The sequence below is a fragment of the Vibrio japonicus genome (assembly GCF_024582835.1).
Classification (GTDB): domain Bacteria; phylum Pseudomonadota; class Gammaproteobacteria; order Enterobacterales; family Vibrionaceae; genus Vibrio; species Vibrio japonicus.
The window spans coordinates 2709044-2766714 of record NZ_CP102096.1 but is presented as its reverse complement, the minus strand read 5'-3'; the positions used below and the strand labels follow the sequence as shown (position 1 = coordinate 2766714).

45 protein-coding genes, 7 tRNA genes, 6 rRNA genes, 1 pseudogene and 1 riboswitch (2 of these 60 running past the window's edge) are annotated in these 57671 nt (G+C 46.7%); of the genes and pseudogenes, 46 read left to right on the top strand and 13 right to left on the bottom strand.

Annotation, left to right across the window (positions count from 1 at the left end; translation table 11 throughout):
- From atpG to glmU, 4 genes are all read left to right on the top strand, one after another.
- Nucleotides 1–320 carry the 3' end of a F0F1 ATP synthase subunit gamma gene (gene atpG, locus NP165_RS13170; RefSeq protein ID WP_257084343.1) on the top strand. Its footprint begins 547 nt before the window's first position, so the window shows 320 of its 867 coding nt (coding positions 548–867); the start codon falls outside the window, past its left edge; the stop codon is at nucleotides 318–320.
- A gap of 35 nt (nucleotides 321–355) precedes the next feature.
- Nucleotides 356–1759: a F0F1 ATP synthase subunit beta gene (gene atpD / locus NP165_RS13165; protein ID WP_257084342.1), complete on the top strand. Its 1404-nt coding sequence runs from the start codon at nucleotides 356–358 to the stop codon at nucleotides 1757–1759.
- Between the two features lie 18 nt (nucleotides 1760–1777).
- On the top strand, nucleotides 1778–2200 hold the full coding sequence (locus NP165_RS13160; protein WP_053394321.1) for a F0F1 ATP synthase subunit epsilon: 423 nt from the start codon (nucleotides 1778–1780) through the stop codon (nucleotides 2198–2200).
- Between the two features lie 153 nt (nucleotides 2201–2353).
- Nucleotides 2354–3715, top strand: coding sequence for a bifunctional UDP-N-acetylglucosamine diphosphorylase/glucosamine-1-phosphate N-acetyltransferase GlmU (gene glmU, locus NP165_RS13155; RefSeq protein ID WP_257084341.1), 1362 nt, complete (start codon nucleotides 2354–2356; stop codon nucleotides 3713–3715).
- Nucleotides 3716–3788: 73 nt separating this feature from the next.
- Here glmU and NP165_RS13150 read toward each other — a convergent pair whose 3' ends face one another.
- A complete protein-coding gene (locus NP165_RS13150) occupies nucleotides 3789–4529 on the bottom strand; it encodes an amino acid ABC transporter permease (RefSeq protein WP_257084340.1) in 741 nt (246 codons plus the stop codon).
- Between the two features lie 100 nt (nucleotides 4530–4629).
- Between NP165_RS13150 and NP165_RS13145 the strand changes: the two genes are divergently transcribed.
- On the top strand, nucleotides 4630–5406 hold the full coding sequence (locus tag NP165_RS13145) for a transporter substrate-binding domain-containing protein (protein WP_257084339.1): 777 nt from the start codon (nucleotides 4630–4632) through the stop codon (nucleotides 5404–5406).
- A 58-nt stretch (nucleotides 5407–5464) separates the two neighbouring features.
- Here the strand turns inward: NP165_RS13145 and punC are convergent, their stop codons facing one another.
- Nucleotides 5465–6664, bottom strand: coding sequence for a purine nucleoside transporter PunC (gene punC, locus NP165_RS13140; protein ID WP_257084338.1), 1200 nt, complete (start codon nucleotides 6662–6664; stop codon nucleotides 5465–5467).
- A gap of 142 nt (nucleotides 6665–6806) precedes the next feature.
- Between punC and punR the strand changes: the two genes are divergently transcribed.
- Entirely contained in the window at nucleotides 6807–7715 is a 909-nt protein-coding gene (punR, locus tag NP165_RS13135; protein ID WP_257084337.1) for a DNA-binding transcriptional activator PunR, read from the top strand.
- Between the two features lie 49 nt (nucleotides 7716–7764).
- Here the strand turns inward: punR and fadA are convergent, their stop codons facing one another.
- The gene (fadA, locus tag NP165_RS13130; protein WP_257084336.1) at nucleotides 7765–8940 is read right to left on the bottom strand and encodes an acetyl-CoA C-acyltransferase FadA; all 1176 of its coding nucleotides are present in this window, start codon (nucleotides 8938–8940) and stop codon (nucleotides 7765–7767) included.
- 13 nt (nucleotides 8941–8953) lie between these two features.
- Complete coding sequence (fadB, locus tag NP165_RS13125; protein ID WP_257084335.1) at nucleotides 8954–11125, bottom strand: fatty acid oxidation complex subunit alpha FadB; 2172 nt, start codon at nucleotides 11123–11125, stop codon at nucleotides 8954–8956.
- Between the two features lie 263 nt (nucleotides 11126–11388).
- Here fadB and NP165_RS13120 point away from each other — a divergent pair, with 263 nt between their 5' ends.
- The 16 genes from NP165_RS13120 (at nucleotide 11389) to NP165_RS13045 (ending at nucleotide 25765) form a co-directional block, all read left to right on the top strand.
- Complete coding sequence (locus tag NP165_RS13120) at nucleotides 11389–12012, top strand: YigZ family protein (RefSeq protein WP_257085601.1); 624 nt, start codon at nucleotides 11389–11391, stop codon at nucleotides 12010–12012.
- Nucleotides 12013–12059: 47 nt separating this feature from the next.
- Nucleotides 12060–13517, top strand: coding sequence for a TrkH family potassium uptake protein (locus NP165_RS13115; protein WP_257084334.1), 1458 nt, complete (start codon nucleotides 12060–12062; stop codon nucleotides 13515–13517).
- A 9-nt stretch (nucleotides 13518–13526) separates the two neighbouring features.
- Nucleotides 13527–14057 (top strand): menaquinone-dependent protoporphyrinogen IX dehydrogenase, encoded by a 531-nt coding sequence (hemG, locus tag NP165_RS13110; protein ID WP_257084333.1) that lies wholly within the window; start codon nucleotides 13527–13529, stop codon nucleotides 14055–14057.
- Between the two features lie 448 nt (nucleotides 14058–14505).
- A 16S ribosomal RNA gene (locus NP165_RS13105) occupies nucleotides 14506–16057 on the top strand.
- Between the two features lie 88 nt (nucleotides 16058–16145).
- Nucleotides 16146–16221: transfer RNA gene (locus tag NP165_RS13100), tRNA-Glu, on the top strand.
- A 2-nt stretch (nucleotides 16222–16223) separates the two neighbouring features.
- Nucleotides 16224–16299, top strand: a tRNA-Lys gene (locus NP165_RS13095).
- A gap of 66 nt (nucleotides 16300–16365) precedes the next feature.
- A tRNA-Val gene (locus NP165_RS13090) sits at nucleotides 16366–16441 on the top strand.
- A gap of 376 nt (nucleotides 16442–16817) precedes the next feature.
- Nucleotides 16818–19708, top strand: a 23S ribosomal RNA gene (locus tag NP165_RS13085).
- A 105-nt stretch (nucleotides 19709–19813) separates the two neighbouring features.
- Nucleotides 19814–19930, top strand: a 5S ribosomal RNA gene (gene rrf, locus NP165_RS13080).
- A gap of 351 nt (nucleotides 19931–20281) precedes the next feature.
- A 16S ribosomal RNA gene (locus NP165_RS13075) occupies nucleotides 20282–21832 on the top strand.
- A 64-nt stretch (nucleotides 21833–21896) separates the two neighbouring features.
- A tRNA-Ile gene (locus NP165_RS13070) sits at nucleotides 21897–21973 on the top strand.
- Between the two features lie 43 nt (nucleotides 21974–22016).
- Nucleotides 22017–22092: transfer RNA gene (locus NP165_RS13065), tRNA-Ala, on the top strand.
- Between the two features lie 316 nt (nucleotides 22093–22408).
- Nucleotides 22409–25299, top strand: a 23S ribosomal RNA gene (locus NP165_RS13060).
- Nucleotides 25300–25404: 105 nt separating this feature from the next.
- Nucleotides 25405–25521: ribosomal RNA gene (gene rrf, locus NP165_RS13055) — 5S ribosomal RNA — on the top strand.
- Together the 16S, 23S and 5S rRNA genes with 7 tRNA genes alongside form the textbook arrangement of a ribosomal RNA operon.
- Nucleotides 25522–25551: 30 nt before the next feature.
- Nucleotides 25552–25628: transfer RNA gene (locus NP165_RS13050), tRNA-Asp, on the top strand.
- 60 nt (nucleotides 25629–25688) lie between these two features.
- A tRNA-Trp gene (locus NP165_RS13045) sits at nucleotides 25689–25765 on the top strand.
- 138 nt (nucleotides 25766–25903) lie between these two features.
- Here the strand turns inward: NP165_RS13045 and NP165_RS13040 are convergent.
- Together NP165_RS13040 and NP165_RS13035 are read right to left on the bottom strand one after the other, a co-directional pair.
- On the bottom strand, nucleotides 25904–26551 hold the full coding sequence (locus tag NP165_RS13040; RefSeq protein WP_257085587.1) for an IS630 family transposase: 648 nt from the start codon (nucleotides 26549–26551) through the stop codon (nucleotides 25904–25906).
- Nucleotides 26451–26939, bottom strand: a complete 489-nt coding sequence (locus NP165_RS13035) for an IS630 family transposase (RefSeq protein WP_257083891.1) — start codon at nucleotides 26937–26939, stop codon at nucleotides 26451–26453. Before NP165_RS13035 ends, NP165_RS13040 begins: the two co-directional genes overlap by 101 nt.
- Nucleotides 26940–27137: 198 nt before the next feature.
- On the opposite strand from NP165_RS13035, the gene crcB reads away from it, so the two are divergent.
- From crcB to thiH, 7 genes are all read left to right on the top strand, one after another.
- Nucleotides 27138–27521: a fluoride efflux transporter CrcB gene (gene crcB, locus NP165_RS13030; protein WP_257084332.1), complete on the top strand. Its 384-nt coding sequence runs from the start codon at nucleotides 27138–27140 to the stop codon at nucleotides 27519–27521.
- Between the two features lie 64 nt (nucleotides 27522–27585).
- Nucleotides 27586–27684: riboswitch (TPP riboswitch) on the top strand.
- 157 nt (nucleotides 27685–27841) lie between these two features.
- The gene (gene thiC / locus NP165_RS13025; RefSeq protein WP_257084331.1) at nucleotides 27842–29782 is read left to right on the top strand and encodes a phosphomethylpyrimidine synthase ThiC; all 1941 of its coding nucleotides are present in this window, start codon (nucleotides 27842–27844) and stop codon (nucleotides 29780–29782) included.
- The gene (locus NP165_RS13020) at nucleotides 29782–31050 is read left to right on the top strand and encodes a thiamine phosphate synthase (RefSeq protein ID WP_257085600.1); all 1269 of its coding nucleotides are present in this window, start codon (nucleotides 29782–29784) and stop codon (nucleotides 31048–31050) included. Before thiC ends, NP165_RS13020 begins: the two co-directional genes overlap by 1 nt.
- The gene (locus tag NP165_RS13015) at nucleotides 31040–31810 is read left to right on the top strand and encodes a HesA/MoeB/ThiF family protein (protein ID WP_257084330.1); all 771 of its coding nucleotides are present in this window, start codon (nucleotides 31040–31042) and stop codon (nucleotides 31808–31810) included. The genes NP165_RS13020 and NP165_RS13015 overlap by 11 nt, the downstream gene beginning before the upstream one ends.
- 1 nt (nucleotide 31811) lies before the next feature.
- On the top strand, nucleotides 31812–32021 hold the full coding sequence (thiS, locus tag NP165_RS13010) for a sulfur carrier protein ThiS (RefSeq protein WP_257084329.1): 210 nt from the start codon (nucleotides 31812–31814) through the stop codon (nucleotides 32019–32021).
- Nucleotides 32022–32025: 4 nt separating this feature from the next.
- Nucleotides 32026–32790, top strand: a complete 765-nt coding sequence (locus tag NP165_RS13005) for a thiazole synthase (RefSeq protein WP_257084328.1) — start codon at nucleotides 32026–32028, stop codon at nucleotides 32788–32790.
- A 14-nt stretch (nucleotides 32791–32804) separates the two neighbouring features.
- Complete coding sequence (thiH, locus tag NP165_RS13000) at nucleotides 32805–33917, top strand: 2-iminoacetate synthase ThiH (protein ID WP_257084327.1); 1113 nt, start codon at nucleotides 32805–32807, stop codon at nucleotides 33915–33917.
- 78 nt (nucleotides 33918–33995) lie between these two features.
- Here the strand turns inward: thiH and NP165_RS12995 are convergent, their stop codons facing one another.
- A complete protein-coding gene (locus NP165_RS12995; RefSeq protein WP_257084326.1) occupies nucleotides 33996–35786 on the bottom strand; it encodes an aminopeptidase P family protein in 1791 nt (596 codons plus the stop codon).
- 86 nt (nucleotides 35787–35872) lie between these two features.
- Nucleotides 35873–36814, bottom strand: coding sequence for a LysR family transcriptional regulator (locus NP165_RS12990; RefSeq protein ID WP_257084325.1), 942 nt, complete (start codon nucleotides 36812–36814; stop codon nucleotides 35873–35875).
- 106 nt (nucleotides 36815–36920) lie between these two features.
- On the opposite strand from NP165_RS12990, the gene NP165_RS12985 reads away from it, so the two are divergent.
- Both NP165_RS12985 and tsrA read left to right on the top strand, forming a co-directional pair.
- Nucleotides 36921–38117: a multidrug effflux MFS transporter gene (locus tag NP165_RS12985; protein WP_257084324.1), complete on the top strand. Its 1197-nt coding sequence runs from the start codon at nucleotides 36921–36923 to the stop codon at nucleotides 38115–38117.
- A gap of 81 nt (nucleotides 38118–38198) precedes the next feature.
- Entirely contained in the window at nucleotides 38199–38483 is a 285-nt protein-coding gene (gene tsrA / locus NP165_RS12980) for an H-NS-like global regulator TsrA (protein WP_257084323.1), read from the top strand.
- 30 nt (nucleotides 38484–38513) lie between these two features.
- Here the strand turns inward: tsrA and asnC are convergent, their stop codons facing one another.
- Complete coding sequence (gene asnC, locus NP165_RS12975) at nucleotides 38514–38978, bottom strand: transcriptional regulator AsnC (protein ID WP_257084322.1); 465 nt, start codon at nucleotides 38976–38978, stop codon at nucleotides 38514–38516.
- Between the two features lie 164 nt (nucleotides 38979–39142).
- Here asnC and NP165_RS12970 point away from each other — a divergent pair, with 164 nt between their 5' ends.
- On the top strand, nucleotides 39143–39922 hold the full coding sequence (locus tag NP165_RS12970) for a class I SAM-dependent methyltransferase (RefSeq protein ID WP_257084321.1): 780 nt from the start codon (nucleotides 39143–39145) through the stop codon (nucleotides 39920–39922).
- A 100-nt stretch (nucleotides 39923–40022) separates the two neighbouring features.
- Entirely contained in the window at nucleotides 40023–40622 is a 600-nt protein-coding gene (locus NP165_RS12965; RefSeq protein WP_257084320.1) for a hypothetical protein, read from the top strand.
- A gap of 69 nt (nucleotides 40623–40691) precedes the next feature.
- Here the strand turns inward: NP165_RS12965 and NP165_RS12960 are convergent, their stop codons facing one another.
- Both NP165_RS12960 and NP165_RS12955 read right to left on the bottom strand, forming a co-directional pair.
- Nucleotides 40692–41573, bottom strand: coding sequence for a carboxylate/amino acid/amine transporter (locus NP165_RS12960; RefSeq protein WP_257084319.1), 882 nt, complete (start codon nucleotides 41571–41573; stop codon nucleotides 40692–40694).
- A gap of 56 nt (nucleotides 41574–41629) precedes the next feature.
- The gene (locus NP165_RS12955) at nucleotides 41630–42055 is read right to left on the bottom strand and encodes a universal stress protein (protein WP_257084318.1); all 426 of its coding nucleotides are present in this window, start codon (nucleotides 42053–42055) and stop codon (nucleotides 41630–41632) included.
- A 154-nt stretch (nucleotides 42056–42209) separates the two neighbouring features.
- Between NP165_RS12955 and ftnA the strand changes: the two genes are divergently transcribed.
- From ftnA to NP165_RS12940, 3 genes are all read left to right on the top strand, one after another.
- Nucleotides 42210–42737, top strand: a complete 528-nt coding sequence (ftnA, locus tag NP165_RS12950; protein WP_257084317.1) for a non-heme ferritin — start codon at nucleotides 42210–42212, stop codon at nucleotides 42735–42737.
- 75 nt (nucleotides 42738–42812) lie between these two features.
- Nucleotides 42813–43136 carry a universal stress protein UspB gene (gene uspB, locus NP165_RS12945; protein ID WP_257084316.1) on the top strand — a complete coding sequence of 108 codons (324 nt, stop codon included), beginning with the start codon at nucleotides 42813–42815 and terminating at the stop codon, nucleotides 43134–43136.
- A 107-nt stretch (nucleotides 43137–43243) separates the two neighbouring features.
- Nucleotides 43244–44437, top strand: a complete 1194-nt coding sequence (locus NP165_RS12940; RefSeq protein ID WP_257084315.1) for a BaiN/RdsA family NAD(P)/FAD-dependent oxidoreductase — start codon at nucleotides 43244–43246, stop codon at nucleotides 44435–44437.
- 98 nt (nucleotides 44438–44535) lie between these two features.
- On the opposite strand, the gene NP165_RS12935 is transcribed toward NP165_RS12940, so the two are convergent.
- Nucleotides 44536–45441, bottom strand: coding sequence for a DMT family transporter (locus NP165_RS12935; protein WP_257084314.1), 906 nt, complete (start codon nucleotides 45439–45441; stop codon nucleotides 44536–44538).
- Between the two features lie 168 nt (nucleotides 45442–45609).
- On the opposite strand from NP165_RS12935, the gene rmuC reads away from it, so the two are divergent.
- The 7 genes and pseudogenes from rmuC to tatC all read left to right on the top strand — a co-directional run bounded on the left by rmuC (nucleotide 45610) and on the right by tatC (nucleotide 51756).
- Nucleotides 45610–47160, top strand: coding sequence for a DNA recombination protein RmuC (rmuC, locus tag NP165_RS12930; protein ID WP_257084313.1), 1551 nt, complete (start codon nucleotides 45610–45612; stop codon nucleotides 47158–47160).
- A 57-nt stretch (nucleotides 47161–47217) separates the two neighbouring features.
- Entirely contained in the window at nucleotides 47218–48000 is a 783-nt protein-coding gene (gene ubiE / locus NP165_RS12925; RefSeq protein ID WP_257084312.1) for a bifunctional demethylmenaquinone methyltransferase/2-methoxy-6-polyprenyl-1,4-benzoquinol methylase UbiE, read from the top strand.
- A gap of 12 nt (nucleotides 48001–48012) precedes the next feature.
- Nucleotides 48013–48618 (top strand): ubiquinone biosynthesis accessory factor UbiJ, encoded by a 606-nt coding sequence (locus tag NP165_RS12920; protein ID WP_257084311.1) that lies wholly within the window; start codon nucleotides 48013–48015, stop codon nucleotides 48616–48618.
- Complete coding sequence (gene ubiB, locus NP165_RS12915) at nucleotides 48615–50249, top strand: ubiquinone biosynthesis regulatory protein kinase UbiB (protein ID WP_257084310.1); 1635 nt, start codon at nucleotides 48615–48617, stop codon at nucleotides 50247–50249. Before NP165_RS12920 ends, ubiB begins: the two co-directional genes overlap by 4 nt.
- Before the next feature lie 47 nt (nucleotides 50250–50296).
- Entirely contained in the window at nucleotides 50297–50551 is a 255-nt protein-coding gene (gene tatA, locus NP165_RS12910) for a Sec-independent protein translocase subunit TatA (protein ID WP_257085599.1), read from the top strand.
- 3 nt (nucleotides 50552–50554) lie between these two features.
- Nucleotides 50555–50849, top strand: a pseudogene (tatB, locus tag NP165_RS12905) (Sec-independent protein translocase protein TatB); the annotation flags it as partial.
- A 154-nt stretch (nucleotides 50850–51003) separates the two neighbouring features.
- Nucleotides 51004–51756: a twin-arginine translocase subunit TatC gene (gene tatC, locus NP165_RS12900; RefSeq protein WP_257084308.1), complete on the top strand. Its 753-nt coding sequence runs from the start codon at nucleotides 51004–51006 to the stop codon at nucleotides 51754–51756.
- 85 nt (nucleotides 51757–51841) lie between these two features.
- Here tatC and NP165_RS12895 read toward each other — a convergent pair whose 3' ends face one another.
- On the bottom strand, nucleotides 51842–52603 hold the full coding sequence (locus NP165_RS12895) for a TatD family hydrolase (protein ID WP_257084307.1): 762 nt from the start codon (nucleotides 52601–52603) through the stop codon (nucleotides 51842–51844).
- Between the two features lie 164 nt (nucleotides 52604–52767).
- Here NP165_RS12895 and hemB point away from each other — a divergent pair, with 164 nt between their 5' ends.
- The 3 genes from hemB to polA all read left to right on the top strand — a co-directional run.
- Nucleotides 52768–53814 (top strand): porphobilinogen synthase, encoded by a 1047-nt coding sequence (hemB, locus tag NP165_RS12890; RefSeq protein WP_257084306.1) that lies wholly within the window; start codon nucleotides 52768–52770, stop codon nucleotides 53812–53814.
- Nucleotides 53815–53899: 85 nt separating this feature from the next.
- Nucleotides 53900–54334: a GNAT family N-acetyltransferase gene (locus NP165_RS12885; protein ID WP_257084305.1), complete on the top strand. Its 435-nt coding sequence runs from the start codon at nucleotides 53900–53902 to the stop codon at nucleotides 54332–54334.
- Between the two features lie 620 nt (nucleotides 54335–54954).
- Nucleotides 54955–57671, top strand: the 5' portion of a protein-coding gene (polA, locus tag NP165_RS12880; protein WP_257084304.1) for a DNA polymerase I. The gene runs 73 nt beyond the window's last position; the window shows 2717 of its 2790 coding nt (coding positions 1–2717); the start codon lies at nucleotides 54955–54957; its stop codon lies off the right edge, out of view.

The following is a 57671-nucleotide window of genomic DNA, read 5'->3' as shown; positions in this document are numbered from 1 at the left end:
CAACGATCGATCAATTGCTACCTTTGCCTAAATCTGACAGCAAAGAGATGCAGCGTGAGCATTCATGGGACTACATCTATGAGCCTGAACCACAACCTCTGCTGGATGCACTATTAGTGCGTTACGTAGAGTCTCAGGTTTACCAAGGTGTAGTTGAGAACCTTGCTTGTGAGCAAGCGGCTCGAATGATTGCGATGAAAGCTGCAACTGATAACGCAACCAACCTGATTGAAGATCTAGAACTTGTGTACAACAAAGCCCGTCAGGCTGCGATCACACAAGAACTATCGGAAATCGTTGGTGGTGCTGCTGCGGTTTAAGTTTAGGTAAAACGAAATAGTTTAGAGGATTAACGATGGCTACAGGTAAGATCGTACAGATCATCGGTGCGGTAGTCGACGTAGAGTTCCCACAGAGCGATGTACCTAGTGTATATGACGCTCTAAACGTAACGGACTCAAAAGAGCGTCTAGTTCTTGAAGTTCAACAACAGCTAGGCGGTGGCGTAGTTCGTTGTATCGTAATGGGTAGCTCTGATGGTTTACGTCGTGGAGTAGAAGTAGTAAATACTGGCGCTCCAATTTCAGTACCAGTAGGTACTAAGACCCTAGGTCGTATCATGAACGTTCTAGGTGACGCGATTGACGAGTGTGGTGAGATCGGTGCAGAAGAGACTTACTCTATTCACCGTGAAGCACCAAGCTACGAAGAGCAATCAAACGAGATCGCTCTACTAGAGACTGGTGTTAAAGTAATCGACCTAGTTTGTCCATTCGCGAAGGGTGGTAAAATCGGTCTATTCGGCGGTGCTGGTGTAGGTAAGACCGTTAACATGATGGAACTTATCAACAACATCGCACTTCAGCACTCTGGCCTATCAGTATTTGCTGGTGTAGGTGAGCGTACTCGTGAAGGTAACGATTTCTACTTTGAGATGCAGGAAGCAGGCGTTGTAAACGTTGAGAAGCCTGAAGAATCGAAAGTAGCGATGGTTTACGGTCAGATGAACGAGCCACCAGGTAACCGTCTGCGTGTTGCACTGACTGGTCTAACAATGGCAGAGAAGTTCCGTGACGAAGGTCGTGACGTTCTACTGTTCGTTGATAACATCTACCGTTACACACTGGCAGGTACTGAGGTATCAGCACTGCTAGGTCGTATGCCTTCAGCGGTAGGTTACCAGCCAACTCTTGCTGAAGAGATGGGTGTACTTCAGGAGCGTATCACGTCAACTAAGTCGGGTTCTATCACGTCTGTACAGGCGGTATACGTACCAGCGGATGACTTGACTGACCCGTCTCCGGCAACTACGTTCGCGCACTTGGATGCAACGGTTGTACTTAACCGTAACATCGCTGCAATGGGTCTATACCCAGCGATTGACCCACTGGATTCAACATCTCGTATGCTTGATCCACTCGTTGTTGGTCAGGAGCACTACGACATCGCTCGTGGCGTTCAGCAGACACTTCAGCGTTACAAAGAGCTGAAAGATATCATCGCAATCCTAGGTATGGACGAGCTATCTGAATCAGATAAGCAAGTTGTATCTCGTGCACGTAAGATTGAGCGTTTCCTAACTCAGCCTTACCACGTAGCGGAAGTATTTACTGGCGACCCAGGTGTTTACGTACCTCTTAAAGAGACTCTACGTGGCTTCAAAGGTCTACTAGCTGGTGATTACGATGACATTCCAGAGCAAGCGTTTATGTACTGCGGTACTATCGACGATGCTATCGAGAATGCGAAGAAGCTATAAGGCTAACTAGGAGGCGATATGGCACCAATAACCTTTCACCTAGATGTAGTCAGCGCTGAGAAGAAAATCTTCTCTGGTCGCGTAGAAACATTTCAGGTGACCGGTAGCGAAGGTGAACTTGGTATTTTCCATGGTCACACTCCGTTACTGACCGCTATTAAGCCTGGTATGGTGCGTATTGTGAAACAGCACGGCCACGAAGAAATCATTTATGTTTCTGGTGGTATGGTAGAAGTTCAGCCTGGTACAGCGACTGTACTGGCTGATACAGCTATCCGTGGTGAAGAGCTAGACGCAGCGAAGGCAGAAGAAGCCAAGCGCCGCGCTGAGGAGAAAATTCAGAATCAGCATGGTGATATGGACTTCGCTCAAGCGGCCAGTGAGCTGGCGAAAGCCATTGCTCAGCTACGTGTTATCGAGCTGACAAAAAAACGTCGCTAAACCTTTAGTAGCGTTTTAAAAATGATAAAGGCGGTCATTAGACCGCCTTTTTGCTTATTTTTTGCCAGAAACTTTTCTAACGCAATTAACTATTGCTGCTCAAGCCTCTAAAATATCGGGCAGTTTTTTATTACAACGTACAAAGGCACATCAATGAAATTTAGCGCTGTCATCCTCGCTGCGGGTAAAGGTACTCGCATGTACTCAAACAAACCTAAGGTGCTTCATACCTTAGCAGGAAAGCCGATGGCTAAGCATGTTATTGATACTTGCTCTAGTTTAGGTGCGCAAAATATTCATTTGGTTTACGGCCACGGCGGTGATCAAATGCAAGCAGAATTGGCGAATGAGCCTGTTAACTGGGTGCTGCAAGCTGAGCAACTAGGTACAGGCCATGCAGTTGATCAAGCGTCGGCAAAATTTGAAGACGATGAAAAAATCTTGGTGTTGTACGGTGACGTGCCTTTAATCTCTGAAGAGACAATCGAGAGCCTGCTAGATGCTCAACCAACAGGTGGTATTGCTCTTTTGACCGTGGTTTTGGATAACCCTACTGGCTACGGCCGTATCGTGCGTAAAAACGGCCCTGTTGTCGCTATCGTTGAACAAAAAGATGCGACGGAAGAACAAAAGCTGATTAAAGAAATTAACACAGGTGTGATGGTCGCGACAGGTGGAGACCTTAAGCGCTGGCTATCAGGCCTGAATAATAACAACGCCCAAGGTGAATACTACCTAACCGATGTGATCGCAGCCGCGCACGATGAAGGTCGCGCAGTTGAAGCGGTTCATCCAGTGAACCCGATCGAAGTTGAAGGCGTGAATGACCGCGCACAGCTAGCTCGTCTTGAGCGTGCGTTCCAATCAATGCAAGCGAAGAAGCTACTTGAGCAAGGCGTAATGTTACGTGACCCAGCACGCTTTGACCTGCGTGGTGCATTGCAGTGCGGCATGGACTGTGAAATCGATGCTAACGTGATCATTGAAGGTAACGTGACTCTCGGTGATAACGTGGTGATCGGCACGGGATGTGTACTCAAAGATTGTGAAATCGACGATAACACCATTGTACGTCCTTACAGTGTGATTGAAGGTGCGACGGTTGGTGAAGAGTGTACGGTTGGTCCGTTTACTCGTCTACGTCCTGGTACTGAGATGCGTAACGACTCTCACGTCGGCAACTTTGTAGAAGTGAAAAATGCCCGTATCGGGGAAGGTTCGAAAGCGAATCACCTGACTTATCTGGGTGACGCGGAAATTGGTCAGCGCACGAATATCGGAGCAGGAACGATTACTTGCAACTACGACGGCGCGAACAAATTCAAAACCATCATCGGTAATGATGTCTTTGTCGGTTCTGACAGCCAGTTAGTTGCGCCAGTGACTATCGCGGATGGCGCAACCATCGGTGCAGGTACGACGCTGACTAAAAACGTTGAAGAGGGTGAGTTAGTCATCACTCGCGTAAAAGAGCGCAAAATTACTGGCTGGCAACGTCCAGTAAAACAGAAGTAATTTTTCAGCGTTACTCAAGAAATGAAACAAAGCCGCTCAAACGAGCGGCTTTGTTATTGGCAAAGGCGAATCGTTAGTGACTTGGAATCGCGATGCGCTTTTCTAACCAACGCACCGCTTGCGAGACGAGCAAAATCAGCACTAAGTACTCTAAAACCAAAAAGGTATAAATTTCGAGGGGTAAGTACTCATTCACTACTAACTCATTGGCACGTCGAGTTAAATCACTTAGGCCTATCACACTGACCAGCGAACTCATCTTAAGAATATAAACAAATTGATTCCCCAGTGGTGGGAGAATTTGTCGAAATGCCTGAGGCAAAATCACCAAACGCATTTTTTGCCAATAGTTTAGTCCTAGCGATTCGGCTGCTTCATGCTGCCCACGCGCAATCGCCTGAATACCACCACGAAACACTTCCGCCATAAATGCACTTTCGGCAACAGTCAGTGCGATAACACCTGCCCAAAAGTGGTTCAATGAAATGTCGAGTAGCGTTGGCATTCCATAGTAAACCCACAGTAGTAAGACCAATACAGGGATCGAGCGAATGCTTTCTACATAGATTCTATTTAGGGTGTTGAGGAGTTTGGAACTCGATAATGCTGGGAGAGCAACGATCAAGCCAATGCTCATTGCGAGACACATACTGATCAGTGAGACCGTAATCGTGTCGGAAAAGCCCGCGATAAGAAACCTTAAGTTAGTCTGTCCTTGCTGGGTGGATGGATCGAGTACATACCAGCCCCACTGGTAATCCGTACACCCTGTGATGAGCAACGGCAAAAATAACCATAGATATCGACAATTCACGCTTCTGTCCCTTGCTTGACTAAAAAATGTCCTTTGTTGCTGCTATGTTATCAAGGATGCGTTTGTAAATCTTAAACGGAACTTATACTAAGGAAAAACAATGAAAAATCTTCTGTTCGCGCTAGGGCTGTCTTTACTTGCGATGAGTGGCTTTGCCAATGCTAAGAGCCGGCTCAATGATATTTTGGATTCTGGGGTTCTCCGAGTTGGGACGACAGGGGATTGGAATCCAATGACGATGAAAGATCCCGCAACCAACAGTTACCGTGGATTTGATATTGATGTGACGACCGAGTTGGCCAAAGATCTTGGCGTCAAAGTAGAATACGTCGCGACGGATTGGAAAACGTTGGTGAATGGAATTACGGCGGGGAAATATGACGTGACGGGGAGTGCATCCCTGAACATGTCACGCGCTAAAGTAGCAGGCTATAGCCAGCCGTACTTTTACTTGGCGTTTGTGCCAGTGGTACAGAAGAAGGATTTAGAGAAATTTTCTGACTGGAATGATTTTGACAAAGCAGACGTGAAAGTTGCTGCAACGCTCGGTACAGTACAAGAAAAGATGGTTAAAGAGTTTTTCCCTTCGGCGACCCATATCGTCATTGAAGCACCGGCGCGAGATTTCCAGGAGTTGTTAGCCAAACGTGCGGACGTATCCGTGACATCAAATGTTGAAGCGGCAACGCTGGTGGAGAAGTTTAATCAATTGGCGATCGTTCCGGTGAAAGAGCCTCGTCGTCCTACACCTATCGCTATGTTACTCCCTCAAGACGACCAAGTATGGATCAACTACATCAACCATTGGGTAGAGCTGAAGAAAACCCAGGGATTCTTTAAACAGACGGCAGAGAAGTGGGGGCTGAAAAGCCTGTAATGCCCAGATAGCAAAAGAGCCGCAAATACGGCTCTTTTCTTTTTTTGGGGAGTGAAGGTTATTCTTCGCTAACAACGCGCGCGTTATCAGGAACTGTAAACTGCTCTGATAACTCGCGATTTGATAGGACATAACCAAACCACAGTCCACCCATACACAGTACTATCGCAATACCGGTTACCATCTGTGCCTGACTCGCGAGTGCCGCAACAAGTGCGCTTGAAAGGCTGCTGACACTAATTTGCAGGCTGTTTTGTAGACCAGCGGCTGTTGCTGGACTTCTCTTAGCGCTGGCCAGTGCGCGGTTAACTACGATTGGGTAAAGCGCGCCGTTTGCAACGGCAATCAAACAAAATGGTGCAAGGATCGGCCAAATGGAGGTGAGTTCCCACTGAGAAGCGATAAAGATCAGAAGTGAAGAGACACTGAATAGTCCAATCAACTGACGTAGTACCTTCTCATCACCATACTTGCTAACACCCACTTTACCTAGGTAACCACCCACCATAAACGCAATAGTTTGTGGGATGAAGCTTAAACCGATGTCTTTTGCTTCATAGCCAAGCTGCGCCATGATCTCTGGCATACCAGTCAAATAAGCAAAGAATGCCGCCGAAGCTGTCGCAAACATCAATACGTTACCTAAGTAAGACTTAGAACTGATCAACGCTTTGATATCAGCAGAAATACTCGTTTGTTTCTCTTCGACCACTTCGTTGTCTTGAGCCATCGTCGCCATGACCAGCAAGATACCCATGACCGTCAGTGCGATAAAAATGCTGGACCAGCCAAAGTTGTCAGCTAGTAGCACGCCAAGTTGTGGCGCTAGAGCTGGTGATAGTGCCACTAGCGGCATAATGGTGGCAAAAATCTGTTGGCTGTTGCTGGAGTAACGCTTTATCACCATTGCTTGCCAAATCACGGCAGGGGCGCAGACACCAATCGCCTGAATAAAGCGCAGTGTCAGAAGTTGCCAGACTTGGTCACTGAACGCGAGGCCAAAGGATGCAACAGTAAACAGCGCTAAACCTGCAGCTAAGGTATTGCGGTGGCCAAACTTATCAGACGCTAGGCCCCATAAAAGTTGACCCAATGCCATACCGACAAGAAATACCGTCAATGACAAAGCGATTTGTTCTGGTCCCGTCGCAAACTCCGTTTCCATCACCTTAAACGCAGGTAAATACATATCGGTTGCGATAAAGCCGAGCATAGAGAGCGCAGCTAAATAAAACAGCTGTAATTTTGAAATCTGCATCGTTATTCCATTCAAAATAATTGATTGATAATCGTCCGTTGTTGCCAACGTTTTTATTTATCCTGGCATTGTATTTTTCGCAATTGATAAAATAAAACGTTAAAATTTGCAGTTATGAATCAAAAAAATTGAAAGGTTAGTTGTGAGCGCTTTTTCCCAATCGTCCCTAGAGCTGGTGGATACCGTCGCGAGATTAGGCAGTTTTACGGCCGCGGCAGAAGTGCTGCACAAGGTACCGTCAGCAATCAGTTACACCATTAGACAGATTGAGCAAGAGCTTGATGTGGTGTTGTTTCGCCGTTTACCAAGAAAGGTAGAATTAACTCCTGCTGGCGAGTTGTTTATCGAACAAGCAAGAACCATGTTGCGCCAGATGGAAGAGATCAAGGCACAGACTCGTCGCGCTGCCCATGGCTGGCAAAAGACACTGAAAATAACCTTAGATAACGTGGTCAAGCTGGAGCGCTTAAAACCTTTGATAGAAGATTTTTACGCCACATTTCCTCACGCAGAACTGCAAATAAATATGGAAGTGTTTAACGGTTCTTGGGAGGCGATTTCTCAAGGGCGTGCGGATATTGTCATCGGTGCTACATCAGCCATTCCTGTGGGTGGAGATTTTGAAGTCAAAGATATGGGCATTCTAGATTGGGCTTTTGTTATGTCGTCGAGTCACCCGTGCGTACGTGAGCAAAGGCTCAGTGAAGAATTCGTTAGTCAGTTTCCTTCAATATGTCTGGATGATACGTCTAATGTTTTACCAAAGCGTCATACCGTTCATTACCCTGATCAGCGCCGCTTGCTGCTACCGAATTGGTACAGTGCGATTGAGTGTTTAAAAAATGGTGTCGGCGTTGGCTACATGCCGCGACATATCGCGCAACCACTGATTGCGGAAGGTCTGCTGGTGGAGAAGATTCTGCCAGAAGATAAGCCATTGAGTCATTGTTGTTTGGTATGGCGTAAAGATGAGAACCATAAAATGATTGAATGGATGGTAAATTACTTGGGTTCGAGTGAGCAGCTTTATCAGGATTGGTTGCAGTCCTAATAAAAACGCCAGCGTATCTGAGCTGGCGTTGTTGATATTTTAAGAACGATTATGGTCGTTCAAAGACGGTCGCAATCCCTTGGCCGAGACCAATACACATGGTAGCAAGACCGTATTTAGCATCTTTCGCTTCCATTAGGTTAATCAGCGTGGTTGAAATACGTGAACCGGAGCAACCCAGTGGGTGACCGAGCGCGATTGCACCACCGTTTAGGTTGACCTTTTCATCCATCACATCCAAAAGACCGAGGTCTTTAGCACACGGTAGTGACTGAGCAGCAAACGCTTCATTTAGCTCGACTACATCCATATCCTCAATGGATAGACCTGCACGTTTCAGTGCTTTTTGTGTCGCTGGTACAGGTCCATAGCCCATAATCGATGGATCACAACCCGCTATTGCCATACCTTTGATACGCGCACGAATCGTTAGGCCTAATTCATTGGCTTTTTCTTCGCTCATGATCAGCATAGCTGAAGCGCCGTCGGACAGAGCAGAAGATGTACCCGCAGTGACCGTACCATTTGCTGGGTCAAACACTGGGCGAAGCTGTGATAGCCCTTCTACTGTGGTTTCCGGACGAATGACTTCATCGTGATCAAGTGTAAACAGAGTACCATCAGCCGCGTGACCTTCAGTAGGTAGAATTTCGCTCTTAAAGCGACCTTCAACCGTAGCTGCGTGAGCACGAGCGTGAGAGCGGGCAGCAAACTCATCTTGTTGTTCGCGGCTGATACCGTGCAGCTTGCCAAGCATTTCAGCTGTCAGTCCCATCATACCTGCCGCTTTGGCAACGTTTTTCGCCATGCCTGGATGGAAGTCGACACCATGGTTCATTGGAACGTGTCCCATATGCTCAACACCACCAATCAAGCAGATTTCCGCATCGCCAGTCATGATAGCGCGTGTACCATCGTGCAGCGCTTGCATTGATGAACCACATAGACGGTTGACAGTAACCGCACCAATTTCAATCGGAAGACCGGCGAGCAGCGCAGCATTACGTGCAACGTTAAAGCCTTGCTCTAGCGTTTGTTGAACACAGCCCCAGTAGATGTCTTCAATTTCACTTGGGTTTACCTGCGGATTACGAGCAAGAATCCCTTTCATTAAGTGTGCAGACAGATCTTCCGCTCGAGTATGTCGGAACGCGCCACCCTTAGAGCGACCCATTGGTGTACGTAGACAATCTACAACGACAACATTTCTTGTATTTAAAGTCATTTGCTATCCCTCCTTAGATAGAACCTTGCTGTTGTGCGCCATAAAAGGTTTCACCTTTGGCCGCCATATCGATAAGCATTTGTGGAACGCGGTACATCGCACCCAGATCCTCATACTGTTTCGCCATTTCAATAAATTCAGCAATGCCCACGCTATCTAGGTAGTGGAATACACCACCGCGGAATGGAGGGAAGCCCAATCCGTATACCAACGCCATATCAGCTTCTTGAGGAGAAGCAATGATCTTCTCTTGCAGACACAGTACCACTTCGTTGATCATCGGAATCATCATGCGTTGAATGATAGTCTCTTCGTCGAAGTCTCGCTTATCTGCGCATACGTCTGCCAATACCGGCAAAATCTCTTCTGAGTAGGTCTTCTTCGGCTTGCCTTTTCTATCGATGACATAATTATAGAAGCCGCTACCATTCTTCTGACCGTACTTGTTCGCTTCAAATAGAGCATTAATTGCATCAGGACCTTGTTTACGCATACGTTCAGGGAAACCTTCTGCCATTACGGCTTGTGCATGGTGAGCGGTATCGATACCCACAACGTCAAGAAGGTACGCAGGGCCCATTGGCCAGCCAAACTTGCGCTCCATAACTTTATCTATTTGAGTAAAGTCTGCCCCATCACGCAGTAGCATGCTAAAACCACCAAAGTATGGGAACAATACGCGGTTTACGAAGAACCCTGGGCAGTCATTAACGACAATCGGTGACTTGCCCATTTTCGCTGCGTAAGCAACAACTCGGTTGATGGTTTCCTCTGACGTGTGCTCGCCACGAATAATCTCAACCAATGGCATGCGATGAACTGGGTTGAAGAAGTGCATACCACAGAAGTTTTCTGGGCGTTTCAGTGACTTCGCCAGTTGGTTGATTGGAATCGTAGAGGTGTTTGATGTGATGACCGTATTTTGGCCGACCTGCTGTTCTACTTCACTTAACACAGCGGCTTTTACTTTTGGATTTTCGACTACTGCTTCAACAATAACGTCAGAGTTTTCGATGCCAGCGTAATGCAAACTCGGTGTGATAGAAGCAAGAATACCTGCCATTTTGAAGCCGTCGATGCGACCACGCTCTAACTGCTTATTGAGCAGTTTCGACGCTTCGGTCATCCCCAAATCTAGGGATGCTTGAGCAATGTCTTTCATTAAGACAGGCACACCTTTGAGTGCTGACTGGTATGCAATGCCGCCACCCATAATGCCAGCACCTAGTACTGCTGCGCGCTCAGTGCCTTTATTGGCTGACTTTGCTGCTTTTTTCGCAATGCCTTTGATGTATTGATCATTTAGGAATAAGCTGACTAATGCTTTGGCTTCCTCAGACTTAGCCAGCTTGATGAAATACTTGCGTTCAATGTCTAGCGCTTCGTTACGGGCAAAGCGAGCCCCTTCTTCGATGGTGTTCACTGCCGTCATTGGCGCAGGGTAGTGTGGGCCAGCTTTTTGTGCCACTAAGCCTTTCGCCATAGTGAAACTCATCATCGACTCAAGCTTACTCAAGGTCAATGGTGATGTCTTTTGCTTACGACGTTCTTGCCAGTCTAGCTTTTCATTGATTGCCTGGGTAAGTGTTGTTAGCGCTGATTCATATAGAGAGTCAGACTCAACAACAGCATCCAGTAGGCCAAGCTTTAAAGCTTCATCTGCACGGCAAGCTTTACCTTGGGTGATGATTTCCATTGCGTTATCTGCACCAACCACGCGTGGTAAACGCACACAACCGCCAAACCCAGGCATGATGCCCAACTTAGTTTCTGGAAGACCGATGCTGGTGGTTTTATCACCGATGCGCATATCGGTAGCGAGAACACACTCGCAGCCTCCGCCAAGAGTGTGGCCTTTGAGAACAGAAACGGTTGGTACAGGTAGGTCCTCAAGTTTATTGAAGATGCTATTGGCAAATTTAAGCCAAGTATCCAGTTCCGCTTCTGTCTTAGCAAATAATCCTAAGAACTCGGTAATATCGGCACCTACGATAAACGAATCTTTATCAGAGGTTAGCAATAGCCCTTTCAAACCTTTGTGGTTGTGAAGGGCATCTAGTGCTTTATCTAGAGACTCTAGCGTGGCTAGGTCCAGTTTATTGACGGAGTTAGGGGAGCAAAAGCTGAGCTCTGCAATTCCGTCTTGTAGTTCCCTTACCGTAAGGTTGTTAGCTTGGTAAATCATTGTCTATCTCCATGACATACAATCGTGGGTTGTGCGTTTGTCTATCTATCCTGAGAGTGTTCACGTATTTAGATGGACGACCAGAAATTCTGTTGTTTTCTCGTTCCTGGTTTGACCAGTCTCTAAGAGTGTGGACCGCCTAAAAGTTAAATTCAATACATTTTTCAAACAAGTGTTTAACATTGTGCGCTATGGCAGATCTTCCGCGATCTGAAAAATCTACCGTGTTAAACTCTCTGCATCACTTAACAGCGCCCAATGCCATGAATGACCAGCCCTATCTAATTCCTGCACACCCCATTCAATTTGAGGAAGAAATCAAAAAAAGTGTCTTTATTACTCACTTAGCACATACGCCATCCATTGAGAGTGCGAAAGCGTTTGTCGAGCAGATAAAAATGAAGCACTCAGATGCAAGGCACAACTGCTGGGCTTTTGTCGCGGGGCGCGCGGAAGACTCGATGAAATGGGGATTTAGTGATGATGGTGAACCTTCAGGCACGGCAGGAAAGCCGATGCTGGCACAGCTGTCTGGTTCAGGTGTAGGAGAGGTTACTGCGGTGGTAACACGTTATTCGGGAGGAATAAAGCTCGGCACTGGTGGGTTAGTGAAAGCTTATGGCGGCGGGGTTCAGCAAGCTCTCAAGCTGCTTCAAACAATTGAGAAAAAAATAACCACTCACTTGCAAGTGGAGTTAGACTATGCGTTTATGCCTATAGTCCAGTCGTTGATCAGTCAATTTGAGGCACAAGAAGTGTCAGCAGACTATAGTGAACAAGTTAAATTGGTCGTGGATATTGAGCTTCGCAAGGCCAACGATTTTACTCAGGCGATAATTAATAAAAGCGGTGCCAAAGCTTTAGTTACGCCTCTTAATAGCAACTAAAACCCAGGAAGCCAGAAGTTTAACTTCTATCTATAGTCAATCTATCAATGCAATTTCGTTCTATTATTCGCATCGTCGGGCTTTTGCTCGCACTGTTTAGTGTCTCTATGTTAGCGCCAGCTCTAGTTGCGTTAATCTATCGCGATGGTGCCGGTGTAGCATTCGTTACCACCTTTTTCGTCTTGCTCTTTTGCGGGACTCTATGCTGGTTTCCAAACCGACACTTTAAGCATGAGCTTAAGGCTCGGGATGGTTTCTTAATTGTTGTTTTGTTTTGGACGGTATTGGGTAGTGCGGGTTCAATTCCATTCTTATTGTCTGATAACCCAAATGTTTCTGTTACCGATGCGTTTTTTGAATCCTTTTCCGCGTTAACGACAACCGGAGCAACGGTGATTGTAGGTTTAGACGAGCTTCCTAAGGCAATCTTGTTTTATCGCCAGTTTTTGCAATGGTTTGGCGGCATGGGAATCATTGTTTTAGCCGTTGCTATCCTTCCCGTGCTGGGGATTGGGGGGATGCAGTTGTATCGAGCAGAAATTCCTGGTCCAGTAAAAGACAGTAAAATGACGCCTCGAATAGCAGAAACCGCTAAAGTACTTTGGTACATCTACCTTAGCCTAACTATTGCGTGTGCTGTCGCTTTTTGGTTTGCAGGAATGACGCCGTTTGATGCGATTGGGCACAGCTTTTCGACCATCGCTATCGGAGGTTTCTCCACTCACGATGCCAGTATTGGTTATTTTGATAGTTACACGATTAACCTTATTACCGTGGTATTTTTGTTAATATCCGCGTGTAACTTTTCACTTCATTTTGCCGCTTTTGCATCAGGTGGTGTCCATCCTAAGTATTACTGGAAAGACCCAGAATTCAGAGCGTTTCTATTTATACAGTTTCTGTTATTTATTGTGTGTTTCGCGATGCTACTAAGCCATCACTCCTACGACACATATTATGACGCATTTGACCAAGCTCTATTCCAAACGGTATCAATATCGACTACGGCAGGATTTACCACTACGGGCTTTTCTGACTGGCCTCTCTTTCTGCCCGTTTTACTTTTGTTTTCTTCTTTTATAGGTGGTTGCGCTGGATCGACTGGTGGCGGCATGAAAGTCATTCGTGTATTGCTACTTACTCTACAAGGTGTTCGTGAACTAAAGCGTCTTGTGCACCCGAGAGCGGTGTATACCATCAAAGTGGGGGGCTCTGCGCTTCCTCAACGTATCGTTGATGCAGTGTGGGGTTTCTTCTCTGCCTATGCGTTAGTGTTTGTGGTTTGTATGTTGGGATTGATTGCGACCGGAATTGACGAACTGAGTGCATTTTCTGCTGTAGCAGCCACGCTTAATAACCTTGGTCCTGGCTTAGGCGAAGTTGCGTTGCATTTTGGTGATATAAATGACAAAGCAAAGTGGGTATTGATTGTCTCTATGCTATTTGGTCGACTAGAAGTATTTACCTTATTAATCTTACTAACACCAACATTTTGGCGCAGTTAAGGAGTAAATGTGAAAAGAGCTCTATTTCTCTATTCTTCACGAGAAGGTCAAACGAAGAAGATTCTTAACTATATAAAAGAGGGACTTTGCGACTTTGATTGTGAACTCGTTGATTTGCACTCAATAGACTCAATTGATATGGACCAGTACGACAGAGTCCTTATCGGAGCATCGATTCGTTACGGGCATCTAAACAAAAAGCTCTATCAGTTTATTCAAAATAATATTGAACAACTTAGTGATAACCCAAAAGTCGCGTTTTTCTGTGTAAACCTAACGGCTCGTAAAGAAGACCAAGGTAAAGATACGCCAGAGGGTAGTGCTTATATCCAGAAGTTCTTACAGAAATCTCCTTGGAAACCTGAACTTATCGGCGTTTTCGCTGGTGCGCTCTATTATCCGCGATACGGCTTCTTCGATAAGATGATGATCAAACTCATAATGACGCTTACTGGTGGAGAAACGGACACAAGTAAAGAAGTTGAGTACACAAACTGGAAAAAGGTCTCTGTATTTGCTCAAAAGTTTAAAGAATTGTAGCTTAAATGTACTATTTTACGGTGTTTGGCTCAATTAATGACCGAACAATAAAAAAAACAAAAAAAATGAGAAAAAGTGGTTGCCAAGAAAGTTTCGATCTCTATAATGCCCCCTCGCTGACACGGGAAAGCTTCGAAAGAAACAACAACGAGTTAGCAGGTCACTTAGCCAAGTCGAAAGACTTGAAAGAAGTTTGAAAAAAGTGGTTGACACTAAACTTTAACTCGCTAAAATGACCGTCCGTTTTGAGAAAGCCTCAAAACAAGCTCTTTAACAATATAAACCTATCAATCTGTGTGGGCACTCGTTGATGATAATCCAATTAGATACCTCGGTATCAAATTAGGTTTCAATGATACGAAGTGACCATTGAATCTTCGGATTCAGCACAGTCAATTCAAACATTACTTTATGTAATGTTCAGTATTCATTGAGCCGACAAAATCTTAAATTGAAGAGTTTGATCATGGCTCAGATTGAACGCTGGCGGCAGGCCTAACACATGCAAGTCGAGCGGAAACGAGATGTCTGAACCTTCGGGGAACGATATCGGCGTCGAGCGGCGGACGGGTGAGTAATGCCTGGGAAATTGCCCTGATGTGGGGGATAACCATTGGAAACGATGGCTAATACCGCATAATAGCTTCGGCTCAAAGAGGGGGACCTTCGGGCCTCTCGCGTCAGGATATGCCCAGGTGGGATTAGCTAGTTGGTGAGGTAAGGGCTCACCAAGGCGACGATCCCTAGCTGGTCTGAGAGGATGATCAGCCACACTGGAACTGAGACACGGTCCAGACTCCTACGGGAGGCAGCAGTGGGGAATATTGCACAATGGGCGCAAGCCTGATGCAGCCATGCCGCGTGTATGAAGAAGGCCTTCGGGTTGTAAAGTACTTTCAGTCGTGAGGAAGGTAGTGTAGTTAATAGCTGCATTATTTGACGTTAGCGACAGAAGAAGCACCGGCTAACTCCGTGCCAGCAGCCGCGGTAATACGGAGGGTGCGAGCGTTAATCGGAATTACTGGGCGTAAAGCGCATGCAGGTGGTGTGTTAAGTCAGATGTGAAAGCCCGGGGCTCAACCTCGGAATAGCATTTGAAACTGGCAGACTAGAGTACTGTAGAGGGGGGTAGAATTTCAGGTGTAGCGGTGAAATGCGTAGAGATCTGAAGGAATACCGGTGGCGAAGGCGGCCCCCTGGACAGATACTGACACTCAGATGCGAAAGCGTGGGGAGCAAACAGGATTAGATACCCTGGTAGTCCACGCCGTAAACGATGTCTACTTGGAGGTTGTGGCCTTGAGCCGTGGCTTTCGGAGCTAACGCGTTAAGTAGACCGCCTGGGGAGTACGGTCGCAAGATTAAAACTCAAATGAATTGACGGGGGCCCGCACAAGCGGTGGAGCATGTGGTTTAATTCGATGCAACGCGAAGAACCTTACCTACTCTTGACATCCAGAGAACTTTCCAGAGATGGATTGGTGCCTTCGGGAACTCTGAGACAGGTGCTGCATGGCTGTCGTCAGCTCGTGTTGTGAAATGTTGGGTTAAGTCCCGCAACGAGCGCAACCCTTATCCTTGTTTGCCAGCACTTCGGGTGGGAACTCCAGGGAGACTGCCGGTGATAAACCGGAGGAAGGTGGGGACGACGTCAAGTCATCATGGCCCTTACGAGTAGGGCTACACACGTGCTACAATGGCGCATACAGAGGGCGGCCAACTTGCGAGAGTGAGCGAATCCCAAAAAGTGCGTCGTAGTCCGGATCGGAGTCTGCAACTCGACTCCGTGAAGTCGGAATCGCTAGTAATCGTGGATCAGAATGCCACGGTGAATACGTTCCCGGGCCTTGTACACACCGCCCGTCACACCATGGGAGTGGGCTGCAAAAGAAGTAGGTAGTTTAACCTTCGGGAGGACGCTTACCACTTTGTGGTTCATGACTGGGGTGAAGTCGTAACAAGGTAGCGCTAGGGGAACCTGGCGCTGGATCACCTCCTTATACGATGATTATTGCGATGAGTGTTCACACAGATTGATGGTTTATGTAGTTTAAGAGAAAGAACATCCCCCAAGATGTTCAACTTAGTGTCCCGTTCGTCTAGAGGCCTAGGACACCGCCCTTTCACGGCGGTAACAGGGGTTCGACTCCCCTACGGGATACCATTGGGTCGTTAGCTCAGTTGGTAGAGCAGTTGACTTTTAATCAATTGGTCGCAGGTTCGAATCCTGCACGACCCACCATTCTTTCCACGAAGGATGGCTTTTGTTTCACTTTTACCAAAAGTGAAGACAAGAGAAAACTTATGTGGGCGATTAGCTCAGTTGGGAGAGCACCTGCCTTACAAGCAGGGGGTCACTGGTTCGAGCCCGGTATCGCCCACCATTCTCTAAGTATTTTTGGATAGGATTTCCAAACCACTTCAGTAAAGCGTATGTGGTTGGAATTTTTGACGCTGAAAAAGCTTAGAAAATGGTCTTCTTCGGAAGCATCATGCTCTTTAACAATTTGGAAAGCTGACAAAACAATCTTTTAAGATTGTTTGTAAAGTTCTCAATGTTTGTCTTTAAAGACAAACACCAATACAACACATTCAAGTGTTCTTGGCTTTTTGTTTTCACTTTTATAAAAAGTAAAATAAAAAGAAATTGAGTCCGGCAAAATCGAAAGCTATCTCGCTCATTCAAATAATGAGATAGCAACTTTGGTTGTTTAAACAACATCCTCAAGATTCGCTCCGCGAAACTCTTTGGGGTTGTATGGTTAAGTGACTAAGCGTACACGGTGGATGCCTTGGCAGTCAGAGGCGATGAAGGACGTATTAACTTGCGATAAGCCCAGATTAGGCAGTAAAAGCCACTTGAGTCTGGGATTTCCGAATGGGGAAACCCACGTGCATAAGCACGTATCTTGTACTGAATACATAGGTGCAAGAGGCGAACCGGGGGAACTGAAACATCTAAGTACCCCGAGGAAAAGAAATCAACCGAGATTCCGAAAGTAGCGGCGAGCGAAATTGGACTAGCCCTTAAGCTTTATATGCGTTAGACGAACGGTCTGGAAAGTCCGGCGATACAGGGTGATAGCCCCGTAGTTGACAACGCACATTCAGTGAAATCGAGTAGGGCGGGACACGTGATATCCTGTCTGAATATGGGGGGACCATCCTCCAAGGCTAAATACTACTGACTGACCGATAGTGAACCAGTACCGTGAGGGAAAGGCGAAAAGAACCCCTGTGAGGGGAGTGAAATAGAACCTGAAACCGTGTACGTACAAGCAGTAGGAGCAGGCTTTGTCCTGTGACTGCGTACCTTTTGTATAATGGGTCAGCGACTTATATTCAGTGGCAAGGTTAACCATCTAGGGGAGCCGTAGGGAAACCGAGTCTTAACTGGGCGCTCAGTCTCTGGATATAGACCCGAAACCAGGTGATCTAGCCATGGGCAGGTTGAAGGTTGAGTAACATCAACTGGAGGACCGAACCGACTAATGTTGAAAAATTAGCGGATGACTTGTGGCTAGGGGTGAAAGGCCAATCAAACCTGGAGATAGCTGGTTCTCCCCGAAAGCTATTTAGGTAGCGCCTCGGACGAATACTACTGGGGGTAGAGCACTGTTAAGGCTAGGGGGTCATCCCGACTTACCAACCCTTTGCAAACTCCGAATACCAGTAAGTACTATCCGGGAGACACACGGCGGGTGCTAACGTCCGTCGTGGAGAGGGAAACAACCCAGACCGCCAGCTAAGGTCCCAAATTATAGCTAAGTGGGAAACGATGTGGGAAGGCTTAGACAGCTAGGATGTTGGCTTAGAAGCAGCCATCATTTAAAGAAAGCGTAATAGCTCACTAGTCGAGTCGGCCTGCGCGGAAGATGTAACGGGGCTAAGCTATAAACCGAAGCTGCGGCAATGCAGTTTACTGCATTGGGTAGGGGAGCGTTCTGTAAGCCGTTGAAGGTGAGTTGTAAAGCTTGCTGGAGGTATCAGAAGTGCGAATGCTGACATGAGTAACGATAAAGGGGGTGAAAAACCCCCTCGCCGGAAGACCAAGGGTTCCTGTCCAACGTTAATCGGGGCAGGGTAAGTCGACCCCTAAGGCGAGGCTGAAAAGCGTAGTCGATGGGAAACGGGTTAATATTCCCGTACTTCTTACAATTGCGATGGGGGGACGGAGAAGGCTAGGTGGGCCTGGCGACGGTTGTCCAGGTTCAAGTGCGTAGGCTTAAGAGTTAGGTAAATCCGGCTCTTTCTAAGGCTGAGACACGACGTCGAGCACCTACGGGTGTGAAGTCATTGATGCCATGCTTCCAGGAAAAGCCTCTAAGCTTCAGATTGTAAGGAATCGTACCCCAAACCGACACAGGTGGTCGGGTAGAGAATACCAAGGCGCTTGAGAGAACTCGGGTGAAGGAACTAGGCAAAATGGTACCGTAACTTCGGGAGAAGGTACGCTCTTGACGGTGAAGTCCCTTGCGGATGGAGCTATTGAGAGTCGCAGATACCAGGTGGCTGCAACTGTTTATTAAAAACACAGCACTGTGCAAAATCGTAAGATGACGTATACGGTGTGACGCCTGCCCGGTGCCGGAAGGTTAATTGATGGGGTTAGACTTCGGTCGAAGCTCTTGATCGAAGCCCCGGTAAACGGCGGCCGTAACTATAACGGTCCTAAGGTAGCGAAATTCCTTGTCGGGTAAGTTCCGACCTGCACGAATGGCGTAATGATGGCCACGCTGTCTCCACCCGAGACTCAGTGAAATTGAAATCGCTGTGAAGATGCAGTGTACCCGCGGCTAGACGGAAAGACCCCGTGAACCTTTACTACAGCTTGGCACTGAACATTGAGCCTACATGTGTAGGATAGGTGGGAGGCTTTGAAACCGGTACGCCAGTATCGGTGGAGCCGACCTTGAAATACCACCCTTGTATGTTTGATGTTCTAACTTAGCCCCGTCATCCGGGGTGAGGACAGTGCCTGGTGGGTAGTTTGACTGGGGCGGTCTCCTCCCAAAGAGTAACGGAGGAGCACGAAGGTGGGCTAATCACGGTTGGACATCGTGAGGTTAGTGCAATGGCATAAGCCCGCTTGACTGCGAGAATGACAATTCGAGCAGGTGCGAAAGCAGGTCATAGTGATCCGGTGGTTCTGAATGGAAGGGCCATCGCTCAACGGATAAAAGGTACTCCGGGGATAACAGGCTGATACCGCCCAAGAGTTCATATCGACGGCGGTGTTTGGCACCTCGATGTCGGCTCATCACATCCTGGGGCTGAAGTCGGTCCCAAGGGTATGGCTGTTCGCCATTTAAAGTGGTACGCGAGCTGGGTTTAGAACGTCGTGAGACAGTTCGGTCCCTATCTGCCGTGGGCGTTGGAAGATTGAAGGGGGCTGCTCCTAGTACGAGAGGACCGGAGTGGACGAACCTCTGGTGTTCGGGTTGTGTCGCCAGACGCATTGCCCGGTAGCTAAGTTCGGAATCGATAACCGCTGAAAGCATCTAAGCGGGAAGCGAGCCCTGAGATGAGTCTTCCCTGACTCCTTGAGAGTCCTGAAGGGTTGTTCGAGACTAGAACGTTGATAGGCAGGGTGTGTAAGCGTTGTGAGGCGTTGAGCTAACCTGTACTAATTGCCCGTGAGGCTTAACCATACAACACCCAAAGGGTTTTGATGGACTCAAAGTAAGAACATTGAATGTGTAGAGAACACAAAACAGCTTTCCAGATTTTCTCTAGAAATAGAGAGTAAGAATTTGCTTGGCGACCATAGCGATTTGGACCCACCTGATTTCCATGCCGAACTCAGAAGTGAAACGAATTAGCGCCGATGGTAGTGTGGGGTTTCCCCATGTGAGAGTAGGACATCGCCAGGCTTTAATTGCGTACTTGCTTAATCTTTAAGCAAGTCACCATAAAACTTTAAAAAAGCTTAGAGTTTTATGTTGACTTTCAACGCAGACAGCGTATTATACGCGTCCTGCCTAAGTGCTAAGGCACTGAAAGCAAAGCTCTTTAACAATATAAACCTATCAATCTGTGTGGGCACTCGTTGATGATAATCCAAATAGTTTCTTCGGAAACAATTTAGGTTTCAATGATACGAAGTGACCATTGAATCTTCGGATTCAGCACAGTCAATTCATTATCGTTCTGTTGGAACGATAATAGCTTTAAAATTACATTAGTAGTTTTGAAGTCAGTATTCATTGAGCCGACAAAATCTTAAATTGAAGAGTTTGATCATGGCTCAGATTGAACGCTGGCGGCAGGCCTAACACATGCAAGTCGAGCGGAAACGAGTTAACTGAACCCTCGGGGGACGTTAACGGCGTCGAGCGGCGGACGGGTGAGTAATGCCTGGGAAATTGCCCTGATGTGGGGGATAACCATTGGAAACGATGGCTAATACCGCATAATAGCTTCGGCTCAAAGAGGGGGACCTTCGGGCCTCTCGCGTCAGGATATGCCCAGGTGGGATTAGCTAGTTGGTGAGGTAAGGGCTCACCAAGGCGACGATCCCTAGCTGGTCTGAGAGGATGATCAGCCACACTGGAACTGAGACACGGTCCAGACTCCTACGGGAGGCAGCAGTGGGGAATATTGCACAATGGGCGCAAGCCTGATGCAGCCATGCCGCGTGTATGAAGAAGGCCTTCGGGTTGTAAAGTACTTTCAGCAGTGAGGAAGGTGGGTGTGTTAATAGCACATTATTTGACGTTAGCTGCAGAAGAAGCACCGGCTAACTCCGTGCCAGCAGCCGCGGTAATACGGAGGGTGCGAGCGTTAATCGGAATTACTGGGCGTAAAGCGCATGCAGGTGGTGTGTTAAGTCAGATGTGAAAGCCCGGGGCTCAACCTCGGAATAGCATTTGAAACTGGCAGACTAGAGTACTGTAGAGGGGGGTAGAATTTCAGGTGTAGCGGTGAAATGCGTAGAGATCTGAAGGAATACCGGTGGCGAAGGCGGCCCCCTGGACAGATACTGACACTCAGATGCGAAAGCGTGGGGAGCAAACAGGATTAGATACCCTGGTAGTCCACGCCGTAAACGATGTCTACTTGGAGGTTGTGGCCTTGAGCCGTGGCTTTCGGAGCTAACGCGTTAAGTAGACCGCCTGGGGAGTACGGTCGCAAGATTAAAACTCAAATGAATTGACGGGGGCCCGCACAAGCGGTGGAGCATGTGGTTTAATTCGATGCAACGCGAAGAACCTTACCTACTCTTGACATCCAGAGAACTTTCCAGAGATGGATTGGTGCCTTCGGGAACTCTGAGACAGGTGCTGCATGGCTGTCGTCAGCTCGTGTTGTGAAATGTTGGGTTAAGTCCCGCAACGAGCGCAACCCTTATCCTTGTTTGCCAGCACTTCGGGTGGGAACTCCAGGGAGACTGCCGGTGATAAACCGGAGGAAGGTGGGGACGACGTCAAGTCATCATGGCCCTTACGAGTAGGGCTACACACGTGCTACAATGGCGCATACAGAGGGCGGCCAACTTGCGAGAGTGAGCGAATCCCAAAAAGTGCGTCGTAGTCCGGATCGGAGTCTGCAACTCGACTCCGTGAAGTCGGAATCGCTAGTAATCGTGGATCAGAATGCCACGGTGAATACGTTCCCGGGCCTTGTACACACCGCCCGTCACACCATGGGAGTGGGCTGCAAAAGAAGTAGGTAGTTTAACCTTCGGGAGGACGCTTACCACTTTGTGGTTCATGACTGGGGTGAAGTCGTAACAAGGTAGCGCTAGGGGAACCTGGCGCTGGATCACCTCCTTATACGATGATTATTGCGATGAGTGTTCACACAGATTGATATGTTTATAGTTTAAGAGACGATACTGGGTCTGTAGCTCAGGTGGTTAGAGCGTTCGCCTGATAAGCGAGAGGTCGGTGGTTCAAGTCCACTCAGACCCACCAATCTTCCTCCCAGGAGATTGGCATACAGTATCGACACCTTGATGGGGCTATAGCTCAGCTGGGAGAGCGCCTGCCTTGCACGCAGGAGGTCAGCAGTTCGATCCTGCTTAGCTCCACCATCTTTAAGCATTCTTGCGAGTGTGTTTAAAAATGGTTCTTTAATGAATCTAGCTCTTTAACAATTTGGAAAGCTGACAAAACAACAATTTATTGTTGTTTGTAAAGTTCTCAATGTTTGTCTTTATGACAAACACCAATACAACACATTCAAGTGTTCTTGGCTTTTTGTTTTCACTTTTATAAAAAGTAAAATAAAAAGAAATTGAGTCCGGCAAAATCGAAAGCTATCTCGCTCATTCAAATAATGAGATAGCAACTTTGGTTGTTTAAACAACATCCTCAAGATTCGCTCCGCGAAACTCTTTGGGGTTGTATGGTTAAGTGACTAAGCGTACACGGTGGATGCCTTGGCAGTCAGAGGCGATGAAGGACGTATTAACTTGCGATAAGCCCAGATTAGGCAGTAAAAGCCACTTGAGTCTGGGATTTCCGAATGGGGAAACCCACGTGCATAAGCACGTATCTTGTACTGAATACATAGGTGCAAGAGGCGAACCGGGGGAACTGAAACATCTAAGTACCCCGAGGAAAAGAAATCAACCGAGATTCCGAAAGTAGCGGCGAGCGAAATTGGACTAGCCCTTAAGCTTTATATGCGTTAGACGAACGGTCTGGAAAGTCCGGCGATACAGGGTGATAGCCCCGTAGTTGACAACGCACATTCAGTGAAATCGAGTAGGGCGGGACACGTGATATCCTGTCTGAATATGGGGGGACCATCCTCCAAGGCTAAATACTACTGACTGACCGATAGTGAACCAGTACCGTGAGGGAAAGGCGAAAAGAACCCCTGTGAGGGGAGTGAAATAGAACCTGAAACCGTGTACGTACAAGCAGTAGGAGCAGGCTTTGTCCTGTGACTGCGTACCTTTTGTATAATGGGTCAGCGACTTATATTCAGTGGCAAGGTTAACCATCTAGGGGAGCCGTAGGGAAACCGAGTCTTAACTGGGCGCTCAGTCTCTGGATATAGACCCGAAACCAGGTGATCTAGCCATGGGCAGGTTGAAGGTTGAGTAACATCAACTGGAGGACCGAACCGACTAATGTTGAAAAATTAGCGGATGACTTGTGGCTAGGGGTGAAAGGCCAATCAAACCTGGAGATAGCTGGTTCTCCCCGAAAGCTATTTAGGTAGCGCCTCGGACGAATACTACTGGGGGTAGAGCACTGTTAAGGCTAGGGGGTCATCCCGACTTACCAACCCTTTGCAAACTCCGAATACCAGTAAGTACTATCCGGGAGACACACGGCGGGTGCTAACGTCCGTCGTGGAGAGGGAAACAACCCAGACCGCCAGCTAAGGTCCCAAATTATAGCTAAGTGGGAAACGATGTGGGAAGGCTTAGACAGCTAGGATGTTGGCTTAGAAGCAGCCATCATTTAAAGAAAGCGTAATAGCTCACTAGTCGAGTCGGCCTGCGCGGAAGATGTAACGGGGCTAAGCTATAAACCGAAGCTGCGGCAATGCAGTTTACTGCATTGGGTAGGGGAGCGTTCTGTAAGCCGTTGAAGGTGAGTTGTAAAGCTTGCTGGAGGTATCAGAAGTGCGAATGCTGACATGAGTAACGATAAAGGGGGTGAAAAACCCCCTCGCCGGAAGACCAAGGGTTCCTGTCCAACGTTAATCGGGGCAGGGTAAGTCGACCCCTAAGGCGAGGCTGAAAAGCGTAGTCGATGGGAAACGGGTTAATATTCCCGTACTTCTTACAATTGCGATGGGGGGACGGAGAAGGCTAGGTGGGCCTGGCGACGGTTGTCCAGGTTCAAGTGCGTAGGCTTAAGAGTTAGGTAAATCCGGCTCTTTCTAAGGCTGAGACACGACGTCGAGCACCTACGGGTGTGAAGTCATTGATGCCATGCTTCCAGGAAAAGCCTCTAAGCTTCAGATTGTAAGGAATCGTACCCCAAACCGACACAGGTGGTCGGGTAGAGAATACCAAGGCGCTTGAGAGAACTCGGGTGAAGGAACTAGGCAAAATGGTACCGTAACTTCGGGAGAAGGTACGCTCTTGACGGTGAAGTCCCTTGCGGATGGAGCTATTGAGAGTCGCAGATACCAGGTGGCTGCAACTGTTTATTAAAAACACAGCACTGTGCAAAATCGTAAGATGACGTATACGGTGTGACGCCTGCCCGGTGCCGGAAGGTTAATTGATGGGGTTAGACTTCGGTCGAAGCTCTTGATCGAAGCCCCGGTAAACGGCGGCCGTAACTATAACGGTCCTAAGGTAGCGAAATTCCTTGTCGGGTAAGTTCCGACCTGCACGAATGGCGTAATGATGGCCACGCTGTCTCCACCCGAGACTCAGTGAAATTGAAATCGCTGTGAAGATGCAGTGTACCCGCGGCTAGACGGAAAGACCCCGTGAACCTTTACTACAGCTTGGCACTGAACATTGAGCCTACATGTGTAGGATAGGTGGGAGGCTTTGAAACCGGTACGCCAGTATCGGTGGAGCCGACCTTGAAATACCACCCTTGTATGTTTGATGTTCTAACTTAGCCCCGTCATCCGGGGTGAGGACAGTGCCTGGTGGGTAGTTTGACTGGGGCGGTCTCCTCCCAAAGAGTAACGGAGGAGCACGAAGGTGGGCTAATCACGGTTGGACATCGTGAGGTTAGTGCAATGGCATAAGCCCGCTTGACTGCGAGAATGACAATTCGAGCAGGTGCGAAAGCAGGTCATAGTGATCCGGTGGTTCTGAATGGAAGGGCCATCGCTCAACGGATAAAAGGTACTCCGGGGATAACAGGCTGATACCGCCCAAGAGTTCATATCGACGGCGGTGTTTGGCACCTCGATGTCGGCTCATCACATCCTGGGGCTGAAGTCGGTCCCAAGGGTATGGCTGTTCGCCATTTAAAGTGGTACGCGAGCTGGGTTTAGAACGTCGTGAGACAGTTCGGTCCCTATCTGCCGTGGGCGTTGGAAGATTGAAGGGGGCTGCTCCTAGTACGAGAGGACCGGAGTGGACGAACCTCTGGTGTTCGGGTTGTGTCGCCAGACGCATTGCCCGGTAGCTAAGTTCGGAATCGATAACCGCTGAAAGCATCTAAGCGGGAAGCGAGCCCTGAGATGAGTCTTCCCTGACTCCTTGAGAGTCCTGAAGGGTTGTTCGAGACTAGAACGTTGATAGGCAGGGTGTGTAAGCGTTGTGAGGCGTTGAGCTAACCTGTACTAATTGCCCGTGAGGCTTAACCATACAACACCCAAAGGGTTTTGATGGACTCAAAGTAAGAACATTGAATGTGTAGAGAACACAAAACAGCTTTCCAGATTTTCTCTAGAAATAGAGAGTAAGAATTTGCTTGGCGACCATAGCGATTTGGACCCACCTGATTTCCATGCCGAACTCAGAAGTGAAACGAATTAGCGCCGATGGTAGTGTGGGGTTTCCCCATGTGAGAGTAGGACATCGCCAGGCTTTAAATTTAGACTTAGGTCTAACCAGTGCGGAGCGGTAGTTCAGTTGGTTAGAATACCGGCCTGTCACGCCGGGGGTCGCGGGTTCGAGTCCCGTCCGCTCCGCCACTTATTTCGATAGCCTCGCTTTTGCGAGGTTTTTTCGAATCTAAAATTCGAAAGTTCTACAGGGGTGTAGCTCCAATTGGCAGAGCAGCGGATTCCAAATCCGCGTGTTGGGAGTTCGAATCTCTCCACCCCTGCCATATTAAGGCCTCAGTCGAAAGACTGAGGCCTTTTTATATTTATCCGTTCTAAAAATGTGTTCATTTTGAGTACAGGACGCTATTGCTAAAACCATTTCTTAATGTTTGTCCCTTCTAGGATAATACCAATCTGGAAAATTAACTGGTCAGGTCTGCCCATTCTCTCGAACACATCTTGGTGACTCTGTTGGAGCATGCCAAAAAACGATTCCAAGCCCTACACACTTTGGAGACAATGTCTTCGTAATCCGCAAAAGACTGATTGGCGAGATAGTGTTGTCTCATCCAGCTCCATACTTGTTCTATAGGGTTTAGCTCTGGAGAATAGGGGGGAAGTTTGATGACACTGATGTTCTGAAAGCCATTAGCGATATCTTCTGTATGCCATCCTGCGCCATCCATAATGATGACGGCATGACGTCCTTTTTCAGTGACCGCCGATATTTGCTTTAAATGCTCAATCATGAGGTCTTTATTGACCCATGGGACAACGATAGCCTCACCAATACCTTTTTGAGGACAGACAGAACCAAATAGATACGCATATTCGAACTGTTGTTGCTTCACTGCTCTGGGACGTGTGCCTCTTTCAGCCCATAACCGTGTTGTTGTATTTTGTTGCCCAAATCGAGCTTCATCCTGAAACCAGATATCGACATGCTTTAAAGCGACATGACCTGGGATCTTAAGGATCGTTTCGTCTTGGAGTTTTTTTAAAATCTTCCTGTATCGCTTGGGATTGTTGTGGGTGTTTTGAACGGGAAGTGACCCATGAGAAACCCATATGCTCGAGTAGGTAATAGATAGAATCAGGATGATAATGCTGGCCAAATTCTTTCACAATATAGGCATGGATATCGGCGCCGGTCAGTCGCCCACCTTGAGTATCATGAGCTTTATCTTTGATGTATTGGCTCAATTGCTCCCTTTGTTCAGAAGTTAATAATGGTGGTCTTCCCGTTCTTGGCTTTTCCTTCAGCCCTTCTAATCCTTCTTCAAGAAAGATTTGAACCCATCGATTAACACTGGTTCGGCTCACCTTAAGAAACTTGGCGATTTGGGTACGAGAGTGTCCATCTTTGAAATGAGCAAGTGCGAGCAATCTCATTTTCATCTGGATGGATTTCTGCTGGCTTGCGAGCTTTTTAAAATCAATATTCTTGAGGCTATCCATAGCGAATACATTCTATTGTTGAATGGCCTTAAATTAGATCATATTTTTTCTTAGATTGGTATTATCTATTTCATATAAAGATGTTACTCCGGTAACGTTTTAAATCTCAAACTTTGTTTGAACCGTATATGACTGATTTTATTGTTCGAAAAACTCTCTCTGATAGCTACAATACTAAGTTATTGATTAGGGGGAGTTATGGGGCATTTTTATATTCTTGGTTTTATTGCAGTTGGTGGTGCATTTGGTGCCTGCTCTCGTTATTTGATTTCTGAGCTGTGTGTAACGTTATTCGGTCGCGGTTTTCCGTATGGGACGCTTTTAGTGAATGTCATTGGTTCATTCATAATGGGGCTACTTATCGCAGCTTTTGAAAATGGCACTCTAGCGAATGAACCTTGGCGTCAAATTATTGGTCTAGGTTTTTTGGGGGCACTCACCACATTTTCTACTTTTTCTATGGATAACGTCCTGCTTATGCAGCAAGGAGCGTTTATAAAGATGGGACTAAACGTTCTACTTAACGTCGCATTGAGTATTTCCGCTGCTTGGGTCGGCTTTCAGCTTTTAATAAAAAACTAAATCGGATATCACATTTTATTTGTAGAGGTCAGCTTGGTTTATCCAAGTTGATTTTATATACTCGTAAGACTTGTCGGAGTGCCATAAGGCTGAGACCGTTAATTCGGGATCCGTTGAACCTGATCAGGTTAACACCTGCGAAGGGAACAGGAGTAGATATCTACACTAGAATTCTACCTAGTGATCTATCAAATGCTCGAACGTAGTGAATAAGTTGATTATTAAAACACCACTATTTCGACGCCTCTTGTCGCATCTTTCCGCCAAGCATTTTTATCCAAATTCTTTTTATCTAGTATAACAAAGCAAGGAAGAATGCTATGTCGAGTCGCAAACTAGCAAGACTGGAAGCAAAACAGTTTATTGATACCTTATCAGTACAACCATATCCAAATTCGAAGAAAGTCTATGTTGAGGGTTCTCGCCCTGATATTCGTGTGCCGATGCGTGAAATTACTCTCGCAGACAGCTTAGTCGGTGGTACAAAAGAAAGTCCAATATTTGAGCCAAATGAGCCCGTACGTGTATACGATACGTCCGGTGTTTACACCGATCCAGATTACTCTATCGACCTCTACAGCGGTTTACCGAAGTTAAGAGAGGGTTGGATAGAAGAGCGCGCGGATACTGAGGTTCTTGATGATGTTAGCTCTGTCTACACCAAAGAAAGACTAGAAGACGAGACGTTGGATGAGCTGCGCTATGGAAATCTACCTCGCATACGACGTGCTCAAGAAGGGCAATGTGTTACTCAGCTTCACTACGCGCGCAAAGGTATTATCACACCTGAGATGGAATATATTGCGCTGCGTGAGAACATGGGTAGAGCCAAGTACCGCGATGAGGTATTAAACCAACAGCATCCTGGCCAAAGCTTTGGAGCTAATCTGCCTAAAGACATTACTGCCGAATTCGTCCGTAAAGAAGTTGCGGAAGGTCGAGCTATCATTCCTTCCAACATCAACCACCCAGAATCTGAGCCAATGATCATTGGCCGAAACTTTCTCGTTAAAGTGAATGCGAATATCGGTAACTCCTCGGTGACCTCTTCTATTGAAGAAGAAGTAGAGAAGCTGGTTTGGTCTACTCGTTGGGGTGGCGATACTGTAATGGACTTGTCGACAGGACGTAATATTCACGAAACACGCGAATGGATTTTGCGTAATAGTCCAGTACCGATTGGTACCGTACCTATGTATCAGGCGCTAGAAAAAGTGAATGGTATTGCTGAGAACCTAAACTGGGAAGTCATGCGAGACACGCTTATTGAGCAGGCAGAGCAGGGGGTTGACTACTTTACTATTCACGCTGGTCTATTACTGCGTTATGTCCCAATGACAGCTAAGCGTGTAACAGGTATCGTTTCTCGTGGTGGCTCAATCATCGCCAAATGGTGTCTTGCTCATCACCAGGAGAGCTTCCTGTACACCAACTTCCGTGAAATCTGTGAAATCTGTGCTAAGTACGACGTTGCTCTTTCATTGGGTGATGGTCTGCGTCCAGGTTCAGTTGCGGATGCCAACGATGAAGCGCAGTTTGCTGAGTTACGTACCTTGGGTGAGCTGACTAAGATCGCTTGGGAATACGATGTACAGGTTATTATTGAAGGTCCTGGACACGTGCCAATGCACATGATCAAAGAGAATATGGAACAGCAGCTTGAGCATTGCCATGAAGCACCTTTCTATACACTTGGTCCTTTGACTACCGATATCGCACCTGGTTATGACCACATTACTTCCGGGATCGGTGCTGCCATGATCGGTTGGTATGGTTGTGCGATGCTTTGTTACGTGACACCTAAAGAGCATCTAGGTCTGCCAAACAAGGAAGATGTAAAGACCGGTCTGATCACCTACAAACTTGCTGCCCATGCTGCCGATCTTGCAAAGGGTCACCCTGGCGCACAGGTACGTGATAACGCCTTGTCTAAGGCTCGCTTTGAGTTTAGATGGGAAGATCAATTTAACCTATCTCTAGACCCAGATACCGCACGTTCTTTCCACGACGAAACGCTTCCGCAAGAGTCGGGTAAAGTCGCGCACTTCTGCTCTATGTGTGGCCCTAAATTCTGTTCGATGAAGATCTCGCAAGAGGTTCGAGAGTACGCTAAAGACACCAAACAAGTCGCGGCCGACCAAGCCATTTCGGTGAAACTATTGGATGATCCATTAGAAGGCATGCGTCAGAAATCGGAAGAATTTAGAGCAACCGGCTCTGAGTTATACCATCCTGCTGTTGCTGCTCAAGCGGAGGAATGATGACTAAAATCCTTATTCCTGCTGATTACATTGAGCTTACGGGCGTTATCCAGCAGTGCTTATTAGTAGCAGATGAACAAGGATTTACAGTCTCAGGTATAGAGTTGGGTGTCAGCCCAACTCATACCATCTTGGTATCTAACTCAAATGATACCATTGGCTTGGTGGCCGATCTTTACACTGATTTGGCCCCGCGTGTAAGCCAAGACTATTCATCCTCTTACGTCTTTAGCTATCACAGTACACTGGCGCTGTCGGACTTCACTCAACAAGCTCAAAATGTCATTTTTTTAGCGCTTGATGACGGAGAACGTTGTCTGGATGTTTGGCACCATCCGCTGAACGGTGAGGTTCGCGCGTTGTCTTTTTCTTCGAACAACGTTCGACACGCTGATAACCCAAGTCACCTATCTTGGATTGTTACGTTACTTGCCCTCGATTTTCCGCTCGAAGATTGCTTAACGTTGGCACGTGCCATGGTGAATGTTTCACGTGAAACATGGACAAACAACTATGCGCAATTCCCAACACCAGTGATCGAAGATTCGCGTTTAGGTATCAAAGTGGGTTGGGGAGTGAATCAACACCAAATTCAATTCCCAACTTTGGCTCATGCGAGCTTAGGGCTTTATCCCGTCGTGGATAGTGTTGAGTGGATCGAACGCTTACTCAATCTGGGCATTAAGACTCTACAACTGCGGATTAAGAACCCAGACCAAAGTGACTTAGAGCAGCAGATAAAGCGCGCTATTTTACTTGGCAAGCAGTTCGATGCGCAGGTGTTCATCAACGACTACTGGCAACTTGCGATTGAGCATGGTGCGTACGGTGTTCACTTAGGGCAGGAAGATTTGGAGGAGTCCAATCTGAAACAACTGAGTGATGCTGGTATCCGTCTCGGGCTCTCCACACATGGCTATTATGAGCTTTTGCGAATTGTACAAATTGCCCCAAGTTACATTGCACTTGGTCATATCTTCCCAACCACCACTAAGCAGATGCCGTCGAAACCGCAAGGATTAATACGTCTTGCGTTGTATCAAAAACTGATTGATACCATCCCTTATGGTTCCGATGTGGGGGTTCCTACTGTTGCAATAGGTGGTATTGACCTCGCCAATGCGCGTGCTGTTTGGCAATGTGGCGTATCGAGTTTGGCCGTTGTCAGGGCGATCACCTTGTCCTCCGAACCACAGCAAGTGATACAAGCTTTTGCTGACGTTATGGCTTCGAGGGAGATGATAGAGGAGCCGAGCCATGTTGAGTGACAGTGATTTCTTACGGTATCAGCGACAAATCTCATTACCAGAAATCGGTGAAAAAGGGCAAGAGCGCCTTGGTCAATCATCGGTACTGATCATCGGTTGTGGCGGATTGGGTAGTGCGGCTGGGATGTATTTAGCTGCCGCTGGTATTGGCCAGATGGTGATTAGCGATGACGACATTGTTGAAGCGAGTAACCTGCAACGACAAGTGATCTATCGAACCAGCGATATCGACGTGCCAAAAGTGGAGGCGATGGCGGCTCAAATACAGGCGATCAATCCTCAGCTTAAGGTGCGTAAGCTCAATAAGCGGCTTGATGAAGAGCAACTTCAGCTCGAAGTGATGATGGCAGACGTGGTACTTGATTGCAGCGACAACTTAACAACGCGTCATTTGGTCAATCGAGCCTGTCATCGTCAAGCAACACCGCTTATCTCCGGTTCGGCGATTGGTTGGCAAGGGCAGTTTGTTGTGTTTGATTTTGCGCATTCCAAAGAGGGTTGCTACAAATGTCTGGTTCCCGATGAAGTGCTGGCAAGCCCGAGCAAATGCAGTGACAGCGGCATTGTTGGGCCAGTTGTCGGTACGATAGGTAACTATCAGGCACTAGCGGCTTTGCAACTATTGGCACTCGATAAACAGGGCTTGCAACCTAACGAGTTGCACCTGTTTAACGGAATGAACCTCGCTTGGCAGACATTAACCGTTCGGCCAGATAGCGAATGCAGCGTATGTGCTCAGCGAGAACAAGTGAGTCTATGACATGGAAACAATTCAAATCATCATCAATGGTCAAAACCACAACGTGCGATCAAGAAGCTCTTTAGCTGAGATTATTGAGCAGCTGTTGTTACCAGCGTTAGGGTGTGTCTTTGCAATCAACAATTGCGTCATACCGCGCAGCGAGTGGTCGAGTACTCACCTAAATGACGGTGATGCCATCTCGCTCTTTCAAGCCATAGCAGGAGGGTGATCGTATGTTGACGATTGCTGATAAAACATTTCAATCACGTTTGTTTACGGGTACGGGAAAATTCGCCAATAGCGAGATAATGGCTGAGTCGATCAGAGCATCAGGCTCGCAGTTATCGACGATGGCACTAAAGCGTGTGGACGTGGACAATCAACAAGATGACATTCTTAAACCGATTATCGATATGGGCGTTAACTTACTGCCTAACACGTCCGGTGCAAAGAATGCCAAAGATGCCATCTTTGCGGCGCATTTAGCTCGTGAGGCGCTCGGAACCCATTGGCTAAAATTGGAAATTCATCCAGACCCAAAATACTTAATGCCTGATCCAATTGAGACTTTAGCAGCAGCTGAACAATTGGTGAAAGATGGCTTTGTTGTTTTGCCTTATTGCCACGCCGATCCGGTTTTATGTAAGCGATTGGAAGAGGTAGGCTGTGCTGCGGTGATGCCATTAGGCGCACCGATTGGTTCCAACAAAGGTATCGTTTCCCACGATTTTATCGAGATCATCATTGACCAAGCCAACGTGCCAGTCATTGTCGATGCCGGTATTGGGGCGCCTTCGCATGCGGCACGTGCCATGGAAATGGGAGCGGATGCGGTGCTGGTGAATACGGCGATTGCCGCTGCGGCAGATCCTGTATCAATGGCGACGGCATTTAAGCTCGCGGTAGAAGCGGGGAGAATGGCGTACGAAGCGGGCTTAGCGGGCAAGGTATCGCATGCTGTTGCATCCAGTCCGTTGACTTCGTTTCTTGATAACTAAGGTGAGAGGTGGACATGAGTTTCGTCGAACACTTTAAACAGTTGAATTGGGATGACGTGTCTATCTCAATCAACAGTAAAACGGCTGCGGATGTCGAGCGTGCGTTGAGTAAACCTAAACGTGATTTGGAAGACTTCAAAGCGCTGATCTCTCCAGCGGCTGAAGGCTATCTTGAGCAAATGGCGCAACAGTCATTTGCCCTCACACGTAAGCGATTTGGCAATACCATGTCGCTTTATATTCCTTTGTACTTATCTAACTTATGTGCCAATGCGTGTACGTACTGTGGCTTTTCGATGGAAAACCGCATTAAGCGCAGAACGCTCAATCAACAAGAGATTGAAGCCGAGATTGATGCTATCAAACAAATGAAGTTTGATAGCGTGCTATTGGTTACTGGCGAACACGAAACCAAAGTAGGGATGAACTACTTTCGTGAGGTGTTACCGCAGATCAAACAGCGCTTCAATTATCTTGCGATGGAGGTTCAGCCGCTTAAACAAGAAGAGTATGCGGAGCTGAAAAGCTTAGGTTTGGATGCGGTGATGGTTTATCAAGAAACGTATCATCCGTCGACGTACGCGCAACATCATTTACGCGGCAATAAGATGGATTTTGAGTTTCGCCTTGAAACCCCCGACCGGTTAGCAAAAGCTGGGATAGACAAGATTGGTATCGGTGCGTTAATTGGGTTAGAGGACTGGCGTACTGACTGCTTCTTTACTGCTGCGCATCTAGATTACTTAGAGCGCACCTACTGGCAAACCCGCTACTCGATATCGTTTCCTCGCTTACGTCCGTGTGCGGGAGCATTGCAACCAAAGTCAGTCATGACGGATAAGCAATTGGTACAGCTGATTTGCGCGTATCGCTTATTTAATCCGGAAGTGGAGTTGTCACTCTCTACCCGAGAGTCACCTGAGTTTCGCGATAATGTGTTACCGCTTGGGATCACTTCCATGTCGGCAGCCTCCAAAACGCAACCGGGTGGCTATGCAAGTGATGATGTGGAACTCGAACAGTTCGAGATAAGCGATGAACGCAGCGCAGCATCGGTAGAGTCAATGATTCGAGCTAAGGGCTTTGACCCAGTATGGCGTGATTGGCACTCCGCTTATTCTGGGTAACCAGTGTTTCACGTGAAACATAAAAAAGGGATTGATGACATCATCAATCCCTTTTTATTTATCGTTCTAGATCATCGCTTATGCATGCACTATTGGCTGAGTCGCGGCACGCAGCCATTCTCTAACGTCACCTTCAACTAATGGGTTGATTTCATCCCATACCTTTTGGTGGTATTCGTTAAGCCATGTTAGTTCAGGGCGAGTTAACATATTAACGTTGATATTGCGTGTATCGATAGGGCAACGCGTCAGTGATTCGAATGCCAGTACCGGGAAGTCACCTTGGGTTGGCTTTTCGACAACCAATTCTAGGTTCTCGATACGGATCCCAAAAGCGTCTGCTCGGTAGTAGCCAGGCTCGTTTGAAAGTACCATGCCTTCAACCAGAGGGACATCGACATGCTTTTTAGAAATGCTTGCCGGGCCTTCATGCACACTTAAAAAGTGGCCGACGCCATGGCCTGTGCCGTGGTCATAGTCATAACCTTCTGCCCACAGATGTTGGCGCGCAAGGGTATCGATTTGGTAGCCGCGAGTTCCTTTCGGGAATCGTGCTCGTGCGACGCCAATGTGACCTTTCAGTGCCAGAGTGAATTGTTTAATCATTTCTTCGCTTGGTTTACCAATTGCAATGGTACGCGTGATATCGGTTGTGCCATCAAGGTATTGGCCACCTGAGTCAACTAAGTAAAGAGTATCCATTTCTAACTGACCAGGCTCTGGTTGGTTTTCATGGTTATAGTGACACATTGCTGCATTGCTACCAGCTGCGGAAATTGTATCGAAGCTCAAATCCATTAGCGTTGGATCTTCTTTACGGAAGCTTTCGAGTTTGTCAGCTAGGGTGGCTTCATCATGTAATTTAGCATTAGCGACTTCGTTGTCTAGCCAGCTGAGGAATTTGCTCATCGCCACACCATCACGGATGTGACAGGCTTTCATCCCGGCAATTTCAACATCGTTCTTCGCCGCTTTTGGCATTAAACACGGGTCAGCGGCACCAATCACAGTTGCGCCTGAATTTTGTAAAATCAGCTTAAACCACGCGTTGCTGATGGCTGGATCTACAAGAACCTTTTTACCCGTTAGTGCTTCAAGTTGCGTTTGAAGTTTCTCTGGATGGTAAACAGAAAGACCAGCACCAACGTGAGCTTCAAAGTCTGCTGGTAGACGCGCAGGGTCTAGGAAGAACTCAACGCTTGCGTCACAGTGTAGGATGGCATGCGAAAGCAGAACCGGTAGGCGAGACACATCCAAACCGCGAATGTTCAGTAGCCAGCACACTGAATCCAGAGCGGTGATGACTGCACTGTCTGCACCTGAATTTTTAATCAGTTCGGCAATTTCAGCACGCTTACTTTCACTTGATTGACCCACAGATTCTGTCGGCATTAAACGTACGTCAGAGACGAACGGTTCAGGACGATCATGCCAGATATCATCAATTGGATTCGATTCAAGAATCTTAAGCTCAATAGAGCCCGCTAGTTTACCTTGCGCACCGTTTAGCCACGCAGCGCTGTGCATTCGTGGGTCTATGGCAACGCTCGCGCCTTTTTCCACATTTTCTTTGATCCAATCTAACGCCGGTTCTTCTATCAAATGGCGATACTCAAAGAACTCTGCAGGTACCTGCTTGGTGACTTGAACTGTGTATCGACCGTCAACAAAGATCGCCGCTTTGTCTTTCGTGATGACAGCCGCACCAGCAGAACCAGTAAAACCGGTTAGCCAATGAAGACGTTCATTGTGTGCCGGAACGTATTCACCTAGGTATTCATCTTCGTGTGGAACAAGTAGAGCATCAATATTATGTTGAGCTAGCCATTCTCTGATGGCTGTTAGACGTTGTTCTGTCGTCGTTAGCATCTGTTAATCCTTCAATATGTGTAGGGCGTCCATTCAGCGATTTGGACGATGGAGATAAGCTACTCCTTTTACCCGTTGGCTGCAAATTATCTCAAAGGGGTGGTTTTATCCGTAATCATTTGGCGTATCCATGAAAGCGCAGGATCATTTTCTCTATCGCGATGCCAGAATAGTGTATAAGCCATCGGCGGAAACTCGATCGGCAGCGGTAAGACAGATAGGCCTAATTGCGCGGAGGCGAGTTCAACAAAATGACTCGGCGCAGTAAAGATGAAATCGGTATACGAGCACAAACTTGCGGCACTGTTAAAATCTGGCACCGTAATCGCGATATCTCGATCATGGCCGATGTCCGCCAAACGGTAATCCAACAGCCAGCGGTCATTGCCATCACAGCGCACTTGAACGTGGCGATATGATAAATAGTTGTCCAAATTCCATGGTTTCGAGAGAGCAGGGTGGTCACGTCTGACCAGGCATTTTTGTTTGTCGCGGTAAATCTCTTGCTCGCAAATATCACTGGGCGGCAACAACGTAAGCTTGGCGTCGTTGATGTCTATGTCTTTGCCAGTAATGCCTAAATCTAGTTCACCGCGCTGCAGCATCTTAAATGTGTTATCAGACCATGAATGGGTACTGATGGTGACGCCCGGCGCTTGTTGAAAAATTGCAGGTAGGAAGTGTGGCAAAATTAACGGGTAAACACTCTCGACCGCTGCGAACTGAAATCGATATGAACTCGTCTCGGGGGAGAAGATCTCTGGTTGAGTAATTTGCTCAAGCTGATTAATTAAAATGTCCAGTTTGGGCTTGAGAAAAAGTGCTTTGGGCGTTGGGTTTAGGCCGTGTGAATGACGCACAAATAATGGGTCATCAAATTGGGTTCGTAACTTGGCTAAGTTCTTACTGATGGCGGATTGACTCAAGCAGAGTCGGTGCGCGGTGCGTGTGACGTTCAGCTCTTCAAGTAGTACTTTTAGACAGACGAGCAAGTTGATGTCGATTCTGACCAGCTTTTCCAAATTCATGTGAGTTTCCTAATTGGAATATCTTTAATGATGAATAATCATTGGTTGGCATATCTAAATTTAACCTACAATGACATCAATTTCATTCCTATTTGCGGAGACACCAGTGCACACCACTCAACCAGCCGTACACAGCAGAACGCAACTTGTTCTACTTACACTTTTAGTTCTGTTTAGTCCGCTAGCGATTGATATCTATCTACCAGCGTTGCCCTTAATTTCGGCTGAGTTTCACGTGGAACATGCATTGGCACAAGACACAATCACATGGTTCTTATTTGCTATGGGCGTTGGACAGCTGTTTGCTGGTCCCTTGGCAGATAAACTAGGACGTCGAACTGTTGCATTGGGAGGCATCACAATCTATGCGATGAGCGCTTTATTGGCGTGGAGTGCTCAGAACATCGAATGGTTGTTGGTATCTCGTTTGCTACAAGGCTTAGGTGCGTGCGCGACATCGGTAGCAGCCTTTGCAACAGTTCGCGATATGTTTGGTCCGCAAAAAAGCGGCAAGATGATCAGTTACTTAAATGGCGCAATCTGCTTTATCCCAGCTTTAGCGCCGATCCTAGGTAGCTGGTTGACGCAGCAATTTGACTGGCGTGCCAACTTTAGCTTCCTCGCCGGCTTTGCCAGCATTTCACTGGTTGCGTTGGTGATCTTCATGAAAGAGACCAACCCAGCACCGAGCACAGAACCAGTCTTTAGACCAAGCCGTTACATGGCCGTGTTAAAGACGCCGTCGTTTGTTTTCCATGCCTCTCTGTGCTTGCTGGCGATGGCTGTAATATTAGCTTATGTTACTTCTGCTCCAGTGGTGCTGATGGAAAACTACGGCTTATCGATGAATGAATTCAGTATGTGGTTTGGGGTGAACGCGATCGTCAATATCATTGCTTGTATGGCGGCTCCGAAACTGATGGATAAGTATGGTACCCATACCACCCTTGTTGTGGGTATTGTGACGTTGGCGCTTGGTGGCTTGTTGATGCTGGCATTGGCACACGAGCAAACTGCACTGGCGTTTATGACGCCGATCTTTTTCTCATCGGTTGGATTTGCACTTATCTTAGGTGGCGCAGCGGGTAAGGCGTTAGCTCCTTTTGGCGATAAAGCGGGGACTGCGGCTGCATTACTTGGGTTATTCCAGATGAGTGGTTCTGGCCTTCTAGTCGGAACTGTGCAGCGTTTCGGTATGGACCCGCAAACCATGATTGCAACTCATATGTTGATCGTCGTTCCTGGGTTATTGATATTAATGAGCAAGAGCGGAAAAAACTGGCACAGCGTAGTCACACAATAGCAAGTTATTTACTTTGAAGAGAATTGAAAACGTTGTATATTTGAGCTTCTTTCCTTAAAAAATTGTGGATCAATATTAAAGATGTCGATGACGACTTATGAGATGGCTCGTGTGCTGGAGCAATTAGAAGAATCTCCAGAAAAGATCATGTTCGGCAAATTGCTTAACGAGCTTGGCAACCAAAGTGGTGAGCGTATTCGCAGTGCAGCGAAACAAGTTCCACTTCATATGTTGCGCGACATTGTTTACCAGTTTCAGCAAGTGATCGAATCTCGCAAAGGTGAACAGGTAGAATTGATGGCAAAATCCATTGCAGAGCAAGGCATCTCAGTGGAAGAGTTGAAAAAGTATCTCGAATCACGTTAATAAAATGGCTCGCTAATGCGAGCCTTTTTATTATGGGTTAACGTTACGGTTGATTGGATTCTGTAGCGAAATCAGCGTTTCGGTTGATTGCACCTCATCAATCGCTTGCAGTTTATCAATCAGTACATGCTGCAGCTCTTCAATAGAACGACACATCAGCTTTACAAAAATATTGTAAGCACCAGTCGTATAATAAGCTTCGACAACTTCTTCTAACGCACTGAGCTTTTCCAGCGCCGAGTGGTAGTCACGTGCTGCATTTAAATTGATACCAATAAAACAGCAAACGTCATAGCCTAGCTTTTTAGTGTCGACGATGACTTCCGTTCCTTGAATAATGTCTGCCGATTTCATTTTCTCTATACGTACATGGATAGTTGCTGGGCTAACATCAAACTGTTTTGCCATCTCAGCGTAGGGAGTTTTTGCATCTTCCATCAGAGTTTTCAAGATTGCGCGATCCAAATCGTCCATTTTTGTATTGTGCGTCTGCATACTCTCTCCAACTTAAAAACGACCATTAACAGTGAACCATTATTCTAGTGTTCTTTTGGGCTCAACTGCTAGCCGTATTTCTAGTCACTGGCCAAAGTAGTTAGTGCGCTTTTACAAAATCCATTACACTTGCGTCTGTTAACCAACACCATTCGGAGCAAACCGTGCAGTTACAACTTATTTGTGAAGACCTTAACCAAAGTGAGCAACTAGAAAACATCGCTCAACGTTGGGGGCTGACTCATTCTGAAGACAGCGAGTTTGCTCTGGTTTTGACCCCACAACGACTAGAACTGCGCAAAACTGACGAGCCAAAATTGGGTGCGATATTTGTCGACTTAATTGGTGGTGCCGTTGGTCATCGCCGTAAATTTGGTGGAGGAAAAGGGCAAGCGATCGCAAAAGCGGCTGGATTAAACAAAGGGGCAACCCCCACGGTACTAGACGGCACTGCTGGCTTGGGCAGAGACGCCTTTGTACTCGCGTCACTGGGATGCAAAGTTCAAATGGTGGAGCGTCACCCTGTGGTAGCCGCATTACTAGATGACGGTTTAGAGCGTGCAAAGCAAGACCAAGAAATTGGTGCTTGGGTTAGCGAGCGTATGTCTCTTATCCATGCATCTAGCCATACTGCACTGAATGACTTGGCACAGGATGAAAGCTTTACTAGACCTGATGTCGTTTATTTGGACCCAATGTACCCACATCCAGAAAACAAGAAAAAATCAGCATTAGTGAAAAAAGAGATGCGCGTTTTTCAATCTTTAGTCGGGGCTGATTTGGATGCAGATAATCTTCTAGAGCCTGCTTTGCAGCTTGCGACGAAAAGAGTGGTGGTGAAAAGGCCAGACTACGCGAACTGGCTAAATGAAGAAAAACCCACGATGGCGATTGAAACGAAAAAGAACCGTTTCGATGTGTACGTAAAAGCATCCATGACTTAACGCACAGAGCACAGTAAAACTTAATTAACTACTTGCTTAATAACTTCAGTGAGAGTATATCTTACTACGAATTATTCGTATTCTTAGCTGGAGTATTACTATGGCGAAACGTCTGTGTAAGATGAGCCGCAAGCAGATCGCAGATAACCTTGGTGAGATTCATCGTTTAGTTGTCGAGCCTAAATTTGTCTGTCGTTCTTGTGCTCGCTCATCCGCTTCAAAGGGGTCCCTATGTAAGCCTGCGGCGATTCCTCCTCAGTACTGCCAGAGTAAGCCTATTGAACAGCAAAGAGCATGTGGTTTATTGGCAGAAGCGATACCAACACCAGCTGAGCCAACTGTTGCAGCGGTAGAAACGAAAAATGCAAACAAAGCGCAAGCGGTTCGTCGGGTTATCGACCGAGTAAAAGAAAAGTCTGCTCGTCCGGTAGTCGAAACGTCGTTGTACGAAGCGAAGAAAGAAACCGTTCAGACGCATGCACCATCTATCGATCTCTCAAATAAAAAGTCGCTGAAGAAAGCGAAAAAGGAGCTGAAAAAGTACTACAAGCAACAGAAAAAACTGCTCAAGTTGGCAAAGAAGCAACACAAGCTATTCAAGCATCAGCGAAAGTTAGAAAACAAGCTCGAGGCTAGAATGGATGTCGCGAGCTTGCTTCCAAGCCCGTTAGAAACGCAAAGTGAATCAAAAGTGCATTGAACCCAATCGAAACATAAAAAAACGCTCTCTGGTCTGAGAGCGTTTTTTGTTTTTAGCTAGTTTTTTGTTTTAGCTAGCTGAGCTGTAACGCTCTTCTACTTTTCTCTTCACCCAGGTTTCATTGACCCAAAGAGAGAACATGATGATGGCACCGCCAATGGCTAAGCGTGGCAGGTCAACATCACGGTTCCAGATAACAATATTGACGATAAGTCCGGCAGGAACCAACGCGTTGTTCATCACTGCTAATGCACCAGCATTGACCATGGTCGCACCTTTGTTCCAAGCGAAGTACCCTAAGCCTGAGGCAATTAATCCTAGGTAGATCAAGATCCCCCATTGAGTGCTGGTGGTTGGTAGCTTTTCTACACTCCCCATCAGTGCGAAAGCAACAAGAGCCACACAAAGAGCACCAAGGTAGAAATAACCAAAAATAGAATGCTGAGGAAGGTCGACAGGCTTCTTCTCCATTAGATATTTGTAACCTACCTGACCGATAGCAAAGCAGACATTTGCACCCTGAACGACCAAGAAGCCCAAAATAAAGTTCTCATTGATCCCTGCAAATTTGATAAAGGCAGCACCGACAACAGCGATGATTGCTGTGACTAAATACCAAGGTGAAAAACGTCCTTTCAGAAAGTCATAGATTAGGGTGACGTAGATAGGAGTAAAAACAGTAAATAGCAGTACTTCCGGTACGGAAAGCAGCAGGAAAGATTGGTAGTAGAAACAGTACATCAGGCCAAGTTGAAATCCACCAATCACCATTAACTTAGCGATCAGAGACTTATCTACGCCTTTGAATTTTAAGAAAGGAATGAATACAACACTGGCTAATGCAACTCGCATCAGCACTGAAAACCAAGAATCAACCTGACCGGCAAGGTAAACGCCAATCAAGCTGAAAGAGAACGCCCACAGGAGCGTAACTGCAGAGAGATAACCCATAACTAATACTCATTATCGATGATTGCTCTGCAGTCTATACGAAATCTGTGTGACTATCAGTCTTTAAGTGGCACGACCAATAGGTCAACCGGAGTGCAGTTAATCAGCTGTCTTGTTGAAGAGAGTAGCTTGCTCCAGAAGTCCTGATGATGTCCACATACAACAAGATCAAAATTGAATTCCTGAATGGTTTCGCACAGCTCATTGCCGAGGTCACCACTACCGACCAAGGTATGCTTGATTGGATAGTTTGCATGGTCCGCAAAGTTTTGCAGCTGCGTCTGAGAAGCTTGAATCGCTTGATGCTGAGTTTCAGCAAGATTGATATCAATTAATCCAGTATAGAGTTCCGCATAGTTTACATCGATATGAACGAATGACACTTCTGCGCCCAGCGGTTTAGCAAGCGCTACCGCCTTATCGATAAGAAGTTTACTGTCTTCTGTAAGATCGACCGCAACCAAAATATGTTGATAACTCATAGTGCTAGCTCCTTTAGATAACTCATTAAAGATTAGCATCAAGGATAAAAAAATTTTGTTGCTATGATCCCAGATCCACATTCAGCCGCCAAAGTGTTATTGTTATAGTCATGATATAGTCAGTTTAAGTTCATAGACTTAGTAGGAGTGGCAAATGCTTGCACAAGCAATGGTTGAACAATTGAATGAGCAAATTAATCTCGAATTTTTCTCATCCAATCTATACTTACAAATGAGTGCTTGGTGTGAAGACAAAGGTTTTGAAGGTGCAGCAGAGTTTTTACGAGTGCATGCCGTAGAAGAAATGGAGCACATGCAACGTCTGTTCACCTATGTGAGTGAGACCGGATCAATGCCAATTTTGGGTGCGATTGAAGCACCAAAACATGAATTTGTAAGTCTTGGCGAAGTATTCCGTGAAACGTACGAGCACGAGCAAATGATTACGGCCAAAATCAATAAGCTTGCTCACCTCGCGTTTACATCTCAAGACTACTCAACTTTCAACTTCTTGCAGTGGTACGTTGCTGAGCAGCACGAGGAAGAGAAGTTATTTAAAGGGATTTTAGATAAGCTAGAACTGGTTGGTGAAGATGGCAAAGCGTTGTTCTTTATCGATAAAGATCTGGCGGCTCTAGCAAAAGAAGGTTCATCTTCTGTAATGGATGCCCCTGCTGAATAACTTTCAGCGAAAGACGAGTTAAGTAAGATCGTCTTTTTCTTCTGGGCATCAAAGCGAAGATGTAGGGAGGAAAAGATGATCAATGCCGATACCATTCTATTTGTGCTAATGCTGGTCACTATCGTCAATATTGCGAGATACCTGACGGCGCTTCGTTCTCTCATTTATATTATGCGGGAAGCCCATCCATTGCTTTACCAACAAGTTGATGGAAATGGCTTTTTTACCACGCATGGCAATGTCACCAAACAGGTTCGACTCTATCATTACTTGAAGAGTAAAGAATACCATCACCATCATGATGAAATTTTTACTGGCAAGTGTGAACGTGTCCGAGAGCTGTTTGTCCTCTCTACGTCTTTACTCGCCGTTACGCTTTTCGCAGCGCTAATTCTCTGATTGGTGAATTGGCAAGCAGCGAGATTACCGATAGAATAGCGGCTTAATTTGCAAAGGATGTGCTATATGCACATCCTTTTTTATTGGTTTTACTTTGAGAAGTTGTCATGACAGAAAAGTTTGACGTTGTCATCATCGGAGCAGGCGCTGCGGGTTTAATGTGCGCGGCAGAAGCCGGTAAGCGAGGCCGTAGAGTCCTAGTTCTGGACCATGCGAAAAAGCCTGGTCGTAAAATTCTAATTTCTGGTGGTGGGCGTTGTAACTTCACAAACAATGACGTGACAGCTAAGAATTACCTTTGTAGCAACCCACATTTCGTAAAATCAGCGCTGGCTCAGTATACCAACTGGGACTTCATTTCGATGATTTACAAACATGGAATTGATTTTGAAGAGCGTGACCACGGCCAGCTGTTCTGCGTTGGTGAGTGTGACTCCAAAGACATCGTAAAAATGTTGATGGCCGAGTGCGATTTACCGACGGTCGAACAGCGTTACAAGCAAGATATCCACCATATTGAGAAAACAGATGCGGGTTTTGTTCTTCATTCGAATACCGATGTGATCGAATGTGAGTCGCTCGTTGTCGCGACGGGTGGTTTATCAATGCCAAAACTCGGTGCGACACCATTTGGTTATAAAATTGCTGAGCAGTTTGGTTTGCCAATATTGCCAACCACTGCAGGCTTAGTGCCGTTTACTTTGCATAAAGAAGACAAAGAAGATTTCGCTGAACTTTCGGGTATCGCGATTCCGGTCGAGATCAAATCAGAAAACAATAAGGTCTTTAAAGAAGCGCTGCTTTTTACCCACCGTGGTTTATCAGGTCCGTCAGTACTGCAAATCTCGTCTTACTGGAAGCCGGGTGAGAAAGTGAATATCAATCTGGTGCCTGAAGTAGACGTTGATGAGTTATTGGCTCGTTCTCTGGAAAAACACCCGAATCAAACACTGAAAAACACACTATCCAAAGTGCTGCCAAAACGTTTGGTTGAAGTGCTGATAGATCGAAAAGTGCTTGAAGACAAACCGCTTAAGCAATTTGGGCCTAAGCAACTTAAAGCGGTGACAGAGGTGCTAGAAAGCTGGCACATCGCACCAAATGGCACAGAAGGTTACCGAACAGCAGAAGTAACATTAGGTGGCGTAGATACAGACCATTTATCTTCAAAAACCATGGAGTGTAAAAACGTCCAAGGGCTCTATTTCATTGGTGAAGTCATGGATGTTACTGGCTGGCTGGGCGGTTACAACTTCCAGTGGTGCTGGAGCTCCGGTTTTGTTGCAGGGCAGAGGGTATAGAACCCGATAGCAGGTTATAAAAAATGCCGGATGAACCGGCATTTTTTTGGCGCTCATTTTGGTAAGCATGAAGAAATATCGCGTTTGTTGCGAGTGTGTTAACTGGCAGTTTGCGAGAGATCTTTTTTGCGAAATTTGATCTGTTGGATCACGAGTCCGCCAATAATTAACACCAGTCCAATCAAAGTCGTCGGATGGATATCTTCACCGATAATGGTAGCCAGTAGCACTAAAGAGATAAATGGCGAAGCGAAGATAAGATTACTAATGCGAGCCGTATTTTGGGTGAGCTTTAATGCCGATAGCCACAGCACGAAGGTCACGCCCATTTCAAATAAACCCACGTAGGTCACTGCAAACCAGCCTTTCGGTGAAATATGGTTCCAAGCCGCGCCCTCATAGAGACTGATCCCAATTGCGAATGGTATTGCAACGAGAAAGCCGAGCAAAACCGCGACAATCGGATCGGCTTTGTTCTTCGCATTGAGAATCCAGTAACCCGCCCAAAGCAGTGTTGAGATCAAAGCTAACCCCACCCCAAGTGGGCTCTCAAAGTTGAGTCCAAGGATGTCACCTTTAGTCGCAATGACGATCACGCCAAAGTAACTTAGAGAACAGGCTACCCAGTCTTGCTTACGGATCTTTTGCCCTAAAAATAGCGCTGCCATCAGGGTTAAGGTGATGGCCCAACTGTAGTTAATGGCTTGAGCTTGTGAAGCGGGCAGTAAATCGTATGCCTTAAACAGAATCATGTAGTAAGCGAGAGGGTTGATCAGACCAAGCAGTAGGTAGTACCAGGGATTGGACAAGAAGGTACTCGGAACTGAAGACAGCTTTCCCCGCACAGCACAAATCACAGTGAGGGTTATCGCAGACACTATGCTTGCGATGGTCAGCATTTGAATAGGGGTAAACTCTGCCAATGTGAGTTTGAAGGCCGTAGCTACGGTAGACCACAAGAGTACGGCCGACAGGCCAAACCCTAACGCGCGACGTTCGTTCATAATGCTCCTTGCATAAACCAGATGGGTGAAATCCCTTACCCGAAAGAAAATGGGACAGAATACGGTGAGCCTAGTCTATCTGTTCGATATCTAGCCGACAAACTGGACATTTATCCAGTGGTAAAATACCATTAAATCAATATCTAGAAAGAGAGTTAAACCTTTATTATGCAATGGATTCTTGAGAATCAGGGCTTGATCGTCAGCGCGTTGAGTGGAGCTGTTTTAAGTGGGTTGGGTGTGGGCTGGTGGATAAAGCAAAAAATGCAGTTTAGTCATCAGCTTATGGAGCAGCAGCTTGTATCAAATCAGCAGCTTGCTAATAACCAAATCAATCAACTGCAAGAAGAACTCAAGCAAGCCCAGCAAGAATTGGATGAACTTGATACCGAGCGTGATAAAGAGGCGTACGAGTCAAAGCAGTTGCACGGTAAAATGATGGCTGTGATGGAAAAACTGCGCTATTTCGAAGCGGTAAAACAAGAACGACAGCAATACGCCGATAATCTGAATCGGGTTCGTGAGCAGAAATCGCAACTAGAAGCACAACTGAGAGAACAAGAAGCGCGACACGAGCAAGAAAATAAAGCCAACAAAGAGAAGCTGGAACTGCTGGAAAAAGCAGAAGAGCGTTTAAAGCAGCAATTTGAGCATTTGGCTAACCAACTATTTGAAACAAAAACCGCCAAAGTTGACCAACAGAACCGCCAAAGTTTAGAAGGGCTGCTTAGTCCACTAAAAGAGCAGTTGGAAGGCTTTAAGAAACAAGTAAACGACAGCTTTACCGTTGAAGCCAAAGAGCGTCATACCTTGGTGCATGAGCTGAAAAATTTGCAGCGGTTGAATGAGCAGATGACGCGAGAAGCAGTAAACCTGACTCAAGCACTAAAGGGAGACAACAAACAGCAGGGTAATTGGGGTGAGGTGGTATTGGCTCGCGTGCTAGCTGAATCCGGTTTGCGAGAAGGTCACGAATACCAAACGCAAGTCAGCTTGCAGAACGAGGCGGGTAAGCGCTACCAGCCCGATGTGATTGTTCACTTACCCCAAGACAAACAAGTGGTTGTCGACTCTAAAGTTGCCTTGGTCGCGTATGAACGTTATTTCAATGCGGAAACTGATACCCACAGGGATAAAGCGTTAAGTGACCACTTACTTTCATTGCGTGCCCACATCAAAGGATTATCACAAAAAGACTACCATCAGCTTAAAGGCATTCAGAGTTTAGACTACGTACTGATGTTCATTCCGGTCGAGCCAGCGTTTCAGGTTGCAATTCAAGCAGACCCGAGCTTGGTGAAGGATGCGATGGAACAGAACATAATTTTGGTTAGCCCAACTACATTGCTGGTGGCACTACGTACCATCGACAATTTGTGGCGCAACGATCGCCAAAACCAAAACGCGCAAGTGATCGCTGATCGCGCAAGTAAACTCTACGATAAGCTGCGTTTGTTTGTGGATGATATGGAGAGTTTGGGAGGCGCGTTAGACCGAGCCAATCAAAGCTATCAAGGTGCGATGAATAAATTGGCGACAGGACGCGGCAATGTGATTCGCCAAGCGGAGAGCTTCAAGCAACTCGGTGTCGAAGTAAAGCGCCCGATTTCAGCTAATCTGACCGATATGGCCAACTATGATGGGCTCACAGAAAACAACACATTGCGTGAAAATGATTCGCTCGCAGAAAGACATCCGGCTGAGGATAAAGTAAACTAATCGCCCGCAGTGCACAGGCCGTATATATTCATTCGCACTGCTTATAGAGGAAACATCATGACGGATACAAGCGTGCAATCGAACACAGCCATAGAATCGAGTGAAACAACGCACTTTGGTTTCACCACCGTAGCAAAAGAACAGAAAGTCGAGAAAGTGGCAGAAGTTTTCCACTCTGTCGCAGCAAAATACGACATCATGAACGATTTGATGTCGGGCGGTATTCATCGTCTATGGAAGCGCTTTACGATCGATTGTAGTGGTGTTCGTCCTGGCCAACGTGTCCTAGACCTTGGTGGCGGCACGGGTGACTTAACCGCTAAATTCTCACGTATTGTCGGTGAGAAAGGCCATGTCATTCTTGCTGACATCAACAACTCAATGCTCAATGTGGGCCGTGATAAGTTGCGTGATAGCGGCATCGTTGGCAACGTGCATTACGTTCAGGCCAACGCTGAAGAACTGCCTTTCCCAGATGACTACTTTGACGCGATTACCATCAGTTTCTGTTTGCGTAACGTAACCGACAAAGACAAAGCACTGCGTTCAATGTTTCGCGTGTTAAAGCCTGGTGGTCGTTTACTAGTACTTGAATTCTCGAAGCCAGTGTTAGAGCCACTATCAAAAATTTATGATGCTTATTCGTTCCACTTGCTACCAAAAATAGGCGAGTTGGTGGCAAATGATGCAGAAAGCTACCGTTACCTAGCGGAATCTATTCGTATGCACCCTGACCAAGAAACACTGAAAGGGATGATGGAAGAAGCGGGTTTCGAGAAAACCAATTACTACAACCTCACTGGCGGTATTGTTGCTCTGCACCGTGGTTACAAGTTCTAAGGTAGAAGCGTTATGCCATTTGACCCTCTTGTAACGGCGGTAGTCGAAACATCTCTGAATACCTTAATCAAAGACGATCCTGAATTGGGTCGTCGTTTAGCTCGTCTTAAAGGGCAGGTGATTCAGGTTCATCTTAAAGAAATCAATAAAACTCTGACGTTTGTATTTAGCCAGCAGATCGATGTATTGGCTAATTACGAAGGTGAGCCAGATTGTTACCTATCGCTAAACCTTGCAGTGTTACCAGAACTGCGTGACCAATCGAACATCACTAAACTGATCAAACAAGACAAGCTGGTGCTGGAGGGTGATATCCAACTGGCACAGAAGTTTTCCCAATTAATGACAGACTGCAAGCCAGATATTGAAGAGTGGTTATCTCGAGTCACTGGCGATGTGGTTGCACACACGGTCATAAAAGGTGCTGAGAACTTTGGTCAGTTTGTTAAGGCTCAGGCGAGTAAGCACCAAAATCATCTTGCTCAAGTCATTACTGAAGAATGGAAAGTCGCACCAGCGCCGCTGGAAGTTGCGCATTTCTGTGATCAGGTTGATGAGCTAAAGAGCCACGCTGCCCGTGTAGAAGCTAAGCTAAATCAGCTTCTGGAGCGCGCATGACCTTCTCTGAGCTAAAACGCCTATACCACATTACCAAGGTTCAGCTTGAGTACGGCCTTGATGAGTTATTGCCAAATCACCAGTTATCTAAAGCCCCTTTACTGGCGCGCAAAGGCCTATTTTGGATTAAGAACAAGCACAGCGATAAAGCGCTAGGGGAACGTTTACGTTTAGCGCTTCAAGAGTTAGGCCCGGTGTGGATTAAATTTGGACAAATGATGTCGACACGACGCGATTTGTTTCCGCCACACATTGCTGATCCATTGGCTTTGTTACAAGACCAAGTCTCTCCCTTTGATGGCCACCTGGCGAAAGAGCAAATCGAGCTGGCGCTCGGTGGACCATTGGAAAACTGGTTCAACGATTTTGATATCAAGCCATTGGCGTCCGCTTCCATTGCCCAAGTGCATACCGCGACGCTCAAATCGACTAACCAAGAAGTAGTATTAAAGGTTATCAGGCCAGATATTCGCCCAGTCATTGATGCAGATCTAAAACTGATGTACCGCATGGCGCGTATAGTCGCCAAAGCGCTTCCTGAAGCACGTCGTTTAAAGCCTGTCGAAGTGGTACGAGAGTACGAGAAAACACTGCTTGATGAGTTGGACTTACGCCGTGAAGCGGCCAATGCTATCCAGCTAAGACGAAACTTCGAAGGTAGCGAAGAACTTTATGTTCCTGAAGTTATTTCTGACTTCAGTAATAAAACTGTCATGGTTTCTGAGCGAATATATGGCATCCAAGTCTCTGATATTGAAGGTTTGCGAGCAAACGGCACCAACATGAAGTTGTTGGCTGAACGTGGCGTGAGTGTGTTCTTTACACAGGTGTTTCGAGATAGCTTTTTCCACGCAGACATGCATCCTGGCAATGTGTTTGTTGAACGTAAGCACCCAGAAAACCCTCAATGGATTGGTTTGGACTGTGGCATTGTTGGCACATTGAATAGCGAAGATAAACGCTACTTAGCGGAAAACTTCCTCGCGTTTTTCAATCGTGACTATCGCCGCGTTGCTGAATTGCATGTCGAATCAGGATGGGTTCCACGTGAAACAAACATCGATGAATTTGAATTTGCGATTCGCATTGTGTGTGAGCCGATCTTTGCTAAGCCGCTGTGTGAAATTTCGTTTGGCCATGTGCTGTTGAACCTGTTTAACACTGCGCGCCGATTCAATATGGAGGTTCAGCCTCAGCTGGTTCTGTTGCAAAAAACGTTACTCTATGTCGAAGGATTGGGTCGTCAGCTCTATCCACAGCTCGACTTGTGGGAAACGGCCAAGCCATTTCTTGAAGAGTGGATGATGAATCAGGTTGGGCCAAAAGCGGTGATCAACGCGGTGAAAGACCGAGCACCATTTTGGGCTGAGAAATTACCTGAGCTACCTGAACTCCTTTATGATAGCTTGCGCCAGGGCAAAATGATGAACCAGCGTATGGATCAACTGTACCAAGGTTATCGAGCGAGCAAGCGTCAGCAGGCGACAGGAAAATTTTTGTTTGGTGTTGGTGCCACATTGGTCGTATGCTCGGCAATATTGGTCAACACAACGTTTGAGCAGCTTTCAATGGCAAGCGCTATTGGTGGTGTCACATTTTGGCTGCTTAGTTGGCGAGCTTATCGTCGATAGACGTTAAACTCTTTGAATAAATTATTTTAATAGAACCCGAGGTAAAAATTATGGGTATTAGCTGGCCGCAACTACTGATTATCGCTGTGATCGTAATTCTGCTCTTTGGTACTAAAAAGCTACGTAACATCGGTGGTGATCTAGGTAGTGCTGTTAAAGGTTTCAAGAAAGCAGTGAGCGAAGACGAGTCTGCTAAGAAAGATGCAGAAGCAAGCAAAGACGCTGACTTTGAACCAAAGAACATCGAGCAGAAGAAGTCAGAAGAGACTTCTGAAACTAAGAAAGACAAAGAGCAGGCATAAGACGTGTTTGATATCGGTTTTTGGGAACTGGTATTAATATCTGTCGTCGGGCTGGTGGTTCTTGGACCTGAGCGCTTGCCTCATGCAATTCGTAGTGTTTCCCGTTTTATCGGTGCTGCGAAAACGATGGCAAGCAGTGTGAAAGACGAACTTTCGCACGAACTGAAGGTGCAGGAGCTGCAAGAAAACTTGCGTAAAGCTGAACAGATGGGCATGGAAGATTTAGATCCCAAGCTTAAAGCTTCAGTTGAAGAGCTGAAAAGAGCAGCGCAAGAGGTTCAGCGTCCGTACGCGAATGAGCAATCCGCAGACAAGAAAGCGGAAAGTACAGAAGCGGATAACAGTCCTGCATCTGACACTCGTGAGCCTTCAGCAGATAAAAAAGCCGAATAGTCTCTCCGGAGGAGCTGCATCTGGGCGGCTCCTTTTTGATCTTATAAATGAGGTTAGCCATGTCTTCGGTTGAGCAGACACAACCTTTGATCAGCCATCTTTTAGAGCTTCGAAACCGTTTATTGCGTGCAATATTGGCAATATTGGTGGTGTTCGTTGGCCTGATCTACTTTTCTAACGAAATTTACGAGTTTATCTCTAAGCCCTTGGTAGACAGACTACCTGAAGGGGCAACGATGATCGCGACCGATGTTGCATCGCCATTTTTTACGCCACTTAAGCTGACTCTCATTGCTTCGGTGTTCGTTGCAGTACCGTTTATCTTGTATCAGGTGTGGGCGTTTGTTGCTCCTGGGCTGTATAAGCACGAGCGTCGTCTTATCATGCCTTTGCTGTTTTCCAGTTCGTTGCTGTTCTACTGCGGTGTTGCATTCGCGTACTTCGTGGTATTCCCTCTGGTCTTTGGTTTCTTTACAGCCATTTCGCTAGGTGGTGTGGAATTTGCGACCGATATTTCGAGTTATCTCGACTTTGTGCTCGCGCTGTTTTTGGCATTTGGTATTGCGTTTGAAGTTCCGGTAGCGATTATTCTGCTTTGCTGGACTGGCGCGACGGATCCGAAAAGCCTGGGTGAGAAACGACCTTACATTGTTGTGGGAGCGTTTGTTGTCGGAATGATGCTGACACCGCCAGATATGATCTCGCAAACATTGCTGGCGATTCCTATGTGTTTGCTGTTTGAAGTCGGACTCTTCTTCGCGCGTTTTTATGTGCGGAAGAAGGATGATGAAGAAACAGAAAGCGAGAGCTAGAAGACTCAAACTACAAAGGTTGGCACGTGCCAACCTTTTTGTTTATAAGCACTCTTTCTATTTACGGATGCTAAGTCTCAGCGTGTTACAACGAAAATAAATGGTTGGCGTTGCGGTTAGTGATGGCTTGGACGTCTGCAATTGATAGCTCTGTAAGTGACGCGATGCGCTCGGCAACAAGTGGGATATAAGCGGGTTCATTACGCTTACCACGATGTGGCACAGGGGCTAAGTATGGGCAGTCTGTTTCTAAAATGACGTAGTCCATATTTAAGTTCGGGATCACCTTATCCATTCCGCCATTCTTAAATGTCGTCACACCGCCCAAACCCAAATGAAAGCCCAAATCGTTAATCGCTTTCGCTTCTTCGATACTCCCGCCGAAGCAATGGAACACGCCTGATAGTGAACCATCTTGCTCCTTTCCCAGCAGAGTAAGGGTTTCTTGAATCGAATCTCGCGTATGAATGACGACTGGCAGCTTCATTTCTTTTGCCCAGTTAAGTTGGGTGATGAAGGCCATCTCTTGCTCGGACTTATAGGTTTTATCCCAGTACAGGTCGATACCAATTTCACCCACCGCAATAAAGTTATGTTTAGCAAACCAAGAGTGAATGATCTCCAGCGTTTGCTTCACGTTACCATCCACATAGCACGGATGTAATCCCATCATTGAGCGACAAACGCTAGGATAGGCCGCTTCGGTTTTCAACATAGGTTCAATCGAATCAAGGTCGATGTTTGGCAGCAGAATCTTTTCAATGCCTTGGGCCAATGCTCTTTCAACGACCTGATCGCGGTCCGTATCAAATTCGCTGGCATAAATGTGGGCGTGGGTATCGATCATGTTACTTCTCAAGTCCGGTTAGATGGTGTGAGTATAAAGCAGTGTGAGACTCTGGTCATTTTTGGGATTTTAATTCTCTGTTCTGTCATTGGTGTCGACACTATGGAGTGATATTATGCAGCTCTAACAGTTTCACAACACTTTCACCACACAAGGAGAACAGAGTGTCAGTTTCCATTCAAGGTCAATTCCCTGGCCGTCGTATGCGCCGTATGCGCAAGCATGACTTTAGTCGTCGTCTAATGGCTGAAAACAAGTTGTCGGTAAACGATCTTATTTACCCGATGTTCATCCTGATGGGGAAAGATCGTCGTGAGACCGTTGAATCAATGCCAGGTATCGAGCGTTTATCTATCGACCTTATGCTGGAAGAGGCTCAATATCTTGCTCAACTCGGTGTACCTGCGATTGCTTTGTTCCCAGTTGTAAATCAAGACGCAAAAAGTTTGTGTGCAACAGAAGCGTACAGCCCAGAAGGTCTGGTTCAACGTGCGGTACGTTCGTTGAAAGAGCATGTGCCAGAAATCGGCGTGATCACAGACGTTGCGCTAGACCCTTTCACGACACATGGCCAAGACGGCATTATTGATGAAGAAGGCTACGTGCTAAATGATGAGACAACGAAAGTACTTATCAAGCAAGCATTGTCACACGCTGAGGCAGGCGCTGATGTTATTGCGCCGTCAGATATGATGGATGGTCGTATCGGTGCGATTCGTGAAGCGTTAGAGGAAGCGGGTCATATCAATACACAAATCATGGCGTACTCAGCGAAATACGCGTCTTGTTACTACGGACCTTTCCGTGATGCGGTCGGTTCTTCAAGCAACCTGAAAGGCGGCAACAAGAAGAACTACCAAATGGATCCAGCCAACAGCGATGAAGCGATTCACGAAGTAGCGTTGGATATCAACGAAGGCGCGGATATGGTCATGGTTAAGCCAGGCATGCCGTACCTAGACGTCGTTCGTCGTGTTAAGTCTGAGCTGCGTGTTCCAACATTTGCTTATCAGGTTTCTGGTGAATACGCGATGCACAAAGCGGCGTTCCAAAACGGTTGGTTGAATGAGCGCGATACGGTAATGGAATCACTGATGTGCTTTAAGCGTGCTGGTGCAGACGGCATCCTAACTTACTTTGCTAAAGACGTAGCGGAGTGGTTAGCGGCAGAAGATGCAAAAGCATCGCAGTATCTTAAAAACGAAAAATAACTCAGTTAGCGAGCGAGTTAGTGCTCGCTGGTTAAGCACTGAAAGGCTGGCATTTGCTGGCCTTTGTTGTTTTAGGGAGAGAGCCATGAGCGTGGCTTATCGAGAAGGCACATTACAAGAATGTGTTGAAGCGGTTGAGCAAATCAGTGAATTTGCCAGCAAGGAGACGGTAGAGTCACTTTCCGAACGCCTAGAAGGTAAGCGTCACCTCATTCTTGTCGCGCAGGAAGAGGCACATATCCTAGGGTTTAAGATTGGCTATGAACTGGATCGAGACACCTTCTATAGCTGGTTTGGTGGCGTAACACCACGAGCAAGAAACAAAGGCGTAGCACAAACATTATTGGACGAACAAGAGAAGTGGGTGCGTCATCAGGGATACAAGCGACTTAAGGTGAAATCTCGTAATCAATTTCCTGCCATGCTTCGGTTATTACTCAGAAATGGATATGTAATTGAAAAATTTGAAGAAAAAGACATTTTAATTGAAAGTAGAATTCACTTTGTGAAGCCGTTGTAACGCTGTCATAAAAATTAAATGAGATTTTTTCTCATTTAACTGTTGACGCACCAAATGAGAATGGTTATTATTTATCTCGTCTTAGGGAATGAGAGAAGTTCACAAGGACGTTGAGTTACCAGATTCCATATTGGGAGACGGTGATGACACTGAACTGAATCGAACTTGCACGAGTTCTTTCTGACACGACATTGCTCACATTGCTTCCAGTGTAATTTATAGCTTTACGGCAAAGCCCATATTCATTTGAATCCGCTTTGACCACTTTTTGCTAGGCGACATCGATAAGATGTCGCTTTTTTTATGCCTAAAGATCAAGAGTGCATAAAACAGCGTCAATACTCTTTTCCACAACCGAGGATCGTTAACGGATCGATCTTTAGTTGATCGATCTGTGTTTTTTTCTTTATATAACAATACTTTGATTTGTATTGATCTGTGTTTCTAGGCCAGTTGATAGTCAGTGGATAAATAATATAAACAGAGTTATCCACAGAAGGCCGGTTGTGTGGAAAAACAATTGATGAACCCGATTCTCACTCTTCATGGAGTTAAAATGGATTCACTGGAGGAGTCATGGCATCCTAGACAGATCTTTATATTATGGGTACAAAAAGACTATGGCTCGTATTCCAGACAATCCATTGATCCTTATCGATGGTTCTTCTTATCTATACCGTGCATTTCACGCTTATCCAGGCACCATGAGTAATGGTGAAATCCCAACTAACGCCGTTTATGGTGTAGTGAATATGCTACGAAGCATGATGCGTCAGTTCAGCAGTGAACGAATTGCCGTTGTTTTTGATGCGAAAGGAAAAACCTTCCGTGATGAGATGTATGCGGAATACAAAGCCAACCGTCCACCAATGCCAGATGATTTGCGCTGCCAGATTGAACCGCTGCACGACGTTATTCGTGCTATGGGTTTGCCGCTTATCTCGATTCCGGGTGTTGAAGCCGATGATGTCATTGGCACGTTAGCTTACCAAGCGTCTCAGCAGGGCATGCCTGTTTTGATTAGTACTGGCGATAAAGACATGGCTCAGCTGGTGGATGAGAACGTCACACTGATCAACACCATGACAAATGTCGTCATGGATCGTGAGGGCGTGATTGAGAAGTTTGGCATTCCACCGGAGTTGATCATCGATTACCTCGCGCTGATGGGCGACAAAGTGGATAACATCCCAGGTGTTCCCGGTGTCGGTGATAAGACAGCAACAGCTTTACTTCAGGGCATTGGCGGCCTAGATAAACTGTATGAAAACCTTGATGACATTGCACCACTGGGCTTCCGTGGTTCAAAAACCATGGCGAAGAAGCTGCTGGACAACAAAGATAACGCGATGCTTTCTTATGAGCTGGCAACAATCAAACTCGATGTTGAGCTTGAAGAAACGCCTGAAACACTTATTAAGACTACGCCAAATAAAGATGAGCTGATTAAGCTATATGGCCAGTTGGTATTCAAGTCGTGGCTCAATGAGCTACTCGATGGCGGCACAGGTGTCGTTGAGGCGGTAGAAAAGTCGGGCGCGAGCGCTCCATCGACTAGTGTTGCACCAGAGCTGGAAACACCAGCTGTGACCATTGATCGCAGCCAATACGAAACCATTCTAGATGAAGAGTCATTTAACGCTTGGCTTGAGAAGCTCAAAGCTGCGGACGTGTTCGCCTTTGATACCGAGACAGACAGCCTAGACTACATGGTAGCGAACCTAGTTGGTTTGTCGTTTGCGACCGAAGAAGGCGTGGCTGCTTATGTGCCGGTTGCGCATGACTATCTTGATGCACCAAAGCAGCTTGATCGTGATTGGGTGCTTGCGCAGCTCAGACCTATCTTAGAAGACGATAACCAAGCGAAAGTCGGCCAAAACCTGAAGTACGATGCTAGCGTGTTAGCGCGATACGACATTGAGATGAAAGGCATCAAGCACGACACCATGCTGGCGTCTTACGTGTACAACAGTGTTGGCGGCAAGCATGATATGGATAGCCTTGCGCTGCGTTTCCTTCAGCATAGCTGTATCTCATTCGAGCAAATCGCGGGTAAGGGCAAAAAGCAGCTTACATTCAATCAAATCGAACTGGATCAAGCAGCACCTTATGCGGCAGAAGATGCGGATGTTACTCTACGCCTGCACCACCGTCTGATTGCTTGCATTGAGAACGATGAAAAATTAAAAGCCATCTACGAAGAGATCGAAGTACCGCTAGTGCCTGTTTTATCACGTATCGAACGTACTGGCGTATTGATTGACGACATGATGCTTGCTGCTCAATCGCAAGAAATTGCACAGCGTTTAGATGAGCTAGAACAGAAAGCGTATGAAGTAGCAGAGCAAGAGTTCAACATGAACTCACCAAAGCAACTACAAGCGATCTTATTTGAAAAGATGGGCTTGCCAGTTATCAAGAAAACGCCATCAGGTACGCCGTCAACGAACGAAGAAGTACTGCAGGAGCTCGCGCTTGATTACCCACTGCCAAAACTGATTCTTGAATACCGCGGTTTAGCGAAACTGAAATCAACATACACCGATAAACTGCCGAAGATGATCAACCCAGAAACGGGTCGTGTTCATACGTCTTACCATCAAGCGGTGACAGCGACGGGGCGCTTATCTTCAACCGATCCAAACTTACAGAATATTCCAATTCGAAATGAAGAAGGTCGCCGTATTCGTCAGGCGTTTATTGCGCCGAGAGGCTACAAGATCATGGCGGTCGACTACTCTCAGATTGAACTTCGTATCATGGCACATTTATCGGGTGATAAAGCATTACTTGAAGCGTTCCAACAGGGTAAAGATATCCACGCCGCGACTGCTGCAGAGATTATCGGCGTAGACATCGAAGAAGTGACCAGCGAGCAGCGTCGTCGTGCTAAAGCAGTGAACTTTGGTCTTATCTACGGCATGAGTGCGTTTGGCCTAGCAAAACAGCTGGGCATTCCACGTGGTGAAGCGCAGCAATACATGGATACTTACTTTGAGCGTTACCCAGGTGTGATGCAATATATGGAAGACACTCGTAGCACGGCATCAGAGCAAGGCTATGTTGAGACCATCTTTGGTCGTCGTCTTCACCTGCCAGAGATCAAGTCGCGTAACGGCATGCGTCGTAAAGCGGCTGAACGTGCGGCTATCAACGCCCCGATGCAAGGTACCGCGGCCGACATTATTAAGAAGGCGATGCTGCTTGTTGACGAGTGGATTCAACAGGAAGGCAACGGCCGCGTGAAGCTACTGATGCAAGTTCACGATGAATTGGTGTTTGAGGTGGAAGAGTCCTCTTTGGCCGAAATTGAAAGTAAAGTACAACAATTGATGGA

What these genes read in the sequence shown, in the direction of transcription:
- atpD (WP_257084342.1), top strand. Translation starts at nt 356, where the DNA reads ATGGCTACAGGTAAGATCGTACAGATCATCGGTGCGGTAGTCGACGTA.
- NP165_RS13160 (WP_053394321.1), top strand. Translation starts at nt 1,778, where the DNA reads ATGGCACCAATAACCTTTCACCTAGATGTAGTCAGCGCTGAGAAGAAA.
- glmU (WP_257084341.1), top strand. Translation starts at nt 2,354, where the DNA reads ATGAAATTTAGCGCTGTCATCCTCGCTGCGGGTAAAGGTACTCGCATG.
- NP165_RS13145 (WP_257084339.1), top strand. Translation starts at nt 4,630, where the DNA reads ATGAAAAATCTTCTGTTCGCGCTAGGGCTGTCTTTACTTGCGATGAGT.
- punC (WP_257084338.1), bottom strand. Translation starts at nt 6,664, where the DNA reads ATGCAGATTTCAAAATTACAGCTGTTTTATTTAGCTGCGCTCTCTATG.
- fadA (WP_257084336.1), bottom strand. Translation starts at nt 8,940, where the DNA reads ATGACTTTAAATACAAGAAATGTTGTCGTTGTAGATTGTCTACGTACA.
- fadB (WP_257084335.1), bottom strand. Translation starts at nt 11,125, where the DNA reads ATGATTTACCAAGCTAACAACCTTACGGTAAGGGAACTACAAGACGGA.
- NP165_RS13120 (WP_257085601.1), top strand. Translation starts at nt 11,389, where the DNA reads ATGAATGACCAGCCCTATCTAATTCCTGCACACCCCATTCAATTTGAG.
- NP165_RS13115 (WP_257084334.1), top strand. Translation starts at nt 12,060, where the DNA reads ATGCAATTTCGTTCTATTATTCGCATCGTCGGGCTTTTGCTCGCACTG.
- NP165_RS13035 (WP_257083891.1), bottom strand. Translation starts at nt 26,939, where the DNA reads ATGGATAGCCTCAAGAATATTGATTTTAAAAAGCTCGCAAGCCAGCAG.
- crcB (WP_257084332.1), top strand. Translation starts at nt 27,138, where the DNA reads ATGGGGCATTTTTATATTCTTGGTTTTATTGCAGTTGGTGGTGCATTT.
- thiC (WP_257084331.1), top strand. Translation starts at nt 27,842, where the DNA reads ATGTCGAGTCGCAAACTAGCAAGACTGGAAGCAAAACAGTTTATTGAT.
- NP165_RS13020 (WP_257085600.1), top strand. Translation starts at nt 29,782, where the DNA reads ATGACTAAAATCCTTATTCCTGCTGATTACATTGAGCTTACGGGCGTT.
- NP165_RS13015 (WP_257084330.1), top strand. Translation starts at nt 31,040, where the DNA reads ATGTTGAGTGACAGTGATTTCTTACGGTATCAGCGACAAATCTCATTA.
- thiS (WP_257084329.1), top strand. Translation starts at nt 31,812, where the DNA reads ATGGAAACAATTCAAATCATCATCAATGGTCAAAACCACAACGTGCGA.
- NP165_RS13005 (WP_257084328.1), top strand. Translation starts at nt 32,026, where the DNA reads ATGTTGACGATTGCTGATAAAACATTTCAATCACGTTTGTTTACGGGT.
- thiH (WP_257084327.1), top strand. Translation starts at nt 32,805, where the DNA reads ATGAGTTTCGTCGAACACTTTAAACAGTTGAATTGGGATGACGTGTCT.
- NP165_RS12995 (WP_257084326.1), bottom strand. Translation starts at nt 35,786, where the DNA reads ATGCTAACGACGACAGAACAACGTCTAACAGCCATCAGAGAATGGCTA.
- NP165_RS12990 (WP_257084325.1), bottom strand. Translation starts at nt 36,814, where the DNA reads ATGAATTTGGAAAAGCTGGTCAGAATCGACATCAACTTGCTCGTCTGT.
- tsrA (WP_257084323.1), top strand. Translation starts at nt 38,199, where the DNA reads ATGTCGATGACGACTTATGAGATGGCTCGTGTGCTGGAGCAATTAGAA.
- asnC (WP_257084322.1), bottom strand. Translation starts at nt 38,978, where the DNA reads ATGCAGACGCACAATACAAAAATGGACGATTTGGATCGCGCAATCTTG.
- NP165_RS12965 (WP_257084320.1), top strand. Translation starts at nt 40,023, where the DNA reads ATGGCGAAACGTCTGTGTAAGATGAGCCGCAAGCAGATCGCAGATAAC.
- NP165_RS12960 (WP_257084319.1), bottom strand. Translation starts at nt 41,573, where the DNA reads ATGGGTTATCTCTCTGCAGTTACGCTCCTGTGGGCGTTCTCTTTCAGC.
- NP165_RS12955 (WP_257084318.1), bottom strand. Translation starts at nt 42,055, where the DNA reads ATGAGTTATCAACATATTTTGGTTGCGGTCGATCTTACAGAAGACAGT.
- ftnA (WP_257084317.1), top strand. Translation starts at nt 42,210, where the DNA reads ATGCTTGCACAAGCAATGGTTGAACAATTGAATGAGCAAATTAATCTC.
- uspB (WP_257084316.1), top strand. Translation starts at nt 42,813, where the DNA reads ATGATCAATGCCGATACCATTCTATTTGTGCTAATGCTGGTCACTATC.
- NP165_RS12940 (WP_257084315.1), top strand. Translation starts at nt 43,244, where the DNA reads ATGACAGAAAAGTTTGACGTTGTCATCATCGGAGCAGGCGCTGCGGGT.
- NP165_RS12935 (WP_257084314.1), bottom strand. Translation starts at nt 45,441, where the DNA reads ATGAACGAACGTCGCGCGTTAGGGTTTGGCCTGTCGGCCGTACTCTTG.
- rmuC (WP_257084313.1), top strand. Translation starts at nt 45,610, where the DNA reads ATGCAATGGATTCTTGAGAATCAGGGCTTGATCGTCAGCGCGTTGAGT.
- ubiE (WP_257084312.1), top strand. Translation starts at nt 47,218, where the DNA reads ATGACGGATACAAGCGTGCAATCGAACACAGCCATAGAATCGAGTGAA.
- NP165_RS12920 (WP_257084311.1), top strand. Translation starts at nt 48,013, where the DNA reads ATGCCATTTGACCCTCTTGTAACGGCGGTAGTCGAAACATCTCTGAAT.
- ubiB (WP_257084310.1), top strand. Translation starts at nt 48,615, where the DNA reads ATGACCTTCTCTGAGCTAAAACGCCTATACCACATTACCAAGGTTCAG.
- tatC (WP_257084308.1), top strand. Translation starts at nt 51,004, where the DNA reads ATGTCTTCGGTTGAGCAGACACAACCTTTGATCAGCCATCTTTTAGAG.
- NP165_RS12895 (WP_257084307.1), bottom strand. Translation starts at nt 52,603, where the DNA reads ATGATCGATACCCACGCCCACATTTATGCCAGCGAATTTGATACGGAC.
- NP165_RS12885 (WP_257084305.1), top strand. Translation starts at nt 53,900, where the DNA reads ATGAGCGTGGCTTATCGAGAAGGCACATTACAAGAATGTGTTGAAGCG.